Origin of the sequence: Mycobacterium sp. SMC-13, from assembly GCF_045311035.1 — a bacterium.
Classification (GTDB): Bacteria; Actinomycetota; Actinomycetes; order Mycobacteriales; family Mycobacteriaceae; genus Mycobacterium.
Genome location: NZ_JBJIAI010000016.1, coordinates 57,672 through 114,022, shown reverse-complemented (window position 1 = coordinate 114,022; position 56,351 = coordinate 57,672). Strand labels below are relative to the sequence as shown.

The 56,351-nt window shown below is 67.6% G+C and carries 53 protein-coding genes, 2 tRNA genes and 1 pseudogene (2 of these 56 cut by a window edge); 37 read left to right on the top strand and 19 right to left on the bottom strand.

The window, feature by feature from the left end; translation table 11 throughout:
- Positions 1 to 460, bottom strand: partial view of a pyridoxamine 5'-phosphate oxidase family protein gene (locus ACJH6I_RS21935; protein ID WP_346414340.1) — the 5' portion only. Its footprint begins 32 nt before the window's first position; only the first 460 of its 492 coding nucleotides appear in the window; the start codon lies at positions 458 to 460; its stop codon lies off the left edge, out of view.
- A 63-nt stretch (positions 461 to 523) separates the two neighbouring features.
- The gene (locus ACJH6I_RS21930; protein ID WP_346414341.1) at positions 524 to 925 is read right to left on the bottom strand and encodes a nuclear transport factor 2 family protein; all 402 of its coding nucleotides are present in this window, start codon (positions 923 to 925) and stop codon (positions 524 to 526) included.
- An 87-nt stretch (positions 926 to 1,012) separates the two neighbouring features.
- On the opposite strand from ACJH6I_RS21930, the gene ACJH6I_RS21925 reads away from it, so the two are divergent.
- Entirely contained in the window at positions 1,013 to 1,603 is a 591-nt protein-coding gene (locus ACJH6I_RS21925) for a helix-turn-helix domain-containing protein (protein ID WP_346414342.1), read from the top strand.
- Positions 1,604 to 1,653: 50 nt separating this feature from the next.
- Here ACJH6I_RS21925 and ACJH6I_RS21920 read toward each other — a convergent pair whose 3' ends face one another.
- From ACJH6I_RS21920 to ACJH6I_RS21885, 8 genes are all read right to left on the bottom strand, one after another.
- Positions 1,654 to 2,319 (bottom strand): cyclase family protein, encoded by a 666-nt coding sequence (locus ACJH6I_RS21920; protein ID WP_406776065.1) that lies wholly within the window; start codon positions 2,317 to 2,319, stop codon positions 1,654 to 1,656.
- Positions 2,320 to 2,352: 33 nt separating this feature from the next.
- On the bottom strand, positions 2,353 to 3,276 hold the full coding sequence (locus tag ACJH6I_RS21915) for an SDR family NAD(P)-dependent oxidoreductase (protein WP_346414346.1): 924 nt from the start codon (positions 3,274 to 3,276) through the stop codon (positions 2,353 to 2,355).
- Positions 3,273 to 4,850, bottom strand: coding sequence for an NAD(P)/FAD-dependent oxidoreductase (locus tag ACJH6I_RS21910; RefSeq protein WP_346414347.1), 1,578 nt, complete (start codon positions 4,848 to 4,850; stop codon positions 3,273 to 3,275). The genes ACJH6I_RS21915 and ACJH6I_RS21910 overlap by 4 nt, the downstream gene beginning before the upstream one ends.
- 11 nt (positions 4,851 to 4,861) lie before the next feature.
- Complete coding sequence (locus ACJH6I_RS21905) at positions 4,862 to 5,743, bottom strand: metal-dependent hydrolase (RefSeq protein WP_346414348.1); 882 nt, start codon at positions 5,741 to 5,743, stop codon at positions 4,862 to 4,864.
- Positions 5,744 to 5,767: 24 nt separating this feature from the next.
- Positions 5,768 to 6,649: a metal-dependent hydrolase gene (locus tag ACJH6I_RS21900; protein WP_346414349.1), complete on the bottom strand. Its 882-nt coding sequence runs from the start codon at positions 6,647 to 6,649 to the stop codon at positions 5,768 to 5,770.
- A 146-nt stretch (positions 6,650 to 6,795) separates the two neighbouring features.
- On the bottom strand, positions 6,796 to 7,503 hold the full coding sequence (locus ACJH6I_RS21895) for a TetR/AcrR family transcriptional regulator (RefSeq protein ID WP_346414350.1): 708 nt from the start codon (positions 7,501 to 7,503) through the stop codon (positions 6,796 to 6,798).
- Between the two features lie 3 nt (positions 7,504 to 7,506).
- Positions 7,507 to 9,075 carry an alpha-amylase family glycosyl hydrolase gene (locus ACJH6I_RS21890; protein WP_406776064.1) on the bottom strand — a complete coding sequence of 523 codons (1,569 nt, stop codon included), beginning with the start codon at positions 9,073 to 9,075 and terminating at the stop codon, positions 7,507 to 7,509.
- Entirely contained in the window at positions 9,075 to 9,479 is a 405-nt protein-coding gene (locus tag ACJH6I_RS21885) for a globin (protein WP_212814902.1), read from the bottom strand. Before ACJH6I_RS21885 ends, ACJH6I_RS21890 begins: the two co-directional genes overlap by 1 nt.
- Before the next feature lie 132 nt (positions 9,480 to 9,611).
- On the opposite strand from ACJH6I_RS21885, the gene ACJH6I_RS21880 reads away from it, so the two are divergent.
- The 3 genes from ACJH6I_RS21880 to ACJH6I_RS21870 all read left to right on the top strand — a co-directional run bounded on the left by ACJH6I_RS21880 (position 9,612) and on the right by ACJH6I_RS21870 (position 11,010).
- Positions 9,612 to 10,253, top strand: a complete 642-nt coding sequence (locus ACJH6I_RS21880) for an HNH endonuclease (RefSeq protein ID WP_212812343.1) — start codon at positions 9,612 to 9,614, stop codon at positions 10,251 to 10,253.
- 63 nt (positions 10,254 to 10,316) lie between these two features.
- Positions 10,317 to 10,547: a hypothetical protein gene (locus tag ACJH6I_RS21875; protein WP_029105398.1), complete on the top strand. Its 231-nt coding sequence runs from the start codon at positions 10,317 to 10,319 to the stop codon at positions 10,545 to 10,547.
- Positions 10,534 to 11,010, top strand: coding sequence for a DUF5130 domain-containing protein (locus ACJH6I_RS21870; RefSeq protein WP_020102225.1), 477 nt, complete (start codon positions 10,534 to 10,536; stop codon positions 11,008 to 11,010). The genes ACJH6I_RS21875 and ACJH6I_RS21870 overlap by 14 nt, the downstream gene beginning before the upstream one ends.
- 119 nt (positions 11,011 to 11,129) lie before the next feature.
- On the opposite strand, the gene ACJH6I_RS21865 is transcribed toward ACJH6I_RS21870, so the two are convergent.
- A complete protein-coding gene (locus ACJH6I_RS21865) occupies positions 11,130 to 12,368 on the bottom strand; it encodes an alkane 1-monooxygenase (protein WP_346414352.1) in 1,239 nt (412 codons plus the stop codon).
- Between the two features lie 459 nt (positions 12,369 to 12,827).
- On the opposite strand from ACJH6I_RS21865, the gene ACJH6I_RS21860 reads away from it, so the two are divergent.
- On the top strand, positions 12,828 to 14,450 hold the full coding sequence (locus tag ACJH6I_RS21860; RefSeq protein WP_346414353.1) for a GMC oxidoreductase: 1,623 nt from the start codon (positions 12,828 to 12,830) through the stop codon (positions 14,448 to 14,450).
- A 31-nt stretch (positions 14,451 to 14,481) separates the two neighbouring features.
- Here ACJH6I_RS21860 and pepN read toward each other — a convergent pair whose 3' ends face one another.
- The gene (gene pepN, locus ACJH6I_RS21855) at positions 14,482 to 17,082 is read right to left on the bottom strand and encodes an aminopeptidase N (RefSeq protein ID WP_346414354.1); all 2,601 of its coding nucleotides are present in this window, start codon (positions 17,080 to 17,082) and stop codon (positions 14,482 to 14,484) included.
- A gap of 102 nt (positions 17,083 to 17,184) precedes the next feature.
- On the opposite strand from pepN, the gene ACJH6I_RS21850 reads away from it, so the two are divergent.
- From ACJH6I_RS21850 to ACJH6I_RS21835, 4 genes are all read left to right on the top strand, one after another.
- A complete protein-coding gene (locus ACJH6I_RS21850) occupies positions 17,185 to 17,823 on the top strand; it encodes a DsbA family protein (RefSeq protein ID WP_212812339.1) in 639 nt (212 codons plus the stop codon).
- A gap of 194 nt (positions 17,824 to 18,017) precedes the next feature.
- Entirely contained in the window at positions 18,018 to 20,204 is a 2,187-nt protein-coding gene (locus tag ACJH6I_RS21845) for an LpqN/LpqT family lipoprotein (RefSeq protein WP_406776063.1), read from the top strand.
- 92 nt (positions 20,205 to 20,296) lie between these two features.
- Positions 20,297 to 20,776 (top strand): ribose-5-phosphate isomerase, encoded by a 480-nt coding sequence (locus ACJH6I_RS21840; protein ID WP_036420840.1) that lies wholly within the window; start codon positions 20,297 to 20,299, stop codon positions 20,774 to 20,776.
- Positions 20,777 to 20,793: 17 nt separating this feature from the next.
- On the top strand, positions 20,794 to 21,588 hold the full coding sequence (locus tag ACJH6I_RS21835) for an Fpg/Nei family DNA glycosylase (RefSeq protein ID WP_406784482.1): 795 nt from the start codon (positions 20,794 to 20,796) through the stop codon (positions 21,586 to 21,588).
- Positions 21,589 to 21,591: 3 nt separating this feature from the next.
- Here the strand turns inward: ACJH6I_RS21835 and ACJH6I_RS21830 are convergent, their stop codons facing one another.
- Positions 21,592 to 22,446 carry a DUF1542 domain-containing protein gene (locus ACJH6I_RS21830; protein WP_318985553.1) on the bottom strand — a complete coding sequence of 285 codons (855 nt, stop codon included), beginning with the start codon at positions 22,444 to 22,446 and terminating at the stop codon, positions 21,592 to 21,594.
- 72 nt (positions 22,447 to 22,518) lie between these two features.
- Between ACJH6I_RS21830 and ACJH6I_RS21825 the strand changes: the two genes are divergently transcribed.
- The 5 genes from ACJH6I_RS21825 (at position 22,519) to ACJH6I_RS21805 (ending at position 26,751) form a co-directional block, all read left to right on the top strand.
- Positions 22,519 to 23,367: a phosphoribosyltransferase family protein gene (locus tag ACJH6I_RS21825; RefSeq protein WP_406784481.1), complete on the top strand. Its 849-nt coding sequence runs from the start codon at positions 22,519 to 22,521 to the stop codon at positions 23,365 to 23,367.
- A gap of 11 nt (positions 23,368 to 23,378) precedes the next feature.
- On the top strand, positions 23,379 to 24,917 hold the full coding sequence (locus ACJH6I_RS21820; protein ID WP_318985551.1) for a nicotinate phosphoribosyltransferase: 1,539 nt from the start codon (positions 23,379 to 23,381) through the stop codon (positions 24,915 to 24,917).
- Entirely contained in the window at positions 24,910 to 25,548 is a 639-nt protein-coding gene (locus ACJH6I_RS21815; RefSeq protein WP_318985550.1) for an NUDIX domain-containing protein, read from the top strand. Before ACJH6I_RS21820 ends, ACJH6I_RS21815 begins: the two co-directional genes overlap by 8 nt.
- A gap of 177 nt (positions 25,549 to 25,725) precedes the next feature.
- Complete coding sequence (locus ACJH6I_RS21810; RefSeq protein WP_318985549.1) at positions 25,726 to 26,286, top strand: hypothetical protein; 561 nt, start codon at positions 25,726 to 25,728, stop codon at positions 26,284 to 26,286.
- A gap of 57 nt (positions 26,287 to 26,343) precedes the next feature.
- Complete coding sequence (locus ACJH6I_RS21805; RefSeq protein WP_318985548.1) at positions 26,344 to 26,751, top strand: DUF2628 domain-containing protein; 408 nt, start codon at positions 26,344 to 26,346, stop codon at positions 26,749 to 26,751.
- Here ACJH6I_RS21805 and ACJH6I_RS21800 read toward each other — a convergent pair.
- Positions 26,748 to 27,959: an alkane 1-monooxygenase gene (locus ACJH6I_RS21800; RefSeq protein ID WP_318985547.1), complete on the bottom strand. Its 1,212-nt coding sequence runs from the start codon at positions 27,957 to 27,959 to the stop codon at positions 26,748 to 26,750. The two genes, ACJH6I_RS21805 and ACJH6I_RS21800, sit on opposite strands and share 4 nt — an antisense overlap.
- Positions 27,960 to 28,328: 369 nt before the next feature.
- Positions 28,329 to 28,402, bottom strand: a tRNA-Gly gene (locus tag ACJH6I_RS21795).
- 122 nt (positions 28,403 to 28,524) lie between these two features.
- Here ACJH6I_RS21795 and ACJH6I_RS21790 point away from each other — a divergent pair.
- The 4 genes from ACJH6I_RS21790 (at position 28,525) to ACJH6I_RS21775 (ending at position 31,563) form a co-directional block, all read left to right on the top strand.
- Positions 28,525 to 28,601 (top strand) — tRNA-Pro (locus ACJH6I_RS21790).
- A 39-nt stretch (positions 28,602 to 28,640) separates the two neighbouring features.
- Positions 28,641 to 30,137: a trigger factor gene (tig, locus tag ACJH6I_RS21785; protein ID WP_318985546.1), complete on the top strand. Its 1,497-nt coding sequence runs from the start codon at positions 28,641 to 28,643 to the stop codon at positions 30,135 to 30,137.
- A gap of 185 nt (positions 30,138 to 30,322) precedes the next feature.
- Positions 30,323 to 30,916 carry an ATP-dependent Clp protease proteolytic subunit gene (locus ACJH6I_RS21780; protein ID WP_020102210.1) on the top strand — a complete coding sequence of 198 codons (594 nt, stop codon included), beginning with the start codon at positions 30,323 to 30,325 and terminating at the stop codon, positions 30,914 to 30,916.
- An 11-nt stretch (positions 30,917 to 30,927) separates the two neighbouring features.
- Complete coding sequence (locus tag ACJH6I_RS21775) at positions 30,928 to 31,563, top strand: ATP-dependent Clp protease proteolytic subunit (protein WP_318985673.1); 636 nt, start codon at positions 30,928 to 30,930, stop codon at positions 31,561 to 31,563.
- Between the two features lie 57 nt (positions 31,564 to 31,620).
- Here ACJH6I_RS21775 and ACJH6I_RS21770 read toward each other — a convergent pair whose 3' ends face one another.
- The gene (locus tag ACJH6I_RS21770) at positions 31,621 to 32,655 is read right to left on the bottom strand and encodes a hypothetical protein (RefSeq protein WP_406784480.1); all 1,035 of its coding nucleotides are present in this window, start codon (positions 32,653 to 32,655) and stop codon (positions 31,621 to 31,623) included.
- Entirely contained in the window at positions 32,652 to 32,972 is a 321-nt protein-coding gene (locus ACJH6I_RS21765) for a hypothetical protein (RefSeq protein ID WP_406784479.1), read from the bottom strand. The genes ACJH6I_RS21770 and ACJH6I_RS21765 overlap by 4 nt, the downstream gene beginning before the upstream one ends.
- Before the next feature lie 201 nt (positions 32,973 to 33,173).
- Between ACJH6I_RS21765 and ACJH6I_RS21760 the strand changes: the two genes are divergently transcribed.
- From ACJH6I_RS21760 to clpX, 5 genes are all read left to right on the top strand, one after another.
- Positions 33,174 to 34,388, top strand: coding sequence for a hypothetical protein (locus tag ACJH6I_RS21760; protein WP_346414367.1), 1,215 nt, complete (start codon positions 33,174 to 33,176; stop codon positions 34,386 to 34,388).
- Positions 34,385 to 34,879 (top strand): hypothetical protein, encoded by a 495-nt coding sequence (locus tag ACJH6I_RS21755; RefSeq protein ID WP_406784478.1) that lies wholly within the window; start codon positions 34,385 to 34,387, stop codon positions 34,877 to 34,879. The genes ACJH6I_RS21760 and ACJH6I_RS21755 overlap by 4 nt, the downstream gene beginning before the upstream one ends.
- 19 nt (positions 34,880 to 34,898) lie before the next feature.
- Complete coding sequence (locus ACJH6I_RS21750; protein WP_346414369.1) at positions 34,899 to 36,020, top strand: BTAD domain-containing putative transcriptional regulator; 1,122 nt, start codon at positions 34,899 to 34,901, stop codon at positions 36,018 to 36,020.
- Positions 36,021 to 36,064: 44 nt separating this feature from the next.
- A complete protein-coding gene (locus tag ACJH6I_RS21745; RefSeq protein WP_406784477.1) occupies positions 36,065 to 36,718 on the top strand; it encodes an RsiV family protein in 654 nt (217 codons plus the stop codon).
- A gap of 341 nt (positions 36,719 to 37,059) precedes the next feature.
- Positions 37,060 to 38,340, top strand: a complete 1,281-nt coding sequence (gene clpX, locus ACJH6I_RS21740) for an ATP-dependent Clp protease ATP-binding subunit ClpX (RefSeq protein WP_020102203.1) — start codon at positions 37,060 to 37,062, stop codon at positions 38,338 to 38,340.
- Between the two features lie 53 nt (positions 38,341 to 38,393).
- Here the strand turns inward: clpX and fdhD are convergent, their stop codons facing one another.
- Both fdhD and ACJH6I_RS21730 read right to left on the bottom strand, forming a co-directional pair.
- On the bottom strand, positions 38,394 to 39,218 hold the full coding sequence (gene fdhD, locus ACJH6I_RS21735; protein WP_406784476.1) for a formate dehydrogenase accessory sulfurtransferase FdhD: 825 nt from the start codon (positions 39,216 to 39,218) through the stop codon (positions 38,394 to 38,396).
- Positions 39,206 to 41,512 carry an FdhF/YdeP family oxidoreductase gene (locus ACJH6I_RS21730; RefSeq protein ID WP_406775702.1) on the bottom strand — a complete coding sequence of 769 codons (2,307 nt, stop codon included), beginning with the start codon at positions 41,510 to 41,512 and terminating at the stop codon, positions 39,206 to 39,208. The genes fdhD and ACJH6I_RS21730 overlap by 13 nt, the downstream gene beginning before the upstream one ends.
- A gap of 307 nt (positions 41,513 to 41,819) precedes the next feature.
- Here ACJH6I_RS21730 and ACJH6I_RS21725 point away from each other — a divergent pair, with 307 nt between their 5' ends.
- From ACJH6I_RS21725 to ACJH6I_RS21660, 14 genes and pseudogenes are all read left to right on the top strand, one after another.
- The gene (locus ACJH6I_RS21725; RefSeq protein ID WP_406775703.1) at positions 41,820 to 43,199 is read left to right on the top strand and encodes a rhodanese-like domain-containing protein; all 1,380 of its coding nucleotides are present in this window, start codon (positions 41,820 to 41,822) and stop codon (positions 43,197 to 43,199) included.
- Between the two features lie 20 nt (positions 43,200 to 43,219).
- Complete coding sequence (locus tag ACJH6I_RS21720) at positions 43,220 to 44,422, top strand: FAD-dependent oxidoreductase (protein ID WP_406784475.1); 1,203 nt, start codon at positions 43,220 to 43,222, stop codon at positions 44,420 to 44,422.
- A gap of 34 nt (positions 44,423 to 44,456) precedes the next feature.
- A complete protein-coding gene (gene trxA, locus ACJH6I_RS21715) occupies positions 44,457 to 44,819 on the top strand; it encodes a thioredoxin (protein WP_212812322.1) in 363 nt (120 codons plus the stop codon).
- Between the two features lie 67 nt (positions 44,820 to 44,886).
- Positions 44,887 to 45,666: a sulfite exporter TauE/SafE family protein gene (locus tag ACJH6I_RS21710; RefSeq protein ID WP_212812321.1), complete on the top strand. Its 780-nt coding sequence runs from the start codon at positions 44,887 to 44,889 to the stop codon at positions 45,664 to 45,666.
- Between the two features lie 95 nt (positions 45,667 to 45,761).
- Positions 45,762 to 45,914 carry a hypothetical protein gene (locus ACJH6I_RS21705; protein WP_020102196.1) on the top strand — a complete coding sequence of 51 codons (153 nt, stop codon included), beginning with the start codon at positions 45,762 to 45,764 and terminating at the stop codon, positions 45,912 to 45,914.
- Positions 45,915 to 46,265: 351 nt separating this feature from the next.
- Complete coding sequence (locus tag ACJH6I_RS21700) at positions 46,266 to 48,221, top strand: 2-oxoacid:acceptor oxidoreductase subunit alpha (protein WP_212812320.1); 1,956 nt, start codon at positions 46,266 to 46,268, stop codon at positions 48,219 to 48,221.
- Positions 48,218 to 49,300, top strand: a complete 1,083-nt coding sequence (locus ACJH6I_RS21695; protein WP_212812319.1) for a 2-oxoacid:ferredoxin oxidoreductase subunit beta — start codon at positions 48,218 to 48,220, stop codon at positions 49,298 to 49,300. The genes ACJH6I_RS21700 and ACJH6I_RS21695 overlap by 4 nt, the downstream gene beginning before the upstream one ends.
- 7 nt (positions 49,301 to 49,307) lie before the next feature.
- The gene (mobA, locus tag ACJH6I_RS21690; RefSeq protein ID WP_212812318.1) at positions 49,308 to 49,886 is read left to right on the top strand and encodes a molybdenum cofactor guanylyltransferase; all 579 of its coding nucleotides are present in this window, start codon (positions 49,308 to 49,310) and stop codon (positions 49,884 to 49,886) included.
- A 965-nt stretch (positions 49,887 to 50,851) separates the two neighbouring features.
- Positions 50,852 to 51,073: pseudogene (locus ACJH6I_RS21685) on the top strand (transglycosylase family protein); the annotation flags it as partial.
- A 143-nt stretch (positions 51,074 to 51,216) separates the two neighbouring features.
- The gene (locus ACJH6I_RS21680; protein WP_406784474.1) at positions 51,217 to 52,029 is read left to right on the top strand and encodes an alpha/beta fold hydrolase; all 813 of its coding nucleotides are present in this window, start codon (positions 51,217 to 51,219) and stop codon (positions 52,027 to 52,029) included.
- Between the two features lie 40 nt (positions 52,030 to 52,069).
- On the top strand, positions 52,070 to 54,049 hold the full coding sequence (locus tag ACJH6I_RS21675) for an alpha/beta fold hydrolase (protein WP_212812315.1): 1,980 nt from the start codon (positions 52,070 to 52,072) through the stop codon (positions 54,047 to 54,049).
- A 9-nt stretch (positions 54,050 to 54,058) separates the two neighbouring features.
- Positions 54,059 to 55,318 (top strand): trans-acting enoyl reductase family protein, encoded by a 1,260-nt coding sequence (locus tag ACJH6I_RS21670; RefSeq protein ID WP_346414375.1) that lies wholly within the window; start codon positions 54,059 to 54,061, stop codon positions 55,316 to 55,318.
- A 98-nt stretch (positions 55,319 to 55,416) separates the two neighbouring features.
- The gene (locus tag ACJH6I_RS21665; RefSeq protein WP_212812313.1) at positions 55,417 to 56,049 is read left to right on the top strand and encodes a DUF937 domain-containing protein; all 633 of its coding nucleotides are present in this window, start codon (positions 55,417 to 55,419) and stop codon (positions 56,047 to 56,049) included.
- A gap of 52 nt (positions 56,050 to 56,101) precedes the next feature.
- On the top strand, positions 56,102 to 56,351 hold the start of the coding sequence (locus tag ACJH6I_RS21660) for a valine--tRNA ligase (protein WP_212812312.1). It continues 2,420 nt past the right edge of the window; 250 of the gene's 2,670 nt are visible here — the first part of the coding sequence; its start codon is at positions 56,102 to 56,104; its stop codon lies beyond the right edge, outside the window.

Genomic DNA, 56,351 nt, shown 5'->3' with positions numbered 1-56,351 from the left:
CGGGCTTCCACACCGTGATGTCGAGGTGTCCGTCTGCCACTTCGACCGCGGACGCCCCGACCAGGTTGGCGCGATAGCAGTGCTCGAACTCCTGGCCGCGGATGTCGAAGCCGGTCTGTTCGTACAGTGCCTCGGCGAACCGCCGGTGCAGGGCCTTGTCCTGCACGTCCTCCACGACACCCCACAACTTCGCATCGCCATCACCGACGTGGGTGTCGACCGTCGCGGTGTGCAGGCAGAAGCGCGGATCACGGGCGAGGTCGTCGAACTTCGTGGTGTGCGGCATGCCCGAGATCCACAGTTCGTCTTCGAAGAACCGTGGCTCCATGGGGCTGATGCGCGGAAATCCGTCCGAGCGCAGCGTGCCCAGCATGCACAGGTTCCCGGTGGCGGTATGTCGGCGGACGAAGGTGGTTGCGATTCGCGGCGCGACGTCCGCGAACTCTTTCCAACTGGTCATGTTCGCGACGGTAGTCCGCGGCGCGCGGCCTGAAAACCCTCCAGAGGACTCAGTCCAGATCCGTCAGCTCGCAACGAGAGCGTCGTGCCAGCGTTGGGTATCGGTGATCTGGACCAGTCCGACGACCTTGCCGTCCCGGATGGTGATGTCGTGGACGAACGCCGCTGAATACTGCTTCCCGGTGGCGCGGCTGCTGCCTCGGTAATAACCGAACGCGATGATGCGTTCGTCGTCGATGACGACGAATTCGTCTGGCTGGGGCGTAATTTCGAAGTGGGTGGCCGCCTCGCCCCAGACCTTCGACAACATCGTCTCGGGGCTGTCGACGTCGCCGCCCAATCCGAACGGCATGCCCGCGCTGACCCGGCCGGTGAAGTCGGGGTGTAGCAACGCCGCGAGGCCGGCGGGGTCATGCGCGGCGAATGCCGCGTACAGGTTCGTCGCTATGTCGCTGGGTGTGCTCATGGTGATCTCCCTCGGGACGAAACCAGCGCGTCGGACTGGTTTTAGAGTGATTGCTCTAAAACCGTATTAGAGCATATCCTCTAATACATGGGAAGACCGCCGCGGCATTCTGCGGACGACTTCGTGGATGCCGCGATCCGGCTATTTGCCGAAGGCGGCGTGCGGGCGCTCACGATGAATGCGGTGGCCCGCGAAATCTCTGCCCCGAGTGGGTCGATCTACCACCGGTTTCCCGACCGGGCAGCACTGTTGGCTGCCGTCTGGTTTCGTACCACCGGCGACTTCCAGCGTGGCTATCTCGATGTCCTCGGGAATCCCGTCACGCCCGCCGGCGCCGTCGACGCCGCGGTCTGGATCGTCGACTGGTGTCGCACACACCTAGCGGAAGCTGTTGTGCTGCAGGCCGGGGTGCGTGCGTTCGATCCGGACGAGTGGGCGGAGGCAGCCCGAACGGATTTGGCGGTGCGGGACGAGAACAGCAAGCGCGACATCGACAAGGCAATTCGACTACTGGCCAAAACATCTGGCCGTCCTGTCGATCAGATCGCGTTCGCATTGCTCGATCTGCCGCTGGCCGCCGTCCGGCGCCATCTGCTCGCCGGCGAAGTACCGCCCAAGCGGACCGGCAAGCTGGTGCGGGACATGGTCGGGCTGCTGCTCGGCGTTGCCGGCGACTAGCCGGCCAGACTCGTCAGCGCGACGTCAAGGTTAGGCCGGCCGGTCCGCCGTCAGTCAGGGATGGTCGCGTATGCCCGGACCGGGAAGGTGCCGAACCCTTCGATCCGCGGTGGGACGGCGGTGAAGCGGGCGCCGCGGGCCGGTACCGACGCCAGGTTGGTCAGGTGCTCGACGACGTGAATCCCGTTGCCCAGCAGCGCGGTATGGATGGGCCGTCGACCTTCGGCCCCCGGGCCGGCGTCATCGATGTTGACGGAGTCGATACCGACGAGCGCGACCCCGCGGCTCACCAGGAGCTCGGTCGCGCCCTCGGAGAGATACGGCGCGTCGACGGCGTAGGCCGGGGTGCCGAAATATCGATCCCACCCGGTGTCGATCAGCACCGCACAGCCGGCGTCGATGTCATCGGGCAGCTCGGCGGCGGCGACCGCGCGTGCCGTGACGTCCCGACGGTGCACGACGATCGTCGGCAGGTCCACCAAGGTGTTCAGGTCGAGGCCGGCCAGGTCGGCGCCGTTCTCGTAACGGTGAAACGGGGAGTCGAGGTAGGTGCCGGTGTTGCCGACCATCGTGATCGCGCCGATCGCGAATTCGGTGCCGGCGGCATAGACGTCGCGGGATGCCTCGCGGGTCAGGTGGTCGCTGATCGACGGTGCCGGCAGCCCCGGATAGGTCACCAGCCCCGCACGAATGGTGTGAGACAGATCGACGAGCATGGTGGGCCTTTCCCGCGCGGTTGACGACCAACCTTAGCGAGCCGGGACGGCCTCCTTCGCGGCGGTCGACGGCGTCACCCGGTCGAGCAACGGCCCGGCCAGCTTCCCGAGCAGATCGAACGAGAAGGGCTGTGTCATGCGGCGATTGACGCCCGGTGCGAGGCGGTGCATGACATACCCGAGCCAGGCCTCGGCCCGCACGGGCACCACCGCCAGGTCATAGCTGACGGCCCGCACCACGGCCCGCGCCACGAGGCCGGGGCTCATCGGTGAGAACGGCAGCTTTTCGGCGAACTCCTGCAGTTGCCTGGTGAGACGTTGGGCCTGTGCGACGAGCGCGGGGTCCACGCCGACGGTCACCGCGCGGTCGCCGATGTTCGTGTTGATGACGCCGGGGCAGATGGCGCTGATCCCGATGCCGTACGGCCTGAGCTCCAGGCGCAGGCACTCACTGAGCATCTTGACCCCCGCCTTGGACACCGAGTACGGCGCCATGACCGGTGTCGGCGTGAACGCCGCCGCCGATGCGATGTTGACGATGTGACCACCCCGGCCGCGCTCGGCCATCTGCGCACCGAACACCCGGCAGCCGTGCACCACGCCCATCAGGTTGACGCTGAGCTGCTTGTCCCAGTCCGCCGCGGACAGTTCGAGGAACGGCCCGCCGACGACGATCCCGGCGTTGTTGACGACGACGTCGGGCACCCCGTGCTCGGTGCGAACGTCAGATGCGAAGGCCTCCCAGTCCTCCGGATCGGTGACGTCCAGCCGGGCTGCCGACACGCGGCGGCCGGCGCCTTTGATCATGGCGGCGGTCGCTTGTGCCGAGTCGAGGTCGATGTCGGAGACGACCACGTGCGCACCGCCTTTGGCGAAGCGGATCGCGGTGGCGCGCCCGATGCCGCTGCCGGCACCGGTGACGACCACGAGCTGTGGGTCCAGGCTGTTGATCTTCATCCGGCGTCCTTCGCGGTGGCTGCTACTTGGTCGGCATCGGCGGTGCCGGTCCCGTACCGATACACGTCGAGGTCGTAATGGCGGTTCTGCCAGTACATCTCGCCGTGCGTCGTCGGCCGGAACGGGGAATCACCGTGATAGTCGATGTAATACGTGTTGGACCCTGCGCAGGTGGGCGTGAACAGGACATTGCGCGCCTGCCGGCGGAGGCAGTACCGGAAATAGGCGTCATGGACTTCGTGCCGGATCTCGACCTCCCGGGCGCCGCGACGCTTGGCTTCGGCGATCGCGCGACTCAGGTGTGCCGCGGTGGCCTCGATCATCCACAGGTACGACCCGAGCACGAAGCCGTAGGGCCCGGTGATCATGAACATGTTCGGGAAGCCGGGTACGGACACGCCCTGATAGGCCTGAAAACGATTGACCGCCCAGAACTCCGCGGCATCGAGCCCGTCGCGGCCGACGACGGGGAAGGGCGGCACCGAATCCCGTTCCCACAGTTTGAATCCGGTCGCGCAGATGAGGACGTCCACCTGGTGCTCGACACCGTCGGTGGTCACCACGCCGGTCTCGGTGATGCGCTCGATGGCGTCGGTCACCAGGCTGACGTCACTGCGATTGAACGTCTTGAGGTAGTCGTTGGACATCGACGGGCGCTTGCAGCCCAGGCCGTAGCGGGGGATCAGTTTCTCCCGGGTCGCCGGATCGCTGACCTGGCTGCGCATCCACGCCCGCACGGGTGCTTCGGCGAGCTTGCGCGTGGCCTCGACCAGCCAACCCGGCCCGGTGAGCATTCCGCCCATCCCGATCTCGGTCGCGACGGTACCGACGGCGCGCAGCCCGGACCGCACCTGGCCGATCTCCAGCACTGCGCGGGTGATGCCGTGAATTGTGCTGTCGGGCTTGGGAAACACCCAGATCGGCGTCCGCTGGAAGACCGTGAGGTGCGCCACCTCGTCCACGATCGCCGGCACCAGTTGCAGCGACGTCGCGCCGGTGCCGATGACCGCGACCCGCTTACCGGCCAACTCGACGTCGTGATCCCACAGCGCGGTGTGCATGAGCACCCCGCCGAAATCCTGCAGACCGGGAATGTCCGGCAGTTTGGGCCGCTCGAGCCCGCCGACCGCCATCACCACGTGGCGGCCCGTGATTTCTGCGCCGCCGTCGAACGTCAACCGCCACATGCTGTTCTGCTCGTCGAACGCCGCACCGGTCACGATCGTGTTCAGCCGCAGCTTGTCGCGCAGGCCGTACTTGTCCACCATGTCGTCGGCGTAGTCCCGCAGCTCGTTGCCGGGCGCGAAGACGCGTGACCAGCCGCCGCGCTGCTCATACGAGAAGCTGTAGATGACGGATGGGATGTCCACTGCCACACCCGGATAGGTGTTGGCGTGCCAGGTGCCGCCGACGTGATCCCACTTGTCGACGATGACGAAGTCGTGTATTCCCTTGCGCTGGAGCGCGATGCTGGCGCCGATGCCGCCGAACCCGGCCCCGACGATCACCACCTCATGATCGGGCTCGTGTCGCTCCGCCGTGGCCGACCGTGCGGCCTTCGTGCTGGTGGTCATGTCCGGCCCGGCTACCGAACGTAGCCGACGAGCTCGCCGTCGGCGCCGAACAAGTCGTGCTGCCACCGGGCGAGGAGCTCGTCGGTGGGCACGTCGTCGGGGTGGAAGCCGGGCCGCAGGTACTCGGCGATCTCGCCCAGGAAGCCGCGGAGCAGGGGTCCGCGGAAGACGCCGTAGGTCTGGCGCAGCACCGTGATCGGTCGCGGCCATGCCGTCGGGTCCAACAGGATCGACAACGCCACCGCGGCGGTGACCACGGGGATGGTCAGGAAGTACATGAACCACATGACCGCGATGCGCGTGCGCTCGGAACCGCCCACCGACCGGTAGACGTCGAAGGCGACGGACTTGTGCTCGAGCTCCTCCATGGCGTGCCAGTTCAACAGGCGCCAGACTTCGGGATCGCCTGGGATCGCCTGGATTTCGTCGTTCGACAGCACCCGCGCGCCCAGGACCGCGGTGTAGTGCTCGGCGGCGGCCGTCATCGCCAGATGCACCTTCGCCGGGATCAACTTCTCGATGCGCAGCACCACCTTCTGGCGCACGCTCGTCGGGGCGAACAGCAGGAACCGCACGAGGGGATAGCCCATGTCGGCGAGCTGGGTGTTCAACTTGCGGTGTTCCTGGCCGTGCACGGACTCCTGGCCGATGAACCCTGCGACGCGCTTCTTCAGTACCGGGTCGGTGATCTGGTCGGAGAAGCGGCGAACGGACCGGATGAATGACTCCTCGCCGGGCGGGAAGGAACCGGACAGCACCGCCACCAGGTGGCTGAACACGATGTCGCCCTCGACGAAATGCCGGTGCAGCGGTTCGGGTTCGCCGAACCGGAACCGCATCCGCCGCACCTTGGGAAAAGCGACCGCGTGCGCGGTGATCGGGTCAGCACTCATGATCGATTCCTTCCGTTGTGCCGGCTATCTGAGGTGGTCGACGAGGACGCCGTCGGTGCCGAAGAGGGTGTCGCGCCACTGCTGGGCCAGTTCGGTCGTGTCGACGTCGTCGGGGTGGAAGCCAGGGCGTAGGTAGACCGCGAGGTCGGGCAGCAGGCCCTTGAATATCGGGCCGGTGAACAGCTCGTACGTCTCGCGCACCAGGCGGTCGGGCCGGCGCCGCGCGACCGGGTCGGACCCGACCGAGACGGCAAGCGAAACGAGCGTCACCGGGAGCAGCAGTGCGCACGCCGCCACCATGACCGCGATGCGGGTGCGCTCGGTGCCACCGACGGCGCGGTACACGTCGAAGGCCACCGACTTGTGCTCGAGTTCTTCCAGCGCATGCCAATTCAGCAGATGCCACACTTCCGGATCGGCCGGGATCGATTGCAACTCGTCGCTCGACAACACCCGTTCGGCCAGCACCGCGGTGTAGTGCTCCGCGGCGGCCGTCAATGCCAGATGCACATGAGCGGGCAACCGGTCTTCGAGCCGAATCCGCCTGTCTTTGAAGGATTCTGAATCCCACCACGCGATGGGGTAGCCCATCGCGATGAGCTTCTCGTTGAGGTGCCGATGTTCCTGTCCATGCATCGACTCCTGGCCGATGAAGCCGGCGACCCGTTTCTTGAGCTCGGGATCGGTGATGCGGTCGGCGAATCGGCGGACCGATCGGATGAAGCCTTCCTCGCCGGGCGGAAATGCGCCCGAGAGACCGGCGACGAAATGGCTGAACACCATGTCGCCGGCGACGAAGTACTTGCGGCTCGCTTCCTCGTTGAAGCGGAAGCGGATTCGCCGGGTCCGGGGATACACCTCCCCGGCGTTCCGCGCTGACGTGGGTTGCGCACTGCGTACGGCCATGCCGCCCGCCTTTCCTCGAACATTCAGTAACTAGTACCGCGAGTTCTAGTAGTTCGAAGTTACGACGGCGTGCGCCATTGCGCAAGGGTTTTGGATAATGACGTTTTCTGAGCGGGCGCGGCGGCCCGGGTGGGCCGGGGACCGGTTCAGTCGGTGGTGCCGAACAACGCCATCTGTTCGTCGGGTGCGATGACGACGCCGCGGGCAGCGGCCGCCGCCGACACCGCACCCCAGATCACGGGCGTCAGTTGCGCGATGAGTTCGTCTTTACCGATCGTCGGCTCGTTGAGCCAGCGCAGCACGCCGAGTGCCACGGCTCCGAGAATCGCGTCGGCCGTGTATTCGAGGTGGTCGCCGTCGCCGCCATGGGCGCGCACCATCGCCGCGAGCACCTCGGTCATCGCGCTCGACAGATTGCGGCCGTTCTCGAGCAGCTTGGTCCGGGAATGGTCGTCGCTGAAATGGGAGCCGACGACGAAGCGAAAGAGGTTGGGCCGCTCGGCCACCAGGTCGACGTAGGCGGTCAGTGCGGAACTCACGAGCTCCAATGCCGTCGCGGTGACGTGGAAGCAGGGCATGACGCGCTGCACGATCAGTTCCTGCATGCGCTCGCCGACCGCGGCGAACAACGTCTCCTTGTCGGTGAAGAAGCGATACAACTTCGGCCGCGGGACGCCGGCGGTTTTCACCACGTCGTCGATCGACAGGTCGGGGCCGTACTCGTCGATGGCGCGCAAGGTGGCCTCGATCAGGTCGGCCTTCACCGTCGCGCGATGCGCCCGCCAGCGGTCGGCCCGTGCGTCACCCGTCGGTGCGGACATCCGCACCGCGACACGGGTGGCGTCCACGGGCATGGGCTAATCGTAAGTCAGCCAGAGGGCCGTGTCGGGTGGGATTCGCCCGTCGGGCAATGGTCCACTCGCGAGCACCACCCGGCCGCCGGGCGTGTCGACCGTTGTGCTGCCCGCGTTCAGCAGGCACACCAGGCCGTCCTCGCACTGGAATGCCAGCAGGTCGTCCGCGGTCGGCAGCCACCGCACCGACCGACCCAAAACTGTTCGGCCCCGGCGTAATTCGATTGCGCGCCGGAAGAGCGACAGTGTCGAATCCGGGTCCGCGGACTGCGCGGCGACCGTCAACGGCCCCCAGCCGTCGGGCATCGGGAGCCACGTCCGCGCGGTCGGCGAGAACCCGTACGGGGCGCTGTCGCCGGACCAGGGCAGCGGCACCCGGCAGCCGTCGCGGCCCCGCTCGGTGTGGCCGGAACGCTCCCACACGGGGTCCTGCAGGACGTCGTCGGGCAGCTCGACGTTGGGCAGCCCGAGTTCTTCGCCGTTGTAGACGAACACCGCGCCCGGCAGTGCCAGCATCACCAGCGCCATCGCCCGTGCTCGCGAAAGCCCCTGTGGGCCATCGCCGTAACGGGTCACCTCGCGTTCGACGTCGTGGTTGGACAGTGTCCACGTGGGCGGTGAGTCGGCCAGTTCGGCGGCGGCCAGCGAATTCTCGATCGCCTCGCGGACGGCCGCTGCGGTGAAATCGGCTCGTACCAAACGGAAATTGAAGCCCAGATGCAGTTCGTCGGGCCGGAGGTACTTGGCGAAATCCTCGTTGTCGAACACCCAGACCTCGCCGACGGTGGCGGCGTCGGGGTAGTCGTCGAGTACCGTCCGGATGCCGCGGTGAATGGCGTGCACGCCGTCGTTGTTGAACCGCGGATCGTCGACCCGGGTGGTGAGCATGACGCCTTCGGGATCGGCCATGTCCGGCAGGTCGGCCGGTTTCGCCATCCCGTGCGCCACGTCGATCCGGAATCCGGCGACGCCGCGGTCCAGCCAGAACCGCAGCGTCCGTTCCAGATCCGCAGGAACCTCCGGGTGGTCCCAGTTCAGGTCCGGCTGTGCGGCGTCGAACAGGTGCAGGTACCACTGGCCGGGGCTGCCGTCGGGTTCGGTGACCCGCGTCCAAGCGGGCCCGCCGAACACCGACCTCCAGTTGTTCGGTGGCAGAACGCCGTCCGGCCCGCGCCCATCGCGGAAGAGGTAGCGGTCGCGTTCGGGGCTGCCCGCGCCCGCGGCGAGCGCCGCCTGGAACCACGGGTGCGCCGAGCTGGTGTGGTTGGGGACCAGATCCATGGTGACCTTGATGCCCGCCGCACCGGCGGCGGCGAGCAGCCGGTCGAGCGCCGCCATTCCGCCGAACAGCGGGTCGACGTCACGCGGGTCGGCGACGTCATACCCGTGATCGACCATGGGGGAGACCATCACGGGGTTGAGCCACAGCGCGTCGACGCCGAGTGCGCGCAGATGGTCCAGGTGCGCGGTGACGCCGTCGAGATCGCCGACGCCGTCACCGTCGCTGTCGGCGAACGAGCGCGGGTAGAGCTGATAGAAGACCGCGCGGGACCGCCACCGCGGATCCGTCATCAGAACGCCGAGTTGACCATGTGCTGGGCGGCCATGTCGAAATAGTCGAGCAGCGCCTGCCGGTGCGCGTCGTCGATGGTCTCCGGGCCGATCGAGGCGAGCGCGCTGTGCATGCACCGTAGCCAGGCGTCACGCTCGAGGAAGCCGATCCGGAACGGGGCGTGCCGCATCCGCAGCCGGGGGTGGCCGCGTTCCTGGCCGTAGGTGCGGGGACCGCCCCAGTACTGCTCGAGGAACATCCGCAGCCGGTGCTCGGCGCCGTCGAGGTCGTCCTCGGGATACAGCGGGCGCAGGATTTCGTCGTCGCGGACCAGTTGGTAGAACCGCGACACCAGGAGATGGAAGGTCTCCGCTCCACCGACTTCGTCGTAGAACGACCGCTGCGCCTCTGTCACGGTCGCCATTGTCCACGAGGACGTGATGACGCGTTCCATGCGGGACTCGTCACGCGAAGTTCATCGAATGGTCCAGCTAAGACGCCAGAATTCTCGTGCGTTGTCTGTCGATCCGTGGTGAACTGTCAGCACGGAGGACGTATGTCGCAACGGAGGAAGGTCCGCGGCCACAGACTTCACGGCGCCGCGGCGGGTTCGCCTGTGTCGAGCCCGGCACTGTCATCACCCCTGCACGCAGTCGAATCAAGTCCCACCGACGGCTCGCTCTGGGGCCGCCGCCGCGTCCTGCTGCTGAATTCGACCTACGAACCGCTGACCGCGCTGCCCATGCGGCGCGCCGTGATCATGGTGCTGTGCGGCAAAGCCGATGTGGTCCACGCCGATCCGTCCGGTCCCGTCATACACTCGGCGACCCGCGCGGTCGCCGTCCCGTCGGTCATCCGGCTGCGTAGCTATGTGCGGGTCCCATATCGGGCCCGCATTCCCATGACCCGGGCCGCTTTGATGCACCGGGACCGGTTCCGCTGCGCGTACTGCGGAGGCAAGGCCGACACCGTCGACCACGTCGTGCCGCGCAGCCGCGGTGGTGAGCACTCCTGGGAGAACTGCGTCGCGGCGTGTGGCCCGTGCAATCACCGCAAGGCCGACCGGCTACTGAGCGAACTCGGCTGGACCCTGCACGCGGTGCCGTTGCCGCCCAAAGGACAGCACTGGCGACTGCTCTCGGCGGTCAAGGAGCTCGATCCGGCCTGGGTGCGGTATCTCGGCGAAGGCGCCGCCTGACATCCGCGCGCGGATTGCCCCTGTCCTCAGCGTGAGCGGTGCGCGTACTGATACGGTTTGCGCGTGAGCATTGCACTTACTCATTCGCTGCTCGGTGGCGTGCCGCTGGCGCTGCTGCTGGTGCTTGGCGCGCTGTTCTTGCTGCGCAAGAGTCCGCATCCGGACACCTACAAGATGACCGACAAGTGGACCCACGCCCCGATCCTGTGGGCGGCCGAGGAACCGGCGGATCACGGCCACGGCGGCCATGACTCGCACCTGACTGTGGGAGGTGGCGCAAGTGGCAAGTGGTAGCCAGACCGAGGTCGCAAACATCGATCCGGCCAACCTGCCGTACGGCTACGCCGTCACGTACAGCGGCCGCATCTCCGGCGTCACCGAGCCCGGTGAACTGTCGGTGCACTACCCGTTCCCGGTCAAGGACCTGGTGTTCCTCGACGACGCCCTGAAGTACGGCTCGCGCGCCGCCGGCGCCCGCTTCGCCGTCTACATCGGCGACCTGGGTGCGGACACCGCCGCCACCGCGCGTGAGGTGCTGGCCACCGTGCCGACGCCGAACAACGCAGTGCTGCTGGCCGTCTCGCCGAACCAGAAGGCCATCGAGGTCGTCTACGGCGCCGAGGTCCGCGGTCGCGGTATCGAAGAGGCTGCCCCGCTGGGTGTGTCCGCGGCTGCGGCGTCGTTCAAGCAGGGCAACCTGATGGACGGCCTGATCAGCGCGGTCCGCGTGCTGAGCGCCGGCGTCTCGCCCGCCTGATTTCATTCACCCTGCCGGGTGCGGACCACTGGTTCGCACCCGGCAGAGTGCTATCCAGGGTCGGCCGACCTGGCGCTGAGAGGTCGTTCACTCACGCGAATGTGCCGCGTCGGCAGGGTTCAGTGCGCGGCAGGGTAGCGCTTGCGCAGGCGGGCCTCATAGCCCGGCTGCAACGCGGTGCGGCTGATGTCGCCGTCGTAGTGCGCCAGCACGCGGGGATCCATCACCCGGCGCCACAGCGGCGGGCAGATGGCCAGCAGCAGCATCGTTCCGTAACCGCCCGGCAGCTGCGGCGCCTCATCGGCATGGCACAGCGCCTGGTACCGACGCATGGGGTTGGCGTGGTGGTCGGAGTGCCGCTGCAGGTGGAACAGGAAGACGTTGGCGATCACGGTGTTGCTGTTCCAGCTGTGCCCGGCGCGCACCCGCTCGTACCGGCCATTGGGCAACTTCTGCCGCCGCAGGCCGTAGTGCTCCAGGTAGTTGACCGTCTCCAGCAGGAAGATGCCGATCACGGCCTGGCCGAAAAGCCACGGCAGCACAATGGGTCCGAACCACACCGCCAGGATGATGAACAGCACGACGCTCAGCAGCCAGGCGTTGAGGACCTCGTTGTGCAGCGACCACTTGGACTTGTGCACGCGGGCGAGTCGCTCGGATTCCAGCTTCCAGGCCGACCGCAGACTGCCGATGACCGAACGGCCGATGAAGGCATACAGGCTCTCGCCGAGGCGCGAGCTGGCCGGGTCCTCCGGCGTCGCCACCCGCACGTGGTGACCGCGGTTGTGCTCGACGAAGAAGTGGCCGTAGCAGGTCTGGGCCAGGGCGATCTTGGAGAGCCGGCGCTCGGACATGCCGCGCTTGTGGCCGAGCTCGTGGGCGGCGTTGATCGCGATACCGCCGACCGTCCCGACCGCGGCCATGAGGCCCAGCTTGTCGGCCAGCGACATGCTCACCCAGCCGCCGCCGGCCCACAGCCAGCACGCGAAGATCAGCGACAGATACTGCGCCGGCAGGAAGAGGTGCGTGGCGATCCGGTAGAACGGGTCGTCCTCCAGGCTGCGCAGGTCGCCGGGAGCCTTCTCGGCCTCGGGGCCGACGATGTGGTCGAGCAGCGGGACCAGCCCGAACGTCAGCACCGACCCCGTCCACCAGAACGCGTCCATGCCGGTGAGCCAGACCAGCAGCCACGACAGGCCGACCATTCCGGGGGTGATGGGACCCAGCAGCCACACGTAGCGCTTGCCGTCGCGCCATTTCGACTTGGCAGCGGGGGCGGGCTGGGCGGCGGGAGTGTCGGGCGCCTCGGGCGCGTGGGGTTGCGACGCCTCCTGGCTCGCGCGCAATGCCGACAACACCCCGTATTCGTACCCGTATTCGGCCGTTTGCGCAAATACAAGTCGGTTGCCAGAGCCACTTCCTGTCCGTTTTCTCATCGTTATCCAGCAAATTGTTTGAGCCGTCAGCGCGCGAGGGTATTCGGGATGGTCGCCCGGCCTCGGTCCCGGCGGTTGGGCAGCCGTGGTCCGGTCGCCGCCGTCGCCACCAAACTTGCAGGTAGAGTGCCATACACCGATATGGGTGACGTACGACATACCGGGCGTCGGGCGGGGCGGACGACGCGCTGGCGGCCGGATCCCGCACGGCGGCGGAAACTCCGCGCCATCGTGTAATTTTTGAGATGAATCCGTTATTCGGAGGCCGGCAGGCGACTGGCTTCGGGTTAGCTGGCGGTCAGGCGGAAGGACGATCTTGGCAGTGATGCACGGCCGGCATCGACACATCCGGTGCTGGGGCGCGGCCGCGGCAGGTCGCCGATGAGCCCCATCAGCCGGCGCCAGTTCCTCGGCGGTGCGGCGGTGGTGGGCGTCGCCGGGGCGGCGGGAATCGGGGCCCTCGTCGAACGATCACGCGACCGTACGGAGTCCCGCAAGCATTTTTCGGCCATCGTCATCGGCAGCGGCTACGGCGGGGGAGTCTCCGCGCTGCGCCTGGGACAGGCCGGTATCGAGACACTGGTCATCGAACAGGGCCGGCTCTGGGACAAGCCCGACGACGACGGCAAGCGCTTCTCCAAGATGCTGCCCGCCGACACCCGCGCCGGCTGGTTCACGAAGATTCCGCCGAGCCTGGTCACCTCCTTCGGTGGCTTCACCGTCGAGCAGGTGGCCGAGCACGCGCCGTCGCCGCAGCCGATCCAGGCCGGCATCTGTCAGAAGGTGACGCACGGTGCCCACGACGTCTTCCGGGGCCTGGCCGTCGGTGGTGGCTCGATGGTCAACGCGGGCATCGCCGCCATCCCGACGCCGCGCCAGATCGACAAGGCGTTCCCCGACATCGGCGCCGACGAGTTCCTGCGCACCTATGTCGAACGCGCCAAGACGTCGCTGAAGATCAGTTACCGCGACATGGCCTGGTTCGAGCAGACCCCGTGCTTCCAGTACGCCCGCGCGGGCCGCAAGTACGCGGCGGCGGCCGGCTACAAGGTCGACTACAACGGCAGCTCGTACTCGTTCGACTACCTGGTCAAAGAGGCGGCCGGCCAGGTGCCGCAATCGTCGCTGGCGTTCGAGCAGCAGTTCGGCAACAACTACGGCCGGTTCGGCAGCGTCGACCAGACCTACCTTGCCGACGCGCTCAAGACCGGCCACGTCACGCTGCGCCCGCTGACCGAGGTCATCTCGATCCGTCAGGAGCGTTCGGGTGAGTTCGTGGTGTCCACCCGCGAGATCGACCGCTGGGGCAAGGAGCTGTCGAAGGCCGAATTCGGTTGTGACCAGCTGTATCTGGCGGCCGGTGTGCTCGGCACCACCAAGCTGCTGCTGAAGGCGCGCGAGACCGGGGACCTGGCCCACCTCAATGATCAGATCGGTAAGGGCTACGGCAACAACGGTGACGTGATGGTCGGGCACAACCTGGCCAAGAGCGATCCGGCCGGCACCACCCAGTCCCTGATGGGCATGATCAACATCGACGGCCGCGACGACCCGGACAATCCGGTGTACGCCAGCATGTTCTCCATGCCGCTGCCGGTGGAGACCTACCTGCTCGGGTACTACGTCATGGTCGACACCGGGGACCGGGCCGACATCACCTACGACCGCCAGTCCGACACCGCGACGATCCAGTGGACCGATGCCTTCGCGGCGAACAACGAGGCCAGGGCGAAGCAGGTCTTCGACAAGATCCTGAAGGCCAACAAGGTCGACTACCGCAACGACCTGTTCAGCGGAAAAGTGTTTGCGCCCAACACCGTTCACCCACTGGGTGGATGCGTCCGGGGCAAGGCCACAGACGCGTTCGGGCGGGTGAACGGCCACCGCAACCTGTTCGTCAACGATGCGTCGCTGATGCCCGGGCACCTCGGCTGCAACCCGTACATGACCATCACCGCGCTCGCTGAGCGCAACATCGAGGGCATCCTGCAGGGCCGCACCTAGCCGGTGGCCAGGTGCGGCCCATGCAGTCGCGTCAGCTCACGTCGAAGGCACGGGCGCGCAGCGAACGCTCCACTCCCGCACGGCCTTCCAGCACCAGGCGGCGCAGGGCCGGCGGAATCTCCGGATCGGACAGGTACCGGTCGGCGGCGTCGAGGCCGGCCTGGCTGATGTCCCACGACGGGTACAGGCCGATGACCACGGTCTGGGCCACCTCACTCGAGCGCCGCTCCCACACCCCGGAGATCGCCGCGAAGTAGCGGTCCCGGAACGGGTCCAGCAGCTCGGTCTGGCCCGGCTGGACCAGACCGCCGACGATGGCGCGCGTGGTGATGTTCGCCAGGGTGTCGTCCTCGATGACCTGTTGCCACGCAGCCTCTTTCACCGCGGCCTGCGGGCGCGCGGCGGCGGCGGCAGCGGCACTGCGCCGGCCGGCGGCCGTCGGATCCTGCTCGGCCTCGGCGTCGATGAACGGCGTCTGCGTGCCGTCCGCGTCGATGACGCCGGCACGCGCGAGCGCCGTCACGATGCGCCAGCGCAGATCGGTGTCGATCACCAGCCCCGTCATGTTGACCGCGGCGGGCTCGTTGTCCAACAGCGTCGACAGCACCGCGATGTGGTTCGGCGCCAGCACCGACGTGCACAGCGCGTTGATGTACGCCAGCTGGTGGTCCGATCCCGGCGACGAATCCCGCGCCAGGTCCAGCAGGGCATCACCGAAAGCGGGCCAACCGATTTCGGCCGCCCACGCCGGATCGGCGTAGGAGGTCAGCGCCGTCTGCGCCTGCAGCACCAGCCGCTGAGCGACGCCCACCTCGGACTCGGCGTGCAGCCCGCTCATCACGAGGGCGACGAACTCGCGGGCCTTCATCTCGGCCTCGCGCGTCATCTCCCACGCCGCCGACCATGCCAGGGTCCGGGGGAGCGGGTCGTCGATGTCGGCGATCCGGCTCAGCACCGTCTGCAACGACGCGGGATCGAGCCGCATCGAGCAGTAGGTCAGGTCGTCGTCGTTGACCAGGACCAGCTTGCCGCGCGAAACCCCCACCAGGGCAGGAACATCCGTCACCGGGCCCTCGACGTCGAGCTCCTCGCGGTGCACCCGGACCAGCTTGCCGGAGCCGTCGTCGTCGTAGATGCCCACCGCGAGCCGGTGCACGCGCGTCTCGCCGGCACCGGGCGCCGCGCCGCTCTGGGTGATGGCGAACCGCGTGAACGCCCCGGCGCCGTCGACGTCGAAATCGGCCCGCAGCGTGTTCAGGCCCGTGGTCTTGAGCCACTGCTGGCCCCAGTCCGACAGGTCCCGGCCCGACGACTTCTCCAGCGCGCCGAGCAGATCGGCGAATGTGGCGTTGTCGTACGCGTGGTCGTGGAAGTAGTCGCGCAGGCCCGACAGGAACGGCTCCAGCCCGACATAGGCAACCAGCTGCTTGAGCACGCTGGCGCCCTTGGCGTAGGTGATGCCGTCGAAGTTCACCTCGACCGCGGCCAGGTCGGGGATGTCCGCGGCCACCGGGTGGGTCGACGGCAGTTGGTCCTGCCGGTAGGCCCAGGACTTCTCCACATTCGCGAAGGTGGTCCAGGCCTGCTTGTACTCGGTGGCCTCGGCCTGGCACAGCACCGAGGCGAAGGTGGCGAAGGACTCGTTGAGCCACAGGTCATCCCACCACCGCATGGTGACCAGGTCGCCGAACCACATGTGGGCCATCTCGTGCAGCACGGTCTCGGCACGCCGCTCGTACGAGTAGCGCGTGACCTTGGACCGGAAGACGTAGTCCTCGAGGAACGTCACGGCGCCGGCGTTCTCCATGGCGCCCGCGTTGAACTCCGGCACGAACAGCTGGTCGTACTTGCCGAACGCGTACGGCGTCCCGAAGTTGTTGTGGTAGAAGGAGAATCCCTGCTTGGTCTCGGTGAACAGCCGCTCGGCGTCCATGAACTCGGCGAGCGAGGCGCGGCAGAAGATGCCCAGCGGAATGTCCCCGTGTTCGTCGCTGTAGACGTCGTCCCACCGGGCGTACGGGCCGGCGATGAGGGCCGCCAGGTACGTGCTCATCTTCGGGGTGGTGGCGAATCGATGGACCGTCCCCGTATCTGATGTCGCCGCCGGGGCGGCTCCGGCCGACGTGCCGGCCCCGTTGGAGATCACCTGCCAGTGCGCCGGCGCGGTCACCGACACGTCGAAGGTGGCCTTGAGGTCCGGCTGGTCGAAGCAGGCGAACATCCGCTTGGCGTCAGCGGTTTCGAACTGCGAGTAGAGGTAGACCTCACCGTCGACCGGGTCGACGAAGCGGTGCAGTCCCTCACCGGTGTTGGAGTAACGGCAGTCCGCGTCGACCACGACGACGTTCTGCTCGGCGAGCCCGGCCAGCGGCACGCCCGTCGATTCGTCGTAGGCGGACACGTCGATGGGTTGCCCGTTGAGGGTCGCGCTGCGGATGGAGTCGGCCGCGATGTCGATGACGGTGTTGGCGCCGGGAAGGGCGCTGAACGTCACCGTGGTGACGGAGCGGAACGTGCGCTCGCTCGGTGCGCCGGCTCCGTCGGTGAGGTCGAGATCGATGCGGTAGTTGTCAACGGTCACCAGCGCGGCGCGCTCGGCGGCCTGGTCGCGGGTCAGGTTCGGAAGTGCCACGTCACCAACTTAGGGGACAACCGGTTGCCGTGACCGGGAACATAGGGACGCCGGGCATAGTTGTTGGCAACGAGATCTGTACCGACTCAGTAAGGACGAGCAATGGCCGACGCCACCGCCACGAAAGACCCAGCCGTCAAGAAAGATGTCGCGGGGTTCTGGTTCGACCCGCTGTGCCCGTGGGCCTGGATCACCTCCCGCTGGATTCTCGAGGTCCAAAAGGTCCGCGACATCGACATCGAGTTCCACGTCATGAGCCTGGCGGTGCTGAACGAGGGCCGCGACCTGCCCGAGCAGTACCAGGAAATGATGAAGAAGGCCTGGGGTCCGGTCCGCGTCGCCATCGCGGCGGAGGAAGCCGTCGGTTCCGAGGTGCTGGCGCCGCTGTACACCGCGATGGGCACCCGGATTCACAACCAGGGCAACAAGGATTTCGACGTGGTCATCGCCGAGTCGCTCGAAGAACTCGGCCTGCCCGCCGAGCTCGCGGAGGCAGCCACCAGCGACAAGTACGACGAGGCGCTGCGCAAGAGCCACCACGCCGGCATGGATGCCGTCGGCCCCGATGTCGGCACCCCGACCATCCACGTCAACGGCGTCGCTTTCTTCGGTCCGGTGCTGTCGCGCATCCCGCGGGGCGAAGAGGCCGGCAAGCTGTGGGACGCGTCCGTGATTTTCGCCGCCTACCCGCACTTCTGGGAGCTCAAGCGCTCCCGCAACGAGGCGCCCGAATTCGACTGACCGCAATCACCCGCTAGTCACGCTCACCAGGGTCGGCCCGGGTAATCTCGTCGGCGTTCCGCAAGGAACGTCTGGACGCGGTTACCGTGGCCAGACACATCCGAAACATGAGCCACAACGATGCAACTGGTGGGGAGCGACGTGCCGACGGACAGTTTCGTCCTTCGACGTGCGGGTTTGAGTAGGATGCGCTGATGTCGCTGGAGACGGGCGCAACCTTCGCCGGGTACACCGTGCGCCGGTTGCTGGGCTCAGGGGGAATGGGCGATGTGTACCTCGTCCAGCACCCCCGGCTGCCCCGCCTCGACGCCATGAAGGTGCTCCGGGAAACCGCCTCCACCAACGACGAATTCCGCATCCGCTTCGAGCGCGAAGCGAACATCGCCGCGGGTCTGTGGCACCCGCACATCGTCGGCCTGCACGACCGCGGCGAGTTCGAGAGCCGGCTGTGGATCACCATGGACTACGTCGACGGCACCGATGCCGCCCAGCTGGTCAAGTACGAGTACCCGAACGGCCTGCCGCTGGAGCTCGTCGTCGACATCGTCAAGGCCATGAGCTCGGCCCTGGACTACGCGCACCAGCGCGGCCTGCTGCACCGCGACATCAAGCCGGCCAACATCCTGCTCAGCAACATCGACACCGACGAGCGGCGAATCCTGCTGAGCGACTTCGGCATCGCCCGCCAGATCGGTGAGGTGACGGGCCTGACGTCGGCCAACCTGGCGATCGGCACCGTCTCCTACTCGGCGCCCGAGCAACTGATGGGCGGCGAGATCGACGGCCGCGCCGACCAGTACGCGCTGGCCGCGACCGCCTACCGGTTGCTCACCGGACAGACGCCGTACCAGGACACCAACCAGATCGCGGTCATCAGCCAGCACCTCAGCGCGCCACCGCCCAAGGCAAGTGACCTCAAGCCGTGGCTCGAACCGCTGAACGAGGTGCTGATCAAGGCCATGGGCAAGTCGCCCGAGGACCGCTTCGACTCCTGCACCAAGTTCGCGCGAGCCTTCGAGCGGCAGGCCGAACTGGTCACCGAGTCACCCACGCTGAACCTGCGCACCGCGGAACTGAAGCTGCCGACCGTCACTCCCGTGGTGACCCCGGAACCGGCCGCCGAGCCGCCGTCCGCCCCCGAGGTGACGCCGCCGCCGGTCGCCCCGCCGCCGGTGGTGTCGGCCGAACCCGTGCCCGAGCCGGAACCGGCGCCTGGCCCCGAGCCGGAACCCGAACCGGTCGCGCCAGAGCCCGTCGCGCCGCCGCCGGCTCCGGAACCGCCCGTGCCGCCCGTGCCACCGGTGTCGCCACCGTCGGTCGACCCGGTCTCGGAGCCGACGCCGCCGCCGGTGCCGCAGCGCGGCCCTGTCGGGCCGCCGCCCGACCCGAAACCGTTTCGGCCGGAACCTGATTCGTCGCCGTCGGCCCCGCCGTACCGGCAGCCGGTGCCTGGGCCACCGCCCATACCGCCGCAGCGGCCCGTCCGGCCGACGCACGAGACGGTGTCGCCGACGGTGGTCCTGCCGGTCATCCCCGCAGACCCGGCGGCGCACGCCGCACCCGGAGTCGGCCGTCCCACCGCACCGCCCCCGCCGTCGTACTCGCAACTCGCGGCCGACATCGGCAAGACGCCACCGGGCCGTGGCCAGTCCTCGGGTGGCAAGACCAAGATCTGGGTGATCGGTGGCGCCATCGCCGCCGTGATCGTGGTGCTGATCGGTGTCGTGCTGCTGAATTCCGGTGACGATTCGAGTGGGCCCTCGGACGCCTCGGGAACCAGCACCCAGAGTTCCGGGGCGAACACGCCATCGTCGTCGCACAAGCCCGCACCGCCGGTGCTCGTGGGTACGCCCGGTAACTACCAGACCATCGCGACCTACCTGAAGAGCAACAACATTCAGGAATCGCTGGTGCACCGCAACGAACCCGGCGCACCGGTGGTGACCATGCCCATGCCGCCGGGCTGGGCTGACGCCGGACCGCAGACGCCGGCCTTCGCCTACCAGTCGATCGTCTACAACGGCCCGAGTGCCGGCAACTACCGGCCCAGCGCCACGGCGTTGATCTCGCGCCTCGGCCCGAACGCCGATGCGCAGAAGATCCTCGACTTCGCGCCGGGTGAACTGAACAACCTGCCGGGATTCACCCCGACCGACACCGGCACGCCCGGGACCGTCGACGGCCACAAGTCGTTCCAGATCGCCGGTTCCTGGAACTCCAACGGGGTGACCAAGCTCATCACCCAGAACACCGTCGTCATCCAGGACGGCACCGGGCTCTACGTCATGCAGATCAACATCGACGGCGTCGCCGATCAGGCCGAGATCATCAAGCAGATCACCGAGGCCATCGACCGCGACACCAAGATCGCCGCGGGCTGAGCCGGCGAGTGTGTGGGGCCGGCTGAGCCGGCGAGTGGGCCGGCCGAGCCACTGATTCTGTCCCGGGCCGCTGTTCTGCCAGAATGTGCGCCATGCGCGTATATCTCGGAGCCGACCACGCCGGATACGAACTCAAGCAGGCCCTGCTCGACCATCTGACCGCGGCCGGCCACCAGGCCGTCGACTGCGGTGCCTTCGCCTACGACGCGGAGGACGACTACCCGGCATTCTGCATCGACGCCGCCAAGCGCACCGTCGAGGACCCGGGCAGCCTGGGCATCGTCATCGGCGGCTCGGGCAACGGCGAGCAGATCGCGGCCAACAAGGTGCCGGGCGTGCGCTGTGCGCTGGCGTGGAGTGTCGAGACCGCGCAGCTGGCTCGCGAGCACAACAACGCGCAGGTGATGGGCATCGGTGGCCGCATGCACAGCACCGAAGAGGCCTTCGCCATCGTCGATGCCTTCCTGGCCGCCGAGTGGTCGCAGGCCGAGCGGCACCAGCGCCGCATCGACATCCTGGCCGAGTACGAGAAGACGCACGTGGCCCCCGAGGTTCCGGGCGCTCCCGCCTGATTCCCGAGGCCTGACTCGTGCCGGAGGGGCATACCCTCCACCGGCTGGCCCGCCTGCACCAGCAGCGTTTCGGGCGGGCGCCGGTGGTCGTCAGCAGTCCGCAGGGCCGGTTCGCCGATGCCGCGGCCGCCGTCAGCGGCCGGGTGCTGCGTAAGGCGGACGCCTGGGGCAAGCATCTGTTCCACCACTACGACGGTGGTGCGGTGGTGCACGTCCACCTCGGGCTGTACGGCACGTTCACCGAGCAGCCACTGCCGATGACGGCGCCCGTCGGGCAGGTGCGCATGCGTATGGTCGGGGCCGAATTCGGGACCGACCTGCGCGGCCCGACGGTGTGTGAGCTGATCGACGAGGGCGGCGTCGACGATGTCGTGGCCCGGCTCGGTGCCGATCCGCTGCGTCGCGACGCCGACCCGGGATTGGCCTGGGCGCGAATCAGCAAGTCCCGCAGGTCAATCGGATCGATGCTGATGGACCAGACGGTGATCGCCGGTGTCGGCAACGTCTACCGCAGCGAGGTGCTGTACCGGCACCGGATCGACCCGCACCGTCCGGGCACCCAGTTGACCGAGGCCGAATTCGCCGAGCTGTGGACCGATCTGGTCGCGCTCATGAAGGTCGGGGTGCGGCGCGGCAAGATCGTCGTCGTGCGCCCGGAAGACGACCACGGCGCGCCGTCCTATGCCGCCGACCGGCCGCGCACGTACGTCTACCGACGGGCGGGGGAGGCGTGCCGCGTGTGCGGCGCCACCGTCCGCACCGAGGTCATGGAGGGGCGAAACCTGTTCTGGTGCCCCAACTGTCAGGTGTGACGGCTAGTCGCCGCCACCGCCGCAGCCGCCACCGCAACCACCGCCACAGCTGCTGCCGCCGCCACCGCAGCTGCTACCCGAGTCGCTGCTCCCGGAGTCCCAGCTACCGCTGCCGGCATCCCAGCCGCCGTTGTTGTCGTTCCAGCTGACGTCCTGGCCCTGGCCGGAGTCCGCGAACTGGCTCTGATCGAGGCCCTGCTGGTAGCCCTGGTCGAATCCCGAGCCGTATCCGGACTCGAAACCCGATGCGCCGTAACTGACTCCGTGCATGCCGTCGAACAGTGCGTCGAACAACAGCACCGAACCCACACCCCACGCCCCGGCGACCAGCGCCGGCTTCCACCACGGCTCGGAGTACCAGCCCTCGGGAACCGGGCGCCCGGCGACCCGGCCGCCGGGGTAGTAATTCGGTGTGGCGGCCGTCGGGCCCGGTGAGGCCTGAATCTGCCTGCCGTCGAACTGGATTCGGCGGTCCTCGGTGACCGAACCCGCGCCGCGCTGGCCGGCCAGCTCCTGCAGCGGGGGACCGGGGTCGATGCCCATGGCGGTCCGGGCGGCCCGTACGTAGTACAGCCCTTCCATCGCGCTCTGTTTCGCAAAGGCCGCCTGCTGGGCGGTGGTGGCCTGTTCGATCTGCGACGCGGCGGCGTTGTAGCGCTCGGACGCGTCGGCCAGGGCCTGGCGTGAGGCGTCATCGGTGCCGGTCAGGTTGAACACCTGGCCGCCGAGCATCTCGATGACGCGCCGGGCGTCGGCTTTCGCGTTGGCCAGCGCGGCAGCCTTGTTGGCCTTGTTCTGCCTGCTGAACAGGAAGAACCCAATGGCCGCGATGACGATCAGGATGAGCACGAACTCCATGGAGGCAGCTTACCGATGACCACCGTCACATAGATATGGACATCTATGTCCATATCTATTACGGTCGTCGTCATGAACCTGACATTCCACGTCTTCGACACCGAACGCGGTGTGCTGGCGACCGCACCCGGAATCGTCACCAGCTATCCCGGTGGCGACACCGCGGTCCGTGAACTGGAACCGCTCGGCCCGGGCCTGCGCCCCGTCGCCTGGAACCATTGCGGTGCAATCGATTACGCCGCGGTCGGGCAGTGGTCGGCCTTCCACCGCAACCGGTCGGCCGATGCTCCGGTGCTCGTGGCGCCGTACCTGCCGTCGGCCCGCGGTGATCACGACCCGACCGACGACGCCCGCGTCGCCGCCCGGCTCACCGCCGCGACAGGCGTGGCGCACATCGTGACGGTGGACCCGCACTCACCGGTCTGGGCCGACGAGGCCCGGCGCGGGGGAGCGGCCGTCACCGTCATCGAGGCCGTGGACCTGGTGGGCTGCGCCGCGCACCACCCGGGTTGGGCGGGCGTCGTCGCACCCGACAAGGGGGCCCGCGACCGCGCCGGCCGGGTGGCGTCCCGATTGGGCGTGCCGCTGTATGTCGCTGGGAAGCAACGCAATCCGGCCGACGGCAAGTTGTCGGGGTTCGTCGCTCCCGAAGGTCTGCCGGACCGCGGCCGACTGCTGGTGATCGACGACATCTGCGACGGCGGCGGCACCTTCGCCGGGCTGGCCGATGCCATCCGGACAAGCCGGCCCGAGCTGGCCCTGCATCTGTGGGTCAGTCACGGCTGCTTCACCGGCCGCTGGCGCGAGAACCTCGCCGGCTACGCCTCCGTCACCAGCACCGACTCCCGCGCCACGCCCGACGGTGTGCAAGTCCAGCCGCTGGAACCGTTCATCGTCCGCGCACTGACCACCTTGACCTGAGGACTTTCCCAATGACCATCGAAGCAACCACCACGTACCGGCCGGAAACCATTGCGGCCCTGGACGTCCTGATGGACACCGACGCCTACAAGCTGGACCACCGGCGCCAGTACCCGGCCGGCACCGAGTACGTCTACTCCAACCTGACGGCCCGCGGCAGCCGCATCCCCGGCGTGAGCTGGACGGCGTTCTTCGGCCTGCAGGCGTACCTGCGCGACCTGAATCAGCGGTGGAACGCATTCTTCGCCGCCGACATCGACGAGGTGTGCCGAGCCTACGTGGAGCGGGTCACCCAGGTGTTGGGGCCCAACGACGTTGGCGCCGAACACATCCGGCAGCTGCACGCGTACGGCAGACTGCCGCTGCGGGTGCGCGCGCTGCCGGAGGGCACCATCGTCCCGGTCGGTGTCCCGTACCTGACCGTCGAGAACACCGCGCCCGAATTCTTCTGGCTGACCAACTACATCGAGACCGAGATGTCGGCCGCGCTGTGGCAGCCCATCACGTCGGCGACCACCGCGTGGCGCAACCGGACACTGCTGGACGCCCGCGCGCGCGACACCGGCGCCGACCCGGCCGCCGTCGACTGGCAGGGGCACGACTTCTCCTTCCGGGGCATGGCCGGCAGCGCGGCCGCCGCCGCCTCGGGTGCCGCGCACCTGTTGGCGTTCACCGGCACCGACTGCCTGCCCGCACTGGGCTGGATCGACCGGAACTACCCGGGCTCGCCCGAGGGCACCGTGATCGGCGGCAGCGTGCCGGCCACCGAGCACAGCGTCATGTGCGCGGGCGCCCGGGACGACGAAGTCGCCACGTTCGCGCGGCTGCTGGACCTGTATCCGACCGGCATCGTGTCGATCGTCAGCGACACCTGGGACCTGTGGCACGTCTGCACCGGAATCCTGCCCACGCTGAAAGACACGATCATCGCGCGCGACGGCAAGGTGGTGATCCGCCCGGACAGCGGTGACCCCGAACGCATCCTGTGCGGCGACCCGCAGGCCCCGGCCGGCAGCCCTGCCAACAAGGGCGTGGTGAACCTGCTGTGGGAGGTGTTCGGCGGCACCGTCAACGCGGCCGGCTACCGGGAACTGGATCCGCACATCGGCGTCATCTACGGCGACTCGATCACCCACGACCGGGCCGACGCCATCACCGCCAACCTGGCGGCCCAGGGCTACGTGTCCACCACGCCGGTACTCGGATTCGGTTCGTACACATACCAATACGTCACGCGGGACACGTTCTCCATCGCGATGAAGGCCACCTGGGTGCAGATCGACGGTCGCGGCCGGGACATCGCCAAGGCGCCGGTCACCGACCCGGGCAAGCGCAGCGCACGGGGCCGGTTGGCCGTGATCCGCGACGAGCGGGGGCGCCTGACGTTGGTGCAGGGCGCGGCCGGTCTCGTCGAGACGACGGACGCCATGCGGACGGTGTTCGAGGACGGCGTCGTCGTCAACCCGGTGACCTTCGCGGAGGTGCGCGCTACCGTGCGACGTGAGTGGGCGGCATACGCCGCCGGCGAGGAGGACGCCCGTCATGGCTGAGTCGCCGGCCACCTGGCTGAGCGTCGACGTTTTCGCGGTGAGCCCCGGCGACGAGCCGGGGCTCATCCTCGCGCGTCGGCAGCGTCAACCTCATCAGGGTGACTGGGCGCTGCCCGGTGTGGTGCTCGATGCGGCCAACGGCGAGACGGTCGCGGCGGCGGCGCACCGCGCGCTGCGGGACCGGGCCGGCGCCGAGCCGATCGAGGGACCGCCGACGGTGGCCCTCGTCGTGTCCGACCCGCAGCGCGACGAGCGTGGCCACACCGTGTCACTGGTGAACGTGATGCGCGCGCAACCCGGCGGCGACGACGTTCTCGTGGTGCGCACCGGCGAACCCGTGCCGCCGCTGCCCTTCGGGCACAACGCGATGATCAGGGACACCGCGGCGACGGTGTCGCAGCGACTGTTGTCGGACCCCGCGACCGTCGCGGCGATGTTCGGCGCCGGCTGCACGGCCGGTGAGGTCTGCGAGCTGACCGAGCTGCTGTTCCACCTGTCCGGCGGCACGGGAGCCGAGCCGATTCCGTTGGCGGCGATGCGGCGCCGGCTGGAACGGGCGCCGCTGTTCACCCCGGACGGCAGCCGGCCCGCGCACACCCGGCCGGTGACGGTGTACCGGGTCGCCGGATAAACGTCTACTGCGTAAACGCTGGCAAATTGCTGGGGCATATGGGTCGGCGCGGTGCGAGGCGCGCACGTTACGTTCCTGTGAACACGCCACCGACCTGGGAAAATGGCTTCACTATGAGTCGCGACCTGCTGATTTACGGGATACGCTCCCGGCACCCTGCTGGGAGGAGATCGACTTATGGCAGACGCAGAGACCGAACCGGTGGCAAACGCTCACACCGCATCGGCACCGACGGGCTGGTTCACCACCGACACCGGCAAGGTGCTGATAATCGGGGGCGGTGCTGTCCTCATCTTGTTGATCCTGTTGGGGATCGGATCGCTCGCCGGATTCAAGATCCCCCCGCCAGCGCCTGAGCCCCCGGCCACCCCCACCAGCTCGACCACGTCGGCTCCCGCCGCCACATCGTCGGCCTCGACGACCACCACACCGGCCCCGGCACCTGCGCCTGCACCGGCCCCCACGCCGACGACGACCGCGCCCACGACCCCCGCGCCCGCGCCACCGACCCGTCCCTCGACGGCGACGACCCAGGCCCCGACGACCTACACGCCGCCCGCCCGCCAGTACACGCCGCCGGCCAGCGCACCGGCCCCGGCGCCTCCGCCCGCCCCGTCACCGTCGGCGACCGCGACCGCGACGGCGAGCTCGGAAGCCCCCGCCCCGGCCAATCCGCCGCAGTTCAACGTCATTCGCACGACCAACGGCGTGGCGCGGCCGATTCCGGGTAGCAGCTAGGCGCGCGGGGAGACCCGAGCGCACAAACAAAACTGCACGGCCGTTAATGTTGGTGAAGTGTCACAGCAACTTCCCAGCGTCACGGTGTCCCCGTCGTGGCAGAAGCGGTTCGACTTCTTCAACGCCTACGGTCTGCCGAACTCGACGCCGGAGTCCAAGGCCGCCTACAAGGCCCTGACGTTCCTGGAGCGGGTGAAGCTAACCTCGAACATCCTGGCTTTCCTGTTCGGCCCCATCTACTTCTTCGTCAAGGGCATGTGGCGCAAGGGGCTGACGCTGCTCGGGATCTTCGTCGCGGTGGAGGTGGTGCTCGTCGTCCTCAACGTGTCGGATTCCCTCGCCCGTGCCATCGGATTCGGTCTTGCCGCCATCGGTATGTCGACCGCGAACTACGCGTACTACCTGCACGTGGTGCGGGGGAGCCAGTCGTGGAACCTGTTCGAGGGGCACGGCCGGCAGCGCTAGCTGCCGTCGAGCGCCAACCGCTGCAGCTGCCGCGGGCTCAGTGCGGTGCGCCGGACATCGCCGTCGTAGAGGGCAAGGACGCGCGGATCCATCACGCGGCGCCACAACGCCGGAACGAGGCTGAGGACCAGCATCGCGGTGTAGTTGCTCGGCAGCTGCGGCGCATCCTCGGCGTGCCGGATCACCTGGTAGCGATGTGACGGGTCGATGTGGTGGTCGGAGTGCCGCTGCAGATGCAGCAGGAACACGTTCATGATCACGGTGTTGCTGTTCCAGCTGTGCGACGGGCGCAGCCGCTCGTAGCGACCCGACGGCAGTTTCTGTCGGCGCAGTCCGTAGTGCGACAGGTAGTTCATGGCCTCGAGCAGGAAGATGCCGATGAGCGCCTGGCCGAACAGCCACGGCAGCACCACGGGCCGGAACCACAGGGCCAGCCCGGCGAACAGGATGAGGCTCAACAACCATGCGTTGAGCACGTCGTTGCGTAGGCTCCAGCGTGAATGGCCTTGGCGGCCAAGACGTTTGGCCTCGATTCGCCACGCCGAGCGGGTGCTGCCGACGACCGAGCGCACGACGAAGAAGTACACGTTCTCGCCGAAGCGGGCACTGGCCGGGTCCTCCGGCGTCGCGACGCGGACGTGGTGTCCGCGGTTGTGTTCGACGTAGAACTGGCCGTACCAACTCTGGGCGAGCGCCAGCTTGCTCAGCCACCGTTCGGCGCGGTCGCGCCGGTGGCCCAGTTCGTGGGCCGCGTTGTTGGCGATGCCGCCGGACAGGCCGACCGCCACCATCAGCCCCAGCTTGTCGCTGAACGTCAACGTGACCCACCCGCCGCCGGCCCACACCCAGCAGCCGAAAGCCAGAGCGAGGTACTGCGTGGGCAGGAACATGTGGGTGGCGAACCGGTAGAACTTGTCCTGCTGCAGCTCGGCCAGGATGCGGTCGGGCGCACGATCGCCCTTCTCCCGCCCCAGCAGATGATCGGCGGTGGGCCCCGCCACCAGGATCACGAAGAGCGCGGTCCACCAGAAGAAGTGCAGCCGCGTGGTCCACACCAGGAGCCAGGACAGCGTCACCGCGCCGGGGGCGGACGGAACCAGTAGCCACAGGTATCTCTTCGGGTCCCGCCACGTGCCCTCAGCAACCTCTGAACCCACGTCGACGGGCCGCCGGTTCCGGCGGTACGAAGAGATGATCGACGCGGTCATCGGGCATTTATACCGCCGCCGCTGTCGAGTCTCGACTCGGATGGCAAAACTATTTGCCAGTGTGTCCTGAATTTCCTCCATAAAAAGTCTTTGAGCTGCAGCTTTTAGGGGAAAATCAGGTGCCGGTCGATATTGCGGCAATTTGCATCGAATTGGCAGGAAACTCCCAGAATTCGGCGGAATCGCCGCACGTGTGGACGCAATATATTGGTCGCTCGGTCAATAAATATCAGGCGCTACCGGGCAAAGTCATTTTTCGGCAGGCGCACCGCTGTCGCGCCGCCGCCCGGCGGCGCGGTCCGGGCACGGGGCGCGGCGTCAGAAAACGGGCCCCAAATCAAAAGGACCGGCCTGGTCAGGCCGGTCCTCTGGAGCGGGCGACGGGAATCGAACCCGCGTAGCTAGTTTGGAAGACTAGGGCTCTACCATTGAGCTACGCCCGCGTGCACTGCTGCGATCACAGTACCGGCAGACAGTACCGGGACAGCGGCCGCCAATCCAATTGATGGTGTCGCGTGTCTAGGACGTAGTATCTCGACCGCGGTAATGCGACCGCGACGAGGCACGGGGTGTAGCGCAGCTTGGTAGCGCATCCGCTTTGGGAGCGGAAGGCCGCAGGTTCAAATCCTGTCACCCCGACCACCGACTGATGGCAAGTATCAAAAAACAAGGAGTAACGCTGTGAAGAGCACCGTGGAGCAGTTGAGCCCCACCCGGGTTCGCATCAACGTGGAGGTGCCCTTCACCGAGCTTCAACCCGAGTTCGACCAGGCCTACAAGGAGCTGGCCAAGCAGGTCCGCCTGCCCGGCTTCCGTCCCGGCAAGGCCCCGGCCAAGCTGCTCGAGGCCCGCATCGGCCGCGGCGCGGTCCTGGAGCAGGTCGTCAACAGCGCCATCCCGGCCCGCTACGGCGAGGCCGTCACCGCCCAGGACGTCAAGCCGCTGGGCCAGCCCGAGATCGACATCACCAAGCTCGAGGACAACGACGAGCTCGTCTTCACCGCCGAGGTCGATGTCCGCCCGGAGATCACCCTCCCGGACCTGAAGGCCCTCACGATCACCGTCGACCCGATCGTCGTCAACGACGACGAGGTCGACGCCGAACTGCAGAACCTGCGCGCCCGCTTCGGCACCCTGACCGGTGTCGACCGCGCGGCCGCCGACGGCGACTTCGTCTCGCTCGACCTGTCGGCCACCGTCGACGGTGAGGACGTGCCGGAGGCCAAGACCGAGGGCCTGTCGCACCAGATCGGCTCCGGTCAGCTGATCGAGGGTCTCGACGAGGCCATCATCGGCCTGAAGGCCGGCGAGTCCAAGGAATTCCCGACCACGCTGGCCGCCGGCGAGCACGCCGGTAAGGAAGCCCAGGTCACCGTCACCGTCAAGTCGGTCAAGGAGCGCGAGCTGCCGGAGCCCGACGACGACTTCGCCCAGCTGGCCAGCGAGTTCGACACCATCGAAGAGCTCAAGGAGAGCCTGGTCGCCCAGGTGCGCCGGGTGAAGCAGATCGGCCAGGCCGAGCAGATCCGCGACAAGGCCGTCGAGACCCTGCTGGAGCAGATCGAGGTGCCGCTGCCCGAGGCCATCGTCCAGGCGACCGTCGACGAGACCGTCCACAACGCGATCCACGGACTCGACCACGACGAGGCCAAGTTCGAGGAGCAGCTCAAGGAGCAGGGCAGCAGCCGCGAAGAGTTCGACGCGGACACCCGCACCAACGCCGAGAAGGCCGTCAAGACCCAGCTGCTGATGGACGCCATCGCCGACGAGCTGGACGTCAAGGTCGGCCAGGGTGACCTGATGGAGCGCATCGCCCTGATGGCCCGCCAGTACGGCATCGAGCCGCAGCAGCTGATCCAGATCCTGCAGCAGAACAACCAGCTGCCGTCCATGTTCGCCGACATCCGTCGCGGCATGACGATCGCCGCTGTGGTCTCCGGTGCGACCGTCACCGACACCGACGGCAACACCGTCGACACCGCGGAGTTCTTCGGCCCGGCCGGCGACGCCGAGGCCGAGGTCGCCGAGGCTGCCGACGAGGCCGAGGCTCCCGCCGCCGACGAGCCCGAGGCCGTCGAGGACGAGAAGCCCGCCAAGGCCAAGAAGGCGAAGGCCGAGGCCAAGGACGAGAAGCCGGCCAAAGAGAAGAAGGCCAAGAAGGCGAAGGACGAGGATTAATTCCTCGAACCCCGATCGTGGTACAGGTGCCGCAGGTGTCTTCAGTGATGCCTGCGGCACCGTCCGCTCTCCGGCGACTGTGACGCTGTGAGCGAACTAGACCGCGTCGGGGACTCGCGGCCGTCGGCCGTTGGTTAATGTCGTGTGGACGAACTCGAGAAAGCAGGTATCCAGTCGTGACTGACATGCGTTCAAGCGCACCGGGGCTCAACCTCACGGACTCGGTCTATGAGCGTTTGCTTGCCGAGCGCATCATCTTCCTGGGGTCGCAGGTCGACGACGACATCGCCAACCGGCTGTGCGCGCAGATTCTGCTGCTGACGGCCGAAGACCCGTCCAAAGACATCCACATGTACATCAACTCGCCGGGTGGCTCGATCAGCGCCGGCATGGCGATCTTCGACACCATGGAGTTGTCGGAGTGCGACATCGCCACCTACGCGATGGGTATGGCGGCGTCGATGGGCGAGTTCCTGCTGGCCGCCGGTACCAAGGGCAAGCGACATGCGCTGCCGCACGCGCGCGTCCTGATGCACCAGCCGCTCGGTGGCGTCACCGGTAGCGCAGCGGACATCGCCATCCAGGCCGAGCAGTTCCACGTCATCAAGAAGGAAATGTTCCGGCTCAACGCCCAATTCACGGGCAAGAGCATCGAGCAGATCGAGGCCGACTCCGACCGCGACCGCTGGTTCACCGCGCAGGAAGCGCTGGAATACGGCTTCGTCGACCACATCATCACCCGTGCAAACCTCAACGGCGGCAAGGGAGCCTCGAAGTGATCTCCAAGCATCTGAACCCGGAGCTGGCTCCGCAGGCCCGCTACATCCTGCCGCAGTTCAGCGAGCGCACCCACCTCGGTGAGCGCATCGTCGACCCCTACGCCAAGCTGTTCGACGAGCGCATCATCTTCCTGGGTGCCCAGGTCGACGACGTGTCCGCCAACGACGTGATGGCCCAGCTGCTGGTGCTCGAGTCGCAGGACCCCGATCGCGACATCACGATGTACATCAACTCGCCGGGTGGCTCGTTCACCTCGCTGATGGCGATCTACGACACCATGCAGTACGTCCGCGCCGACATCCAGACGGTCTGCCTCGGTCAGGCCGCCTCGGCCGCTGCGGTGCTGCTGGCCGCCGGTACGCCGGGCAAGCGCATGGCCCTGCCGAACGCCCGTGTGCTGATCCACCAGCCGTCGCTCGGTGGCGTCATCCAGGGGCAGTTCTCCGACCTGGAAATCCAGGCCGCCGAGATCGAGCGCATGCGCACCCTCATGGAGGAGACGCTGGCGCGGCACACCGGCAAGGATGCCGCGACCATCCGCAAGGACACCGACCGCGACAAGATCCTCACCGCGACCGGCGCCAAGGACTACGGGATCATCGACACGGTCCTGGAGTACCGCAAGCTCTCGGCCCAGAAGGCCTGAGTCCCACAACGTACAGCGGCCGCCAGCCTGTTCAGGCTGGCGGCCGCTGACGTTTGTTCAGCCCTTGGCTGCGGCAGTCTTCGCGCCGCCGGACGACGCGCCGCCCTTGGCGGCCTTCTTGTCCTTGGCCTTCTTGTCGGTCGCCTTCTTGCCCTTCGTCGAATCGTGTTGCGCTGACGACGAATTGTCGGTGCCGGACTCGGACTTCTCCGGCTTGGTGTCCGGCTTGGTGTCGGGCTTTTCCGGCTTGGTGGCCGGCGCCGGATCGCCACCGGGCTTGGTGGACGAATCGTCGGTCCCGTCCGTCGTCTTGGCCGGCGTCGACGGGGTGCTTGCGGTCGGCGTCGGAGAAGTCCGCTTGGTACGCGACTTGCTGACGGACTTGGTGGGCTTCTTCTCGGTCTGGGTGGACGGCTTCTCGGCGGCGGCGGCGTCGTTCGTGCCGGCGTTACCGGTCGCGGGGGAGTCCGGCTCCGACGACTTGTCCGTCGCGGCGGTCGCGCGCGGCGTGGTCGACGCCACCGACACGGTGGACGGCAGCTCCGGCTTCACCACTTTGAACGGCAGCGCCTTGCCCGTCACCAGGACCGAGATGAAGTTCGCGACGGCGATGGCCGGTGACAGCGCCGCGAACGCCGCGCCGGCGATGGGCGCGAGCGGAGCGAGTGCCGACGGCAGCTGCAGTCCGGATGTCAGCGCAGACGGCACTGCCGCCAACGTCGAGCCGGCGGCACCGGCCGCATCGGTCACCCGCGTCTTGACGGTTTCGATGGCCTGCTGGACCGGGTTGGCCGCGGTCGGGGACGGGGTCGCGGCGGCGGACTCCGGGCTCGCGGTTGCCGCTGCCGGGGCGGCGGCAGCCGGGACCAGCGCCGTCACCACCTGAGTCAGGTTCGCGACCAAGTCGTATGCGAACGTTCCCACCACCTGGAACGGGAGGGTGAACGCATACGACACCAACGCGATCGGTAACCACGGGAGGTAGAAGGGATCGGTGGCCGCGCGATTCAGCATCACCAGCGGTATGGAGATCACGGATACCGCGGTGCTCTTGGCCGCCTCGACCACGGCCACCCCGAGGGCTTTGATCACGTCGACGACGAGACCGCCGGCAGTGGCCAGAGGGTCGGTGGCGGCCAGGGCACCGGCCCCGCGAACGTGTCCGTCGCCGCGGCGGCCGTGATCTGCTCGCGCAACTCCTCCTCGCGGGTTGTCATCTCCTGGACGAACGCCGCGAACTGGACCGCGCGACTATCCAGGCGCGGGGCGCTGATGGGCGCGGCGTGCGACTGGATGGCGAGCTGCCCGTTCGGTGTCAGGACGCAGGCGGCCGCGACGACGCCCGCCAGCGGCAGGCATTGGAGCCGTCGGCGCGCGGTGGCGGTCGTGGCGGGGCTGGGGTGATTCATCGCGCGGTGGCCTTCCCGTATTCGATTGCGTGCGTTGATCGCCGGGGAGTGGTCCTCCCCGGCAAGAAGACTAATTGACGCAGCTGGAACATTATGTCGAATGTCGAAGGCCGCCGCTCGGCGCGCGCCAAGAATTCACCAAGACGACCACCGCACCCTGTGACACGACCACGAATTCCGGCCATTCGAACAGGACCTGCCATGAGTCGACACCCACACCGCACCGCCGCCGCTCTGGCCTCGGCCGCCCTGGCCGTGTCCCTGACGGTCGGATTGCCAGTGGCCCAGGCGAATCCGACTCCCGATGCCGCGATGCAGGTGCCGTGGAACCAGGTCGGTGACGGCTGGACCCTGGCCACCTGGAATCCGGTCGCCGCACGCCGTCCGGGTGAGCGGCCCGCGCCCGACGAGGCGCCGCCCGAGAAGGCCGCCGACACCCTGTACCTGATCGATCCGGCGGGGCACCGGTACGCCATCACGACGTTCGCGCCCAACGACAAGGGGTGGAAGCCGCATCTGCTGGACTGGTCGGGTGACGGCGGTCGGGCGCTGTTCTCGATGGGTGACGACACCGTCATCGTGGTCGATCTGCACACCGGCCACCAGACGTCCTTCCCGACGCGCGCCTCCGCCCGTTTCAGCCGCCCGAACGGCCAGGCGATCGTGCTGTCGAGCAGCAGCCAGGACCAGCCGAGCACCTTGCAGCGCGTCGACCTCGCCGGCAACGTGCAACTGACCTACCCGACCGAGAACCTCGCCGGCGCCGGCCGATTCGGCGGCGACTACCTGGAAACCCCCGACGGCACGACGCTCGTGCTGTCGACGGCCAACCGGCGCAACGACGCGGCCCCGCGAACGGACAACAGCTTCGTGCTCATGGGCAATGACGGCACCGTCGGGCGGGTGCTGCCGGTACCGATGCCCGGCGCCGTCTGCCGGACGACGCGGTGGCTGGCACCAACGGATTTCGTCGCCAGTTGCACGGCGCAGAAGTCCGCCGGAAGCCAGCTGTGGAAGGTGCCGATCGACGGCTCGGCGCCGACCGCGCTCACCGCCGTCAACAACGCGAAGAACGAACCGGGATTCGACGGCGACTACGGCGATATCGACGCCTGGCAGTTGCCCAGCGGCACCTTCGTGCAGTCGCTCGGTGCTTGTGGCGTCATCTTCCTCTCCCGCGTGACCGCCGACGGGCATACCGAACGGGTCCGGGTGCCGGGCGCGGGCAACAACATCGACGTCGTCGGGGCGTCCGGCGACTCGTTGATCCTGAAGTCGACGAGCGGCTGCAGCCCGTCGACGGCGCTGATGGCCTACGACCCAGCCGTCAACGCCACCAAGGTGCTGCTCGGCCCCACCGTGAACGACGGCCGCGTCGTCGACGCCATGACATTCGCGGAGGGCTACCGGTCATGAGGCGGTTCGCGTCCGCGCTGGTGGCCGTCGCTGCCGCGGCCACCCTGTCGCCGGCCGCGCACGCCGACGACCAGCTGACCGCCGAGGCCTGCGGCTGGGTGCACCCCGACGAAGCCGCGGTCTTTCTCGAAGGTCCGGCGACGGCCGAACCGATCCGGACCCAACTGCCCGAATTGTCTTGTGTCTACCGGGCTTTCGACGAGCCACTGGGGCGGCGGAGCCTGGAATCCGACGTCCGGTTCGCCGATGCGTTCCCGTGGGACGCCGCGACGACATTCCGCCAGGTGGCCGAGTGGCCCAGGGCCACCGCGGTCGACGGCGTGGGCCTCAAGGCGGTCTGCACGTACGAACCGAATGTCACGCCGCCGTCGACGACGCTCACGGTGCTGTTGACGGGCGAACGGATCTATCGCGTCACGGGCAGTTACGTGTGGCGGTGCGAAACGCTGAAGACGTTCGCGGAACTGGCAATAGCCCGCATCGGCCGATAGCACCCGATACCCTCGGCCCATGCGGCCGACCGGAATCGATTTCGGTGTTCTGGGCACGCTGCGGATGGCCGTCGACGACCGCGTCGTCTCGCTGGGCGCACCCAAGCAGCGCGCGGTGTTCGCGATGCTGCTGCTGAGCCGCGGCCGCCCGGTGTCGGTGGACGCGTTGATCGACGCGGTATGGGAGCAGTCACCGGCCGCGGCCGCCCGCACCGCGCTGCACTCCTACATCTCCAATCTCCGAAAGATCCTGGCGGAGTCCGGAATGCCGCGGGAGACCCTGGCCGCCGCCCCGCCCGGATATCGACTCGACGTGCCGGAGGACGCGACCGACCTGGGGCGCTTCGAGAAGGAGAAGGTCGCCGGGGTACGGGCGGCGGCCGCCGGTCAGTTCCCGTCCGCGGCGGTACACCTGTCGGCGGCTCTGGCGCAGTGGCGGGGTCCGGTCCTCGGCGACCTGTCCGACTTCGCCTTCGTCGATGCCGTCGCGGCCGCGCTGGTCGACGAGCGCATTTCCGTGGAGACCGCACGTGCGGAAGCCGAAATCGCCTGTGGCCAGGCTGCTCTGGTGATCGGCCCACTGGAGACCCTCGTCGCCGAACACCCGTACCGCGAACCCCTGTGGGCGCAGTTGATCACCGCGTACTACAGCTGCGGACGACAGGCGGACGCGCTCGACGCGTTCCGCCGCGTGAAGTCCATCCTGGCCGAGGACCTCGGTATCGATCCCGGCTCGGCGATAAGTGCCCTGCAGCAACGCATTCTGCGTCAGGAACCACTCGACGTACAGGGCGCCGCGCAGGCGACGGCGGTGCACACCATCGGCCGGCTGCGGTCCGGCTCGACCCGGTCGACCGCATCCCGGGCGGGGCTGCGCGACGCGTCCGGGCAATGGTTTGCCTTGCGCGCGATGGCGACCCGCATCGGTCGCCTGGCCGACAACGACATCGTGCTCGACGCGGCAGACGTCAGCCGCCACCACGCCGTCATCGTCGACGCGGGCACCGGACCGGTGATGGTGGACCTGCGCTCGGCCAACGGCGTGTACGTGCAGGGCACGCGCATCGAGGCCAACACAAACCTGTTCGACGGCGACCGTATCCGCATCGGCGCGCATGAATTCACCCTCGAACTCCGGTAGGGCACGCCAAGAATCTGCCAAGGGCTGCGGCGAACCATGTGGGCATGAGGATTTCGGTTCTTGCCCTGGCCGCGGTGGTGACGTTCCTGAGCGTCGCGCCGGCGGCGTCGGCGCAGCAGGCGTGTGGTGCCCTGGGCGGGACACCCGACGCCACCGGCATGTGCCGGATCCATGAGGTCGGTACCGGATACGAACGGACCGTCGCTTTCCCGGTCGACTATCCGGACCAGCGGGCGGTCGCGGATTTTCTGGCCCAGGACCGCGACGGTTTCGTCGGCTGGGTCGCCGACTTCGGCGGCGGCCGGGTGTACACGGAGACCGTGACGCGGACGGTGTACCGCTCGGCGCGGAGCCAGAGCCTGGTGCTCAAGGTCGTCGACCCGACGGGCCTGGCCCACGAAGGACATCCCGACATCCGGTACCGGACCTTCACGTACGGCGCCGGCGGACCGGTCACCATCGACTCGCTGTTCGGCCCGGGCTCCGATCCGGTGGCGATCCTGACGCCGGTGGTGCAGAGCGCGTTGAAGGCGCGCAACGCGGCGCTGATCGAACCGGACCGCGCCTCGTACCGGAACTTCGCGCTCACCGACGACGCCGTCACCTTCTTTTTCGGCGAGAGCCAGCTTGCGGGCAACGGTGGCCCGCTCACGGTGGCGGTGCCGGTCGACGAGCTGGGCGGTCGGCTCCAGGGATAGCCCGCACGGGTCGGGTGCTTGCGCTGGCCGCGAAATGCGTCGGCAGCTTCGATGTGCACACGGTAGGGTTGCGGATAGGTGAACAGCCCTGATCAGAGGCCTGCCGAGCCAACGCCACCCGGCGCCGGAAAGACACGCCAGAATCACGGTCAGCGCGCCGAGGGGTGGCAAGCCACCGATCGGGCTATGTTCTCCTGCACACGGATAAATACCACCGGAGCGATTCGACCCTTTCGGTCGCACCGCGACGGAGCGAACGGGTAGCGTCGGGATCACACCCGCAGTAACCCACTATCTGGTGTAACGACTGACGGCGACCGGAGAAAGTAGGGCCTCACCCCATGGCGCGCATCGGAGACGGCGGTGACCTGCTGAAGTGCTCGTTCTGTGGAAAGAGCCAGAAGCAGGTCAAGAAGCTGATTGCTGGACCTGGCGTCTACATCTGCGACGAGTGCATCGATCTCTGCAACGAGATCATCGAGGAGGAGCTGGCCGACGCCGACGACGTCAAGCTCGACGAGCTGCCCAAGCCCCAGGAGATCCGGGACTTCCTCGAGGGCTACGTCATCGGTCAGGACAACGCCAAGAAGACGCTGGCCGTGGCCGTCTACAACCACTACAAGCGCATCCAGGCGCAGGAGAAGTCGCGCGACTCCCGGGGTGAGCCGGTCGAGCTCGCGAAGTCGAACATCCTGATGCTCGGGCCGACCGGTTGCGGCAAGACCTACCTGGCGCAGACCCTCGCCAAGATGCTCAACGTGCCGTTCGCGATCGCCGACGCGACCGCGCTGACCGAGGCCGGCTACGTCGGCGAGGACGTCGAGAACATCCTGCTGAAGCTGATCCAGGCCGCCGACTACGACGTCAAGCGCGCCGAGACCGGCATCATCTACATCGACGAGGTCGACAAGATCGCCCGCAAGAGCGAGAACCCGTCGATCACCCGCGACGTGTCCGGCGAGGGCGTGCAGCAGGCCCTGCTGAAAATCCTCGAGGGGACGCAGGCGTCGGTACCGCCGCAGGGCGGTCGCAAGCACCCGCACCAGGAATTCATCCAGATCGACACCACCAACGTGCTGTTCATCGTGGCCGGTGCGTTCGCGGGCCTCGAGAAGATCGTGTCCGACCGGGTCGGCAAGCGCGGTCTGGGCTTCGGCGCCGAGGTGCACTCCAAGGCCGAGATCGACACCCAGGACCACTTCGCCGAGGTGCTGCCCGAAGACCTGATCAAGTTCGGCCTGATCCCCGAGTTCATCGGCCGTCTCCCGGTCGTGGCGTCGGTGACCAACCTGGACAAGGAATCGCTGGTGTCGATCCTGTCCAAGCCGAAGAACGCCCTGGTCAAGCAGTACGTCCGGCTCTTCGAGATGGACGGGGTCGAGCTGGAGTTCACCGACGACGCCCTCGACGCGATCGCCGACCAGGCCATCCACCGCGGGACCGGTGCCCGTGGCCTGCGCGCCATCATGGAAGAGGTCCTGCAGCCGGTGATGTTCGACATCCCGAGCCGCGACGACGTCGCCAAGGTGGTCGTCACGAAGGAAACCGTGCAGGACAACGTGCTGCCGACCATCGTGCCGCGCAAGGCGCCCCGCTCGGAGCGTCGCGACAAGAGCGCCTAGCACTCGCAAACGGAAAAGCCCCCGCTTCCGGCGGGGGCTTTTCCGTATCACGGCTACCGGACGATGCGGTCCGGCCGGGTGTAGACGTTCATCGACTCGCCGCGCAGGAACGCCACCAAAGTGAGCCCGGCCTGGCTGGCCAGGTCGACGGCCAACGACGACGGTGCGGATACCGCCGCCAGCAGCGGGATACCGGCCATGACGGCCTTCTGCGTCAGTTCGAACGACGCCCGGCCGCTCACCAACAGGACGGTGGGGGTCAGCGGAATGCGGCCCTGCTCGAGCGCCCACCCGATCACCTTGTCCACCGCGTTGTGCCGGCCGATGTCCTCGCGGGCGACGAACATCTCACCGTCGGCGCTGAACAGGGCGGCGGCGTGCAGCCCGCCGGTGCTGTTGAACACCTTCTGGGCCTGGCGCAACTGCTGGGGCATCGCTGACAGGGTGGCGTTGGTGACGGTGGTCGGGTCATCGCCGGGGGAGTAGTGGCTGACGGTCCGGACGGCGTCGATGGAGGCCTTGCCGCACACGCCGCACGACGAGGTGGTGTAGAAGTTGCGGGTCACGTCGACCGACGGCGGCGGGACGTGCGGCGCCAACATCACGTCGAGCACGTTGTAGGTGTTGCTGCCGTCTTCGGTGGCGCCGCGGCAGTAGGCGACGCGGGCGATGTCATCGCGGCGGGCGATCACGCCCTCGGTGAGCAGAAACCCTTGGGCGAGTTCGACATCCGAGCCCGGCGTCCGCATGGTGACGGTGAGGGGAGTGCCGTTGACCCGGATTTCCAGGGGCTCCTCGACAGCCAGGGTTTCCGGGCGGGAGACGGCGCCGCCGGCGGTGACGTGTTCGGCTCGGCGCCGTGCGGTTACCCGACCCATGGTTCCAACCTGATCACCACGGCCTTGGACACCGGCGTATTGGATTTGCGGGCAGTGTGGTCCAACGGGATCAAGGGATTGGTCTCCGGGTAGTAGGCCGCGGCATTGCCGACGGGTGTCGAATAGGGCACCACCAGAAAGTCTTTCGCGCGGCGCTCGTGGCCGTCGAATTCGGAGACCAGGTCGACGCGGCTGCCCTCGGCGAGACCGAGGGCAGCGATGTCGGCCGGGTTGACGAACACCACGCGCCGGCCGCCCTTGACGCCGCGATAGCGGTCGTCCAAGCCGTAGATGGTGGTGTTGTACTGGTCGTGGCTGCGCAGGGTCTGCAGTACCAGCCGGCCCTCGGGCACCGGCACCCATTCGACGGGTTCGACCGAGAAGTTGGCTTTGCCTGTGTGCGTGGGGAATTCGCGGGAGTCCCGGGGTGGGTGAGGCAGCTGGAAGCCATCCGGCTGACGGACCCGGGTGTTGTAGTCGGCGCATCCGGGAACCACGTCCGCGATGGCGTCGCGGATGCCGTCGTAGTCGGCGTTGAAGGCTTCCCACGGCACCGGGTGCGCCGGCCCGAGCAGGGTCCGGCCCAGTTGGCAGACGATCGCGACCTCACTGCGCACCTGGTCACTGGGCGGTGTCAGGCCGCCGCGCGACAGATGCACCATCGACATCGAATCCTCCACCGACACCACCTGTTTGCCGCCGGCCTGGAAATCCTTGTCGGTGCGGCCCAGCGTGGGCAGGATGAGTGCGGTGCGGCCGTGAACGACATGGCTGCGATTGAGCTTCGTCGAAATCTGCACCGTGAGAGCGCAATTGCGCATGGCTGCGGCGGTGACGTCGGTGTCCGGGGTGGCCGAGACGAAGTTGCCGCCCATCCCGATGAAGACCTTGGCGTGCCCGTCACGCATGGCCCGGATTCCGTCGACGGTGTCGTGACCGTGCTTGCGCGGTGAGGTGATGCCGAACCGGGCGTCCAGCGCGGCCAGGAACTCTTCGGGCATCTTCTCCCAGATGCCCATGGTCCGGTCGCCCTGCACGTTGGAGTGGCCGCGCACGGGACACACGCCCGCGCCGGGCTTTCCGATCATGCCGCGCATGAGAAGCAGGTTGGTGGCCTCGCCGATGGTGGCCACCGCGTGCTTCTGCTGCGTCAGGCCCATCGCCCAGCAGATGATGGTGCGCTCCGAGCGGATCAACGCGTCGGCGACCCGCTCCAACTGGTCCCAGCTGATGCCGCTCGCCGCGGTGACGGTATCCAGATCGACTGCGCGGGTGCGGCTTTCGTAGTCCTCGAAACCGGCGCAGTGCCGGTCGATGAAGTCGCGATCCAATACGGTTCCGGGCGAACGGTTCTCGGCTTCCAGCAGGAGCCGGCCCAGACCGGCGAACAGCGCCATGTCGCCGCCGATGCGGATCTGTACGAACTCGTCGGCGATGGGCACGCCGTGGCCGACGACGCCGTGCACCTTCTGCGGATCCTTGAACCGCATGAGTCCGGCCTCGGGCAAGGGGTTGATCGCGATGATCGTGGCGCCCCGCGCTTTTGCCTTCTCCAGCACCGACAGCATGCGCGGGTGGTTGGTGCCCGGGTTCTGCCCGGCGATGACGATGCAGTCGGCGTGGATGACGTCGTCGACGGTCACCGAGCCCTTGCCGATGCCGATCGACTCGACGAGCGCGGTGCCCGACGACTCGTGGCACATGTTGGAACAGTCCGGCAGGTTGTTGGTGCCGAAACTGCGCGCGAGCAATTGGTAGAGGAACGCGGCCTCGTTGCTGGTGCGGCCGGAGGTGTAGAACAACGCCTCGTCGGGGCCGGCGAGGGCGTTGAGCTCGCGGGCGATCAGTGCGTACGCGTCGTCCCAGTCGATCGGGCGGTAATGGCTGTCGCCGGGCGCCAGCACCATCGGGTGGGTCAGGCGGCCCTGCTGGGACAGCCAGTATTCGGGCTTTTCGGCGAGTTCGGCGACCGGATGCCGGGCGAAGAATTCCGGGGTGACCCGGCGCCGCGTCGCTTCCTCGGCCACTGCCTTGGCGCCGTTCTCGCAGAACTCGGCGAGCTTGCGTCCGCCATGTTCCTCTGGCCACGCGCAACCCGGGCAGTCGAAGCCGTGCCGCTGATTGATCCTGGTCAGTGTCTCGGCGGTGCGCAGCGGACCCATCTGCCGGAGCCCGCGCTGCATGCTGACCATCACGGCCTTGACCCCGGCGGCTTCGTGTTCGGCGCCGGTCACCGCTATGTCGTGTTCGTCGTAGGTGGCGTCGACATCGTGGCCGTCTCTGACGGTGGTCATCTCTCCAATCTAATCCGGGAAATCTGGGATTCAGGTCCGGAATGAGGCATCGGTCATCGGCATTTCAGATGCCCTGATAGGTGGCGCCTATCGCCGGGTGGTACGGCGCCCGTGACCAGCACCACCCGGTGCGCGGGACCTAAGCCTCTACGCCGGGTATACGGGCCGGGGTACTTTTCAGGAGAGCGCGACAGATACCCCCGCCCGTATTTTCGAGGTTGGAATAAGATACCCCCAGGGGTATATTGAATACCCATGAGGGTGTAGCTCGAAGTGGTGCTACCCAACGAGGAGAAAGAAGCCGCTGATGATCCTGCAGCAGTATTACCTGGATTGCCTGTCGCACGCGTCCTACCTGATCGGTGACGAAACCACCGGGCGCGCAGTGGTTGTGGACCCGCAGCGCGATGTGGCCGGATACCTTGCCGATGCCGAGGAGCATGGGCTGACCATCGAATTGGTCATCGAGACGCACTTTCACGCAGACTTCCTCTCCGGTCACCTCGAGCTGGCGAAGGCCACCGGGGCCAAGATCGTCTACTCATCTGTCGCCGAGACCGAGTTCGAGTCGACGGGTGTCGCCGACGGTGAGCGCTACTCGCTGGGCGACGTGATGCTCGAGTTCCGGCACACCCCCGGACACACTCCCGAGTCGATGAGCGTGGTGGTGTACGAGCACGCCGACGACCAGACGCCCTACGGCGTCATGACCGGAGACACGCTCTTCATCGGCGATGTCGGCCGCCCCGACCTGCTGGCCTCGATCGGTTTCACGCGAGAAGAACTGGCGGACAAGCTCTATGAGTCGCTGCACAACAGGCTGATGACGCTGCCCGATGCGACCCGGGTGTACCCGGCGCATGGCGCCGGCTCGGCCTGTGGCAAGAACCTGTCGACCGACCTGTGGTCGACGATCGGTGATCAGAAGGCGACGAACTATGCGCTGCGCGCCACCGACAAGGCCTCGTTCATGAACCTCGTCACCGAGGGGCAGCCGCCCGCGCCGGGCTACTTCGTCTACGACGCGATCCTCAACCGCAAGGATCGCGAGCTGCTGGACGAGACGAAGCTGCCGTCGGCGCTGACCTACGAGCAGGCTCGTGCGGCGATCGACGCCGGCGCCGTCCTGGTGGACGGCCGTGGCCCCGAAGATTTCGCGCTGGGTCACCTGCGCGGCGCCGTCAACATCGGCCTGCAAGGCCGTTACGCGGAGTTCGCCGGTTCCGTCCTGCCGTCCGACGTCGACATCGTGCTGTTCACCGAGCCCGGCGAAGAACTCGAGGGCAAGAACCGGCTCGCCCGGATCGGTTTCGACCGGGTGATCGGCTACGTGGCGGAGCCGTACGCGGCGTTGGTCGCCCACCAGGGTGACGTCCAGGGGGCCTCGCGGTTGACCGCCAAGGCTTTTGGCGAACGGGTCGCCGCGCTGCCGAACCTGCAGATCGTCGATGTCCGCAACCCCGGTGAGGTCGCTGCCGGGACCATCCCGAATGCCATCGGCATCCCGGTGGGTCAGTTGCCCGCGCGGCTCGGTGAGCTCGACCCCGCCAAACCGACCGTCGTCTACTGCGCCGGTGGGTACCGCTCGTCGGTCGCGGCAAGTCTGTTGCGGCGGAACGGATTCAACGACGTGAGTGACATCTTGGGTGGCTATGGCGCCTGGGCAGAAGCCGTCGAGAACGCCTGAAGACAGGAGACATCACAGATATGACCAGCACTGCCAAGCACCAGATCGTGATCGTCGGCGGCGGCACCGCCGGCATCACGGTCGCGGCCCGGTTGCTGCGCAAGGGCTACACCGACGTCGCGGTCATCGAGCCCTCGGACAAGCACCACTACCAACCGCTGTGGACCCTTGTCGGCGGCGGACAGGCGCAGGCCGCCACGACCGAACGCGCCGAGTCCGCGGTGATGCCCAAGGGCGCAACGTGGATCCGGAACGCCGCGAGCGCCTTCGATCCCGACGCCAACACGGTCACCTGTGTCGACGGCGCCACCTACGAATACGACGCGCTCGTGGTCTGCCCGGGCATCCAACTCGATTGGGATCGCACCGAGGGGCTGGCGGAGACGCTGGGTCGGGACGGCGTCTCCTCGAACTATCGCTTCGACCTCGCACCGCGGACCTGGGATTTCATCCGGAACCTGCGGTCGGGTACGGCGGTGTTCACCGTGCCGTCCGGCGCCATCAAGTGTGCCGGCGCGCCGCAGAAGATCGCGTATCTGGCGTCCGACTACTGGCGGTCACAGGGCGTGCTCAAGGACATCGACGTCCACCTGGTCATGCCGGGCGCGCGGCCGTTCGGGATTCCCGCGATCGCGGACAGTCTCGACAAGGTGATCGCCGACTACGGCATCACCTTGCACACCAACTCCGAGGTGACCCTGGTCGACGCGGCGTCGCACAAGGTCGGCGTCACCAGTGTGGGGGAGGGTGGCACCGACGCCATGCTGCCCTACGACGTCCTGCACGCCGTGCCGCGGCAGTCCGCGCCGGACTGGATCAAACGCAGCGCGCTGTCGACGGGTGACGCCATGGGCTACGTCGACATCGACAAGCACACCATGCAGCACGTGCGGTACCCCAACGTCTTCAGCCTCGGTGACGCCGGTTCGTCGCCGAACTCGAAGACCGGCGCCGCGATCCGCAAGCAGGCCCCGGTGGTGGTCGAGAACATCGACTCCTTCTTGACCGGCCGTCCGCTGGGGGCGTCGTACGACGGCTACTCGTCGTGCCCGATCGTCACGTCGTCGGACGCGATGCTGCTCGCCGAATTCGACTACGACTTCAACCTGAAGCCGTCGTTCCCGCTGCTCGATCCGGTCATCCCGCACCGGGCGTACTGGTACCTGAAGAAGTACGGACTGCCGTTCATGTACTGGAATCTGATGTTGAAAGGCCTTGCTTAGCAAGGTAATTGCTCGACCATGAAAGGAATTCGTCATGACCACCAAAACCCTGACCGCCGCCGACTTCGAGGCGACCATCACCGGCAATCCCATTGTTCTCATCGATTTCTGGGCGTCGTGGTGCGGTCCGTGTCGTGCATTCGCTCCGGTTTTCGACCGATCGGCGCAGTCGCACCCTGATGTGGTGCACGCCAAGGTCGACACCGAAGCGCAGCAGCAGCTTGCCGCGGCGCTCGAAATCCAGGCGGTCCCAACGATCATGGCGTTCCGCGACGGCATCCTCGTGTACCGCCAGCCCGGTGCGATGCCGGCCGCGGCGCTCGAGGATCTGATCACCCGGGTCAAGGCGCTCGACATGGCCGATGTGCGTGCCCAGATCGCAGCCAAGACGCACTGACCGAGATGTCGTCGCGCGCATGCGCGCGACGCGTCCCGCCGTTTCCGTTTGAGGAGAGTGACGTTCCGTGAATATCGTTCTCGCCCTTGGCCTGGGCGCCGTCATCGGCGTCCTGCTCGGCCTGCTCGGCGGCGGAGGTTCCATTCTGGCGGTACCGGCGTTGGTCTATGTGCTGGGGCTCGGCATCGAGCAGGCGATTCCGATGTCGCTATTGGTCGTCGGCATCGCCTCGGCGGTGGGCGCGCTGCCGAAGATTCGGGCCGGCCACGTCCAATGGCGGTTGGCCGCAGTCTTCTCGGCGGCCGGTATCCCGGCGACCTTCATCGGCAGCGCCATCGGCCGCCACCTGCCGCAGCCGGTGCTCCTCGTCGGCTTCGCCGCGGTCATGGTGCTCGCCGGAATCCGGATGCTGCAGGACAACGGCGGCACCGGTACCGCCTGCAGAGTCGGTGATTCCGGCATCGACTGGCGCCGCTGTGCCTCCAGATCGATTCCTGCGGGTTTCCTCGTCGGGCTGCTCACCGGACTCTTCGGCGTCGGCGGCGGCTTTCTGATCATTCCGGCGCTCGTGTTGATGCTCGGGGTGGAGATGCCCATCGCGATCGGTACCTCGCTGCTCATCATCGTCGCGAACTCGTTGGCGGGCCTGCTGTCCCACCTCAGCGGCACCAGCATCGATTGGACGGTCACCGCGGCGTTCGTCGGTACCGCGATCGTCGGTTCGCTGGTCGCCGGCCACCTGGGCACCCGGCTCGACACCGGGCGACTGCAGCGCTGGTTCGCCTACCTGGTCTTCGCGATCGCCGCGTATGTGCTCATGGACACCGTCGCCGTGAGCTTCTTGTGACGTGACCAGCGGTGTCCGCAAATCTTCACCGGACCGACATGTCGGCGTCCCGTCGCGTGACGTGCGCGGTTGCCCAGCTTCTGGACAATGGCCGTATGGATACCGATACCGGACGTGGTACGCCGGGTCGCCGCGCCTGGGCCGACCCGCTGGCGTTGGGGTTCCAGGCACACCGGCAGCTGATGTTGCTCCGCCTGCGGTGGCACGGCCGCCGTCTGGACACCCGTCCAGACGGGCAACCGGACTGACGCCTAATCGCTTGTGCCGCCGGATGTTTCCGATGCGGCCGAGTGCTAGCGCGGACCGCTACCGATCGGTAACCGCGTTCTTAGGAATTCCACCTGCCGGAACGTGATGAAAGCCACATTTTGACAGGTGTCAAGCGGCCGCAATCGATTTGACGTGCGCATTTGTGGGGCCGCCACACCGCCTGCAATGGCGCGTCCTGGCGAGTGCACCCTAAGAGAAGTGCAATAATCGGTACTAGCAGTGACATCAAAATTTTGGCGGGCGCCGGGCTGGCGATCGTGAGCACCGTTCTGCGGCGTCTCCGAAACAGTGCGACGGACGGTCGAAACAGAGTGTGAAAGGCAGGCGTCGTGGGTCTCAACGACGACGACAACGGCACCGGCGCCGGGAGTGGCGCAGCCTCGCGGCAGAAGCTCGAGAAGGTCGTCATCCGCTTCGCCGGTGACTCCGGCGACGGTATGCAGCTGACCGGTGACCGGTTCACTTCGGAAGCCGCGCTCTTCGGCAATGACCTTGCGACGCAGCCGAATTACCCCGCCGAGATCCGCGCACCACAGGGCACTCTGCCCGGTGTGTCGTCGTTCCAGATCCAGATCGCGGATTACGACATCCTCACCGCCGGTGACCGTCCCGACGTGCTGGTCGCCATGAACCCGGCCGCACTCAAGGCCAACGTCGCCGACCTGCCGCGCGGCGGCATGATCATCGCCAACTCCGACGAGTTCACCAAGCGCAACCTGGCCAAGGTCGGGTACGAGGAGAACCCGCTCGAGAACGACGAGCTGTCCGAGTTCGTCGTCATCCCGGTGGCGATGACCACGCTGACCCTGGCCGCCGTCGAGGCCATCGGCGCGACCAAGAAGGACGGTCAGCGCGCCAAGAACATGTTCGGGCTCGGCCTGCTGTCCTGGATGTACGGCCGCGAGCTGGAGCACAGCGAGGCCTTCATCCGTGAGAAGTTCGCCCGTAAGCCCGAGATCGCCGAGGCCAACGTGCTGGCGCTCAAGGCCGGCTGGAACTACGGCGAGACCACCGAGGCCTTCGGCACCACCTACGAGGTGGCCCCGGCCAAGCTCAAGTCCGGTGAATACCGCCAGATCTCCGGCAACACGGCCATGGCGTACGGCATCGTCGCCGCCGGTCAGCTGGGTGACATCCAGGTGGTGCTCGGCACCTACCCGATCACCCCGGCCAGCGACATCCTGCACGAGCTGTCCAAGCACAAGAACTTCAATGTCCTGACCTTCCAGGCCGAGGACGAGATCGCCGGTATCGGCGCGGCCATCGGTGCCTCGTACGGCGGCGCGCTCGGCGTGACCAGCACGTCGGGCCCCGGTGTCTCGCTGAAGTCGGAGGCCATCGGCCTCGCGGTGATGACCGAGCTGCCGCTCATCGTCATCGACGTGCAGCGCGGTGGCCCGTCCACCGGTCTGCCGACCAAGACCGAACAGGCCGACCTGCTGCAGGCGCTGTACGGCCGCAACGGCGAATCGCCCGTCGCGGTGCTGGCGCCCGCCTCCCCGTCGGACTGCTTCGACGTCGCGGTCGAGGCCGCGCGGATCGCCATCACCTACCACACGCCGGTGATCATCCTGTCCGACGGCGCCATCGCCAACGGTTCGGAGCCGTGGCGGATCCCGGACATCGCCGGCTACCCGGCCATCGAGCACACGTTCGCCAAGGCGGGCGAGCCGTTCCAGCCGTACGCGCGTGACCCCGAGACGCTGGGCCGCCAGTTCGCCATCCCCGGTACCGCGGGTCTGGAGCACCGCATCGGTGGTCTCGAGGCGGCCAACGGCTCGGGCAACATCTCCTACGAGCCCAAGAACCACGACCTCATGGTCCGGTTGCGCCAGCTCAAGATCGACGGCATCAAGGTGCCCGACCTCGAGGTCGACGACCCGAGCGGCGAAGCCGAGCTGCTGATGCTCGGTTGGGGCAGCTCGTACGGCCCGATTGGCGAAGCCTGCCGCCGCGCCCGGCGCAACGGCGTCAAGGTTGCCCACGCGCAGCTGCGCCACCTCAATCCGTTCCCGGCGAACCTCGAAGAGGTGCTGCGTAGGTACGACAAGGTCGTCGTGCCGGAGATGAACCTCGGCCAGCTGGCGCTCCTGCTGCGCGGCAAGTACCTGGTCGACGTCCAGTCGGTGACCAAGGTCGAGGGCATGGCGTTCCTGGCCGACGAGGTCGAGGGCATCATCAGCGCGGCGCTGGACGGATCGCTGCGCGAGAAGGAAACTGACAAGGCCAAGTTCGCACGGCTGGCAGCCGCCACCGTGGAAACCGGTGTGGGAGCAAACGCATGACGGATCTGATCGGTGCTGATCTGGGCCTGACCGAAGCCCTCAGCAAGACTGCCCTGGTTCCGACCACGGACCAGCCGCAGAAGGGCAAGGACTTCACCAGCGACCAGGAGGTGCGCTGGTGCCCGGGTTGCGGTGACTACGTCATCCTCAACACCATCCGCAACTTCCTGCCGGAGCTGGGCCTGCGCCGCGAGAACATCGCGTTCGTCAGCGGCATCGGCTGCTCGAGCCGGTTCCCGTATTACCTGGAGACCTACGGCTTCCACTCGATCCACGGTCGTGCCCCGACCATCGCCACCGGTCTGGCGCTGGCGCGCCCGGACCTGTCGGTGTGGGTCGTCACCGGTGACGGTGACTCGCTGTCGATCGGTGGTAACCACCTGATCCACGCGCTGCGCCGCAACATCAACATCACGATCCTGCTGTTCAACAACCGGATCTACGGTCTGACCAAGGGTCAGTACTCGCCGACCTCCGAGGTCGGCAAGGTCACCAAGTCGACCCCGATGGGCTCGCTGGATCAGCCGTTCAACCCGGTGTCGCTGGCCCTGGGTGCCGAGGCGACGTTCGTCGGCCGCGCGCTGGACTCCGACCGCAAGGGTCTGACCGAGGTGCTCAAGGCCGCGGCCCAGCACCGCGGTGCCGCCATCGTCGAGATCCTGCAGGACTGCCCGATCTTCAACGACGGTTCGTTCGACGCGCTGCGCAAGGAAGGCGCCGAGGAGCGCCTGATCAACCTGCAGCACGGCCAGCCGATCACCTTCGGCGCGGAGAACGAGTACTGCGTGACCAAGTCCGGCTACGGACTGGAGATCGGCAAGACCGCCGACGTCGATCCGTCGGACATCGTGGTGCACAACGCTCACCTCGACGACCCGGCGTACGCCTTCGCGCTGTCGCGCCTGTCGGAGCAGAACCTCGAGCACACCGTGATGGGCATCTTCCGTCAGGTGAACCGCCCGACCTACGACGACGAAGCGCGGGCTCAGATCGCCTCTGCGCGGGAATCCAAGGCGCACGACACCGCCGCTCTGCAATCCTTGCTGCGTGGCAAGGACACCTGGACCGTCGAAGAGTAACGACACCTTGAACGAAGACGCCCCGCTGGCCGCAGTTGTACTGGCCGGCGGGGCGTCTCGTCGTATGGGGCGCGACAAGGCCACCGTGCGGTTCCGCGGGCCGGCGGGGGAGATCACGTTCGTCGAGCAGACGGTGGCGACGCTGCGGTCCCGCTGCCAGGCGGTGTTCGTCATCGCCGCCCGCGGCCAGGCGCTGCCTGACCTGGACGCGGAAGTGCTGCGCGACGCGACCCCGGGGGTCGGACCGCTGCTGGCCACCGCCCGTGGTTTGCGCGCCGCGGCCGACGCCGGATACCCGCGCGCGTTCGTATGTGCCGTCGACATGCCGTATCTGACGGCCGAGCTGATCGACGAGCTCGCCGAACACGCGGCCCGGGTGGACGCCGACGTGGTGCTGCCCTGGGACGGGCGGGACCACTACCTGGCGGGCATCTACCGGACCGCACTGGCCACTCGGGCCGACGAGCTGGTGGCCCACGGGCGGCGCAGCATGCGGGCCCTGGTCGACACCTCCGACACCCAGCGCGTGGTGATGGACCGGCAGCGGGCACTGGTCAACGTCAACAGCCCGGACGATTTCGTCTGACCCACAGCAAAGGTCCATCGCCCGGCTGTGAATCCCTGAATTCCTCGCTGTTCCACGAATTCGAATAACTGCGATTTCCGCGCTCTGCGCCCAATTCGGAAATTCATCGTCGCAATTCCGAACAATTCGTCGCCTGGGGCATTCGCGAATTCGAAACCTGTTGCAGTGCAACAGGTTTAGTTGTTCACCAGCGTAGGTGGTCGGTTAACGCTGCTCGAACAGTGCGCATCGGACGCATGAAAAGTGCTGATTGGCGGCGGTGTCGAGCGGCCCTAGCGAGTCCCGCCGGGTTTGACGCGTCCGTCGGCAGCGAACTGCGGCGCCGGCGCAACTGGATTTCACCGGGCGACACGCCGGATGTTTAGCGGCGGCGCTGCCGAAATGTGCCGCTGACCTGCGACGACTGTGACTCGTGTGAATTGAATTCTGTGTGCCACGCCACAATTTCATGGTGACCTCTATCACGAAATGTTGCCGAACCGTGATTTGTTAGGGGTGCTTTATATATCGCGTGACCTGCTTATGTTCCTCTCAGGTTCGGCTGTGATCTGCTTGTTATCTGGCTGGGACCGGTTCGACATTGCCGCGCGAATTCTTGCTACGGTCCTCGTGCTGCTCCAAGAGAGCAAACAACTGAAAAACCATGAACCTGCGTGTGAGCGGGATCGCGGTGGGACCAGAGCAGATGGCCTGTTGCCCGTGGCGTCCGCCGGCCTCGAGCCCGGACCGATCAAACCGCCCCCGCTGTCGTGTCCGACCGAGACGACACGATTCAGCCCCCTAACGCCTGCCCGGCAGGCAGCAGTTCGCACCGCCTATGCGCGGGCGATGTTTGGCGCGCGCTCGGCGAGAGGAACAACGTGAAGAACATCCGCACAACGCTTGGACTGGTTGCCGTTGCTGGGGCAGTTGCTGTGGCCCCGATGGTCATCGGAACCGGTACCGCGAATGCGGACGGCGGCCACAACTGGGACGCCGTTGCAGCCTGTGAGTCTGGTGGCAACTGGTCCATCAACACCGGCAACGGTTACTACGGCGGGCTGCAGTTCAACCTCGGCACCTGGCGTGCCAACGGTGGTTCGGGCATGCCCCACACCGCCAGCAAGGACGAGCAGATTCGAGTCGCCGAGAACGTCGCCGCCCGTCAGGGCATGGGCGCTTGGCCGGTCTGCGGCCGTCGGGGCTGATTCCCGAAGGCTCAGGGCGCCACAACCGCGCCGACGAGACAAGCAGAGGGCGCCGGACCACAAGGTCCGGCGCCCTTTGTCGTCGTCACCGCCGTTGCCCCGGCGTCCACGGATGATCCGTCACTTGATGAAACTATGGGGACATGGCGACGCATGACATCGCGACCGGCCTCGGCGCCCTGCAGGTCCACGTCAGCGGCTCCGGCGACCCGATTCTCCTGATGCCCAGCCTCCTGACCGACCACACGCTGTACGCCGCGCAGGTGGCGCACTTCTCCGGCCGGTACACCACCATCGCGATCGACCCGCCAGGACAGGGGCGCAGCGAGCCGCTGCGCAGTCCTTTCACCTTCGAGGCCAGTGCGCGGGCATATGTGGACGTCCTGGACGCGCTGGGGCTGCCGTGGGCGCACCTGGTCGGCAATTCGTGGGGCGCCATGATCGGCGGCACGATCTCGGCGACGTTTCCGGAACGGGTCGGATGCGCGGTACTGCTCAACGGCACGGCGTCGGAGGGCGCCAGATGGGACCGTCTGCAGCTCGCGCTCGCGGCCCGGATGACCCGGCTGGCCGGGAGCCCGCTCTTCGTGCGGTCGACGGTCGTGCCGCGATTCCTCGGGAAGACCACCCGCCGCCAGCGTCCCGACCTGGTCGACGGACTGGTGACGATGATCACGGGCAACGAGGCCCGGTCGGCCAGCTTCGCGGTGGAGAGCATCGTCGTCAGGCGTCCCGACCAGCACGCGCTGTTCGGCCGCATCAACACCCCGACCATGGTCGTCGCCGGTCGCGAGGACGCGAGCTTTCCCGTTGCCGAAGTGCGCCGGATGGCCGAGGCGATTCCGGGCTCGGAGTTGGTGGTCCTGGATCGGATCGGCCACCTGGCCGCCTATGAGGCGCCCGACACCGTCAATGCCCTCATCGACGACTTCCTCGACCGCCACCCCAGGCAATGATCGCGCGAGGCGGCGCCCCGTCATGTGCTAACAACGGAGCATGGCCCTGACACCGTTCGACGACCTGGATACGTACTTCTCACTGCCCCGGGTGTCCGGGCTCGCGGTCTCACCCGACGGCCGTCGCGTCGTCACGATGATCAGCGAGCTGAACGCCAAGGGCACCGAATTCGTCACCGCGGCTTGGGAACTCGACCCCGACGGTCAGCGCGAGGCGCGCCGGCTGACGTACGGAGCCAAGGGGGAGTCCCAGCCGGCCTTCACCGCGGCCGGTGACCTGCTGTTCGTCGCGGCCCGTCCCACCGACACCGACGACGACCCGCCGGCGGCGCTGTGGCAACTGCCCGCCAACGGCGGTGAGGCACAACGACTTCTGGAGCTGGCGGGCGGCGTCACGGGCGTGCACGCCGCCCGCGCGGCCGACGTCGTCGTGGTGACGGCGCCGATGCTCCCGTCGGCCGGCACGCCCGAGGACGACAAGCGGCTGCGCACCCTCCGCAAGGACAAGAAGGTGTCGGCAATTCTGCACACCGGGTACCCGGTGCGGCACTGGGACCACGACCTGGGTCCCGATCACGCGCACCTGCTCCGCGTCGAATCGGGTGCGGCCCATGACATCACGCTGCAGCCGGGGATGGCATTGAACGAGGCCACCGTGGCGGTCAGTGCGGACGGCAGCTTCGCCGTCGCGTCGTGGCAGGTCCCCGCTGCGGGGGCCGCGCTGCGCAGCGTGCTGGTCCGCATCGACATCGCGACGGGGGAGCGCACCGTGATCGCCGACGACCCGGCTGCCGACCTGGGGCACCCGGCGATCTCGCCCGACGGCACCACCGTCGCGTACCTGCGGGAGACGCTCTCGACACCCGCGCAGGCGCCGCGGATCACGCTGTGCCGCCAGGTCTTCGGTGCCGAGCCGGTGGAGCTCACCGCGCACTGGGACCGCTGGCCGGCATCGGTGACCTGGTCGCACGACGGGTCGAACCTGCTGGTCACCGCGGACGACAACGGCCGGGCGCCGATCTTCGCCGTCGACCCGTCGAGAGGCGTCGTTACCCAGCTGACGCACGACGACTTCGCGTACGGCGAGGTGCGGCCCGTCGCCGGCGGTGCGCTGTATGCCCTGCGCAGCAGCTACCTGACGCCGCCGCATCCGGTCCGCGTAGACGCCGACGGATCCGTCACCGTGCTGCCGGGCGTCGAATTTCCCGAACTGCCAGGCGAATTGGTCGAGCTGACGGCGACCGCGGACGACGGCACGCCCGTTCGTTCCTGGCTGACACTGCCGGCCGGCGACGCGCCCGCGCCACTGCTGTTGTGGGTGCACGGCGGGCCGCTGGGCAGCTGGAACACCTGGCACTGGCGGTGGAATCCCTGGCTGCTCACCGCGCTCGGCTACGCGGTGCTGATGCCGGACCCGGCGCTGTCCACCGGCTACGGTCAGGACTTCATCCAACGTGGCTGGGGCGCTTGGGGTTTCGCGCCGTATACCGACCTGATGGCGGCCGTCGACGCGGCATGCGCGCACCCGCGCATCGACGCCGGCCGGATCGCCGCCATGGGCGGCTCGTTCGGTGGCTACATGGCCAACTGGATCGCCGGGCACACCGACCGGTTCGCCGCCATCGTCACGCACGCCAGCCTGTGGGCGCTCGATCAGTTCGGGCCGACGACCGACGGCGCCTACTGGTGGGCCCGTGAGATGACACCCGAGATGGCCGAACGCAATTCGCCGCACCGCCATGTCGAGAACATCAGGACGCCGATGCTGGTGATCCACGGCGACAAGGACTATCGCGTCCCGATCGGCGAAGGACTGCGGTTGTGGAACGACCTGGTGACCCGGTCGGGGCTACCGGCCGACGACACCGGTGAAACTGTGCACCGCTACCTCTATTACCCGTCCGAAGGTCATTGGATCGCCGCGCCGCAGCACGCCAAGATCTGGTACCAGGTGGTGACGGCATTCCTGTCCGAGCACGTGCGCAAAGAACACGTCGACCTGCCGGAGACCCTCGGTTAGGTTGGCAGCATGACCGCACCGCAGCGCGAATTCGACATCGTCCTCTATGGCGCCACCGGCTTCGTCGGGAAGTTGACCGCCCAATACCTGGCCGAGAACGGAGGGCAGGCGCGGATAGCGCTGGCGGGCCGGTCGATGGACAAACTGGCCGCGGTCCGCGACTCGCTCGGCGCGGCCGGGCAGAACTGGGGCCTGATCCAGGCCGATGCCGCGTCGCAGCACACCCTGGATGCCATGGCCGAGCGGACCCAGGTGGTCGCCACCACGGTCGGGCCGTACCTCAAATACGGCCTGCCGCTCGTGGCAGCGTGTGCCGCCGCCGGCACCGACTACGCCGACCTGACCGGCGAGAGCCTCTTCATCCGCGAGAGCATCGACCTGTTCCACAAGCAGGCCGCCGACACCGGTGCGCGCATCGTGCACTCGTGCGGATTCGATTCCATCCCTTCGGATCTCACCGTCTACGCGCTGTACAAGGCCGCCGCGGCGGACGGCGCCGGCGAGCTCACCGACACCGACTACGTGCTCCGCGGATTCTCCGGCGGGGTATCCGGCGGCACCGTCGCCTCGATGCTCGAGCTGTTCACGCGGACGTCCGGTGACGAGGAACTGCGCCGGACCATGATGGACCCGTACACGCTGACGACCGATCGCGGTGCGGAGCCCGACCTCGGCCACCAGACCGACACCCCGTGGCGCCGGGGCCGCGACATCGCCCCCGAACTCGCCGGCACGTGGACCGGTGCCTTCGTCATGGCGGTGGCCAACACCCGCATCGTGCGGCGCAGCAACGCACTGCTGGGCTGGGAGTACGGGCGCCGCTTGCGGTACTCGGAGCACATGAGCCTGGGGTCGTCGCCCATCGCGCCGGTGGCCTCGGCGCTGGGTACCGCGGCCAACGCGGCCGTCATGAACCTCGGCAGCCGCTTCTTCAACAAGCTGCCCCGCGGCCTGATCGACCGTGTCGTGCCGAAGCCCGGGACCGGCCCCAGCGAGCAGGCGCGGGACAAGGGCTACTACCGCGTCGAGACCTACACCCGCACCACCAGCGGCGCCCGGTACCGCTCGGTCATGGCGCAGCAGGGTGACCCGGGCTACAAGGCGACCGCGGTGCTGCTGGGCGAGAGCGGGCTGGCGCTGGCCCTCGACCGCGACCGGCTGTCGGATCTGAAGGGCGTGCTGACGCCGGCCGCGGCGATGGGCGATGTGTTGATGACGCGGCTGCCGGCCGCCGGCGTCACGTTCGAAACCGAGGCGCTGGGGCGCTGATTCGCGCAGCAAGCGCCGAAGTGCTGTGCCTCGCCGCCGACCCGGCTAGTGTCGGCGGCGAGGCGCTTCACACACATCGGTGACGAGGGGAACATGCCATGGCTGGTCTTGACGAACTGCTCAATCAGATTCCGACACAAGAGATTGCGGCCAAGCTCGGCGCTGATGAAGGGGAGGTGAACAGCGCCGTACAACAGCTGGTGCCGTTGCTGCTCGGCGGTGTACAGCAGACCGCGCAGGACCACCCCGACACCGCGGCCGGCCTCGAAAGCGAAGCCGCCGATCACGCGGCGAGCGGGCTGCTCGACGGTGGCGTGACGGTCGACCAGGTCAACCAGGACCAGGGCGCCGACGCCGTCGCGAAGATCTTCGGCGGCAACGACAGCGGCCAGGTGGCGTCGGCGCTGGCCGGCGGTGGCGCGGGTAACAGTGAGCTGATCCAGAAGCTGCTGCCGATCCTGGCGCCCATCGTGCTGGCCTACATCGGCAAGCAGCTCACCGGCGGCGGCGCAGCGTCCACGCCCGCGGCGTCCGGTGGCGGTGGTCTCGGCGACGTGCTGGGCAACATCCTCGGCGGCGCGCTGGGCGGTAACAACGCCGGCGGCAATACGAGCTCCGGTGACAACCCGCTCGGCAGCATCCTGGGCAGCGTCCTCGGCGGTGGCGGCAACCAGGGCGCCGGCGGCGTGCTCGGCAGCGTCCTGGGCGGGCTGTTCGGCAACAAGAAGTAGGCCCCGAGGGGCAGTTTTACGTCCGGTCACCGGGTTTACCTAGAATTGGCCGGTGACTGCCAGCGATACGCCTGATCCCACGACCGTGAACGCGGCCGATGCCCTGCCCAAAACGTGGGATCCGAGCGCGGTAGAAGCTGACATGTACCAGGGCTGGGTCGACGCCGGGTACTTCACCGCCGACCCGACCAGCGACAAGCCGCCGTACTCCATCGTGCTGCCGCCGCCGAACGTCACCGGCAGCCTGCACATGGGCCACGCGCTCGACCACACCCTGATGGACGCGCTCACCCGGCGGAAGC

Excerpts from the sequence above, each read along its gene's own strand:
- ACJH6I_RS21930 (WP_346414341.1), bottom strand. The coding sequence starts at position 925 with ATGAGCACACCCAGCGACATAGCGACGAACCTGTACGCGGCATTCGCC.
- ACJH6I_RS21925 (WP_346414342.1), top strand. The coding sequence starts at position 1,013 with ATGGGAAGACCGCCGCGGCATTCTGCGGACGACTTCGTGGATGCCGCG.
- ACJH6I_RS21920 (WP_406776065.1), bottom strand. The coding sequence starts at position 2,319 with ATGCTCGTCGATCTGTCTCACACCATTCGTGCGGGGCTGGTGACCTAT.
- ACJH6I_RS21915 (WP_346414346.1), bottom strand. The coding sequence starts at position 3,276 with ATGAAGATCAACAGCCTGGACCCACAGCTCGTGGTCGTCACCGGTGCC.
- ACJH6I_RS21910 (WP_346414347.1), bottom strand. The coding sequence starts at position 4,850 with ATGACCACCAGCACGAAGGCCGCACGGTCGGCCACGGCGGAGCGACAC.
- ACJH6I_RS21905 (WP_346414348.1), bottom strand. The coding sequence starts at position 5,743 with ATGAGTGCTGACCCGATCACCGCGCACGCGGTCGCTTTTCCCAAGGTG.
- ACJH6I_RS21900 (WP_346414349.1), bottom strand. The coding sequence starts at position 6,649 with ATGGCCGTACGCAGTGCGCAACCCACGTCAGCGCGGAACGCCGGGGAG.
- ACJH6I_RS21895 (WP_346414350.1), bottom strand. The coding sequence starts at position 7,503 with ATGCCCGTGGACGCCACCCGTGTCGCGGTGCGGATGTCCGCACCGACG.
- ACJH6I_RS21890 (WP_406776064.1), bottom strand. The coding sequence starts at position 9,075 with ATGACGGATCCGCGGTGGCGGTCCCGCGCGGTCTTCTATCAGCTCTAC.
- ACJH6I_RS21885 (WP_212814902.1), bottom strand. The coding sequence starts at position 9,479 with ATGGCGACCGTGACAGAGGCGCAGCGGTCGTTCTACGACGAAGTCGGT.
- ACJH6I_RS21880 (WP_212812343.1), top strand. The coding sequence starts at position 9,612 with ATGTCGCAACGGAGGAAGGTCCGCGGCCACAGACTTCACGGCGCCGCG.
- ACJH6I_RS21860 (WP_346414353.1), top strand. The coding sequence starts at position 12,828 with ATGAGCCCCATCAGCCGGCGCCAGTTCCTCGGCGGTGCGGCGGTGGTG.
- ACJH6I_RS21850 (WP_212812339.1), top strand. The coding sequence starts at position 17,185 with ATGGCCGACGCCACCGCCACGAAAGACCCAGCCGTCAAGAAAGATGTC.
- ACJH6I_RS21845 (WP_406776063.1), top strand. The coding sequence starts at position 18,018 with ATGTCGCTGGAGACGGGCGCAACCTTCGCCGGGTACACCGTGCGCCGG.
- ACJH6I_RS21840 (WP_036420840.1), top strand. The coding sequence starts at position 20,297 with ATGCGCGTATATCTCGGAGCCGACCACGCCGGATACGAACTCAAGCAG.
- ACJH6I_RS21830 (WP_318985553.1), bottom strand. The coding sequence starts at position 22,446 with ATGGAGTTCGTGCTCATCCTGATCGTCATCGCGGCCATTGGGTTCTTC.
- ACJH6I_RS21825 (WP_406784481.1), top strand. The coding sequence starts at position 22,519 with ATGAACCTGACATTCCACGTCTTCGACACCGAACGCGGTGTGCTGGCG.
- ACJH6I_RS21820 (WP_318985551.1), top strand. The coding sequence starts at position 23,379 with ATGACCATCGAAGCAACCACCACGTACCGGCCGGAAACCATTGCGGCC.
- ACJH6I_RS21815 (WP_318985550.1), top strand. The coding sequence starts at position 24,910 with ATGGCTGAGTCGCCGGCCACCTGGCTGAGCGTCGACGTTTTCGCGGTG.
- ACJH6I_RS21810 (WP_318985549.1), top strand. The coding sequence starts at position 25,726 with ATGGCAGACGCAGAGACCGAACCGGTGGCAAACGCTCACACCGCATCG.
- ACJH6I_RS21800 (WP_318985547.1), bottom strand. The coding sequence starts at position 27,959 with ATGACCGCGTCGATCATCTCTTCGTACCGCCGGAACCGGCGGCCCGTC.
- ACJH6I_RS21780 (WP_020102210.1), top strand. The coding sequence starts at position 30,323 with ATGCGTTCAAGCGCACCGGGGCTCAACCTCACGGACTCGGTCTATGAG.
- ACJH6I_RS21765 (WP_406784479.1), bottom strand. The coding sequence starts at position 32,972 with ATGAATCACCCCAGCCCCGCCACGACCGCCACCGCGCGCCGACGGCTC.
- ACJH6I_RS21760 (WP_346414367.1), top strand. The coding sequence starts at position 33,174 with ATGAGTCGACACCCACACCGCACCGCCGCCGCTCTGGCCTCGGCCGCC.
- ACJH6I_RS21755 (WP_406784478.1), top strand. The coding sequence starts at position 34,385 with ATGAGGCGGTTCGCGTCCGCGCTGGTGGCCGTCGCTGCCGCGGCCACC.
- ACJH6I_RS21750 (WP_346414369.1), top strand. The coding sequence starts at position 34,899 with ATGCGGCCGACCGGAATCGATTTCGGTGTTCTGGGCACGCTGCGGATG.
- ACJH6I_RS21745 (WP_406784477.1), top strand. The coding sequence starts at position 36,065 with ATGAGGATTTCGGTTCTTGCCCTGGCCGCGGTGGTGACGTTCCTGAGC.
- clpX (WP_020102203.1), top strand. The coding sequence starts at position 37,060 with ATGGCGCGCATCGGAGACGGCGGTGACCTGCTGAAGTGCTCGTTCTGT.
- fdhD (WP_406784476.1), bottom strand. The coding sequence starts at position 39,218 with ATGGGTCGGGTAACCGCACGGCGCCGAGCCGAACACGTCACCGCCGGC.
- ACJH6I_RS21730 (WP_406775702.1), bottom strand. The coding sequence starts at position 41,512 with ATGACCACCGTCAGAGACGGCCACGATGTCGACGCCACCTACGACGAA.
- ACJH6I_RS21725 (WP_406775703.1), top strand. The coding sequence starts at position 41,820 with ATGATCCTGCAGCAGTATTACCTGGATTGCCTGTCGCACGCGTCCTAC.
- ACJH6I_RS21720 (WP_406784475.1), top strand. The coding sequence starts at position 43,220 with ATGACCAGCACTGCCAAGCACCAGATCGTGATCGTCGGCGGCGGCACC.
- trxA (WP_212812322.1), top strand. The coding sequence starts at position 44,457 with ATGACCACCAAAACCCTGACCGCCGCCGACTTCGAGGCGACCATCACC.
- ACJH6I_RS21705 (WP_020102196.1), top strand. The coding sequence starts at position 45,762 with ATGGATACCGATACCGGACGTGGTACGCCGGGTCGCCGCGCCTGGGCC.
- ACJH6I_RS21695 (WP_212812319.1), top strand. The coding sequence starts at position 48,218 with ATGACGGATCTGATCGGTGCTGATCTGGGCCTGACCGAAGCCCTCAGC.
- ACJH6I_RS21680 (WP_406784474.1), top strand. The coding sequence starts at position 51,217 with ATGGCGACGCATGACATCGCGACCGGCCTCGGCGCCCTGCAGGTCCAC.
- ACJH6I_RS21675 (WP_212812315.1), top strand. The coding sequence starts at position 52,070 with ATGGCCCTGACACCGTTCGACGACCTGGATACGTACTTCTCACTGCCC.
- ACJH6I_RS21670 (WP_346414375.1), top strand. The coding sequence starts at position 54,059 with ATGACCGCACCGCAGCGCGAATTCGACATCGTCCTCTATGGCGCCACC.
- ACJH6I_RS21665 (WP_212812313.1), top strand. The coding sequence starts at position 55,417 with ATGGCTGGTCTTGACGAACTGCTCAATCAGATTCCGACACAAGAGATT.